The organism is Ectothiorhodospira mobilis (genome assembly GCF_900114895.1).
GTDB classification, from domain to species: Bacteria; Pseudomonadota; Gammaproteobacteria; order Ectothiorhodospirales; family Ectothiorhodospiraceae; genus Ectothiorhodospira; species Ectothiorhodospira mobilis_A.
This window is the reverse complement of the sequence record NZ_FOUO01000012.1, coordinates 1-57,671: the sequence shown is the minus strand read 5'-3', so window position 1 is coordinate 57,671 and position 57,671 is coordinate 1. Positions and strand designations below refer to the sequence as shown.

48 protein-coding genes and 1 rRNA gene (1 of these 49 running past the window's edge) are annotated in these 57,671 nt (G+C 70.5%); 13 read left to right on the top strand and 36 right to left on the bottom strand.

Features of this window, described 5'->3' with window-relative positions; all coding sequences use genetic code 11:
• Positions 1 to 807: the end of a glycogen/starch/alpha-glucan phosphorylase gene (locus BM214_RS09560; protein WP_090486270.1), read on the top strand. Its footprint begins 1,653 nt before the window's first position; 807 of the gene's 2,460 nt are visible here — the last part of the coding sequence; its start codon lies off the left edge, out of view; it ends in the stop codon at positions 805 to 807.
• A gap of 97 nt (positions 808 to 904) precedes the next feature.
• On the opposite strand, the gene rho is transcribed toward BM214_RS09560, so the two are convergent.
• Positions 905 to 2,164: a transcription termination factor Rho gene (gene rho, locus BM214_RS09555; protein WP_090486236.1), complete on the bottom strand. Its 1,260-nt coding sequence runs from the start codon at positions 2,162 to 2,164 to the stop codon at positions 905 to 907.
• Positions 2,165 to 2,384: 220 nt separating this feature from the next.
• The gene (gene trxA / locus BM214_RS09550) at positions 2,385 to 2,711 is read right to left on the bottom strand and encodes a thioredoxin TrxA (RefSeq protein WP_090486234.1); all 327 of its coding nucleotides are present in this window, start codon (positions 2,709 to 2,711) and stop codon (positions 2,385 to 2,387) included.
• A 137-nt stretch (positions 2,712 to 2,848) separates the two neighbouring features.
• On the opposite strand from trxA, the gene rhlB reads away from it, so the two are divergent.
• Complete coding sequence (rhlB, locus tag BM214_RS09545; protein WP_090486231.1) at positions 2,849 to 4,312, top strand: ATP-dependent RNA helicase RhlB; 1,464 nt, start codon at positions 2,849 to 2,851, stop codon at positions 4,310 to 4,312.
• Positions 4,313 to 4,317: 5 nt separating this feature from the next.
• On the opposite strand, the gene BM214_RS09540 is transcribed toward rhlB, so the two are convergent.
• From BM214_RS09540 to BM214_RS09515, 6 genes are all read right to left on the bottom strand, one after another.
• Entirely contained in the window at positions 4,318 to 5,247 is a 930-nt protein-coding gene (locus BM214_RS09540) for a dimethyl sulfoxide reductase anchor subunit family protein (protein ID WP_090486228.1), read from the bottom strand.
• Positions 5,248 to 5,291: 44 nt separating this feature from the next.
• Positions 5,292 to 5,987 carry a 4Fe-4S dicluster domain-containing protein gene (locus BM214_RS09535; protein ID WP_090486226.1) on the bottom strand — a complete coding sequence of 232 codons (696 nt, stop codon included), beginning with the start codon at positions 5,985 to 5,987 and terminating at the stop codon, positions 5,292 to 5,294.
• A 44-nt stretch (positions 5,988 to 6,031) separates the two neighbouring features.
• Positions 6,032 to 8,923, bottom strand: a complete 2,892-nt coding sequence (locus tag BM214_RS09530; protein WP_090486223.1) for a molybdopterin oxidoreductase family protein — start codon at positions 8,921 to 8,923, stop codon at positions 6,032 to 6,034.
• 182 nt (positions 8,924 to 9,105) lie between these two features.
• Positions 9,106 to 10,890, bottom strand: a complete 1,785-nt coding sequence (aspS, locus tag BM214_RS09525) for an aspartate--tRNA ligase (RefSeq protein WP_090486220.1) — start codon at positions 10,888 to 10,890, stop codon at positions 9,106 to 9,108.
• A gap of 118 nt (positions 10,891 to 11,008) precedes the next feature.
• A complete protein-coding gene (locus BM214_RS09520; protein ID WP_244887923.1) occupies positions 11,009 to 11,656 on the bottom strand; it encodes a DUF502 domain-containing protein in 648 nt (215 codons plus the stop codon).
• A 29-nt stretch (positions 11,657 to 11,685) separates the two neighbouring features.
• Positions 11,686 to 11,985, bottom strand: coding sequence for an FmdB family zinc ribbon protein (locus BM214_RS09515; RefSeq protein WP_090486214.1), 300 nt, complete (start codon positions 11,983 to 11,985; stop codon positions 11,686 to 11,688).
• A 205-nt stretch (positions 11,986 to 12,190) separates the two neighbouring features.
• Here BM214_RS09515 and BM214_RS09510 point away from each other — a divergent pair, with 205 nt between their 5' ends.
• On the top strand, positions 12,191 to 13,066 hold the full coding sequence (locus BM214_RS09510; RefSeq protein WP_090486211.1) for an SDR family oxidoreductase: 876 nt from the start codon (positions 12,191 to 12,193) through the stop codon (positions 13,064 to 13,066).
• 13 nt (positions 13,067 to 13,079) lie between these two features.
• Here the strand turns inward: BM214_RS09510 and BM214_RS09505 are convergent, their stop codons facing one another.
• Positions 13,080 to 16,337, bottom strand: coding sequence for an efflux RND transporter permease subunit (locus BM214_RS09505; RefSeq protein ID WP_090486208.1), 3,258 nt, complete (start codon positions 16,335 to 16,337; stop codon positions 13,080 to 13,082).
• A complete protein-coding gene (locus BM214_RS09500; protein ID WP_090486204.1) occupies positions 16,334 to 17,380 on the bottom strand; it encodes an efflux RND transporter periplasmic adaptor subunit in 1,047 nt (348 codons plus the stop codon). Before BM214_RS09500 ends, BM214_RS09505 begins: the two co-directional genes overlap by 4 nt.
• Before the next feature lie 183 nt (positions 17,381 to 17,563).
• Here BM214_RS09500 and BM214_RS09495 point away from each other — a divergent pair, with 183 nt between their 5' ends.
• Positions 17,564 to 19,282: a proline--tRNA ligase gene (locus BM214_RS09495; RefSeq protein WP_090486201.1), complete on the top strand. Its 1,719-nt coding sequence runs from the start codon at positions 17,564 to 17,566 to the stop codon at positions 19,280 to 19,282.
• A gap of 11 nt (positions 19,283 to 19,293) precedes the next feature.
• Here BM214_RS09495 and BM214_RS09490 read toward each other — a convergent pair whose 3' ends face one another.
• On the bottom strand, positions 19,294 to 21,555 hold the full coding sequence (locus tag BM214_RS09490; protein WP_090486198.1) for a DUF1631 domain-containing protein: 2,262 nt from the start codon (positions 21,553 to 21,555) through the stop codon (positions 19,294 to 19,296).
• A 122-nt stretch (positions 21,556 to 21,677) separates the two neighbouring features.
• On the opposite strand from BM214_RS09490, the gene BM214_RS09485 reads away from it, so the two are divergent.
• A complete protein-coding gene (locus BM214_RS09485) occupies positions 21,678 to 22,559 on the top strand; it encodes an HDOD domain-containing protein (RefSeq protein ID WP_090486195.1) in 882 nt (293 codons plus the stop codon).
• 7 nt (positions 22,560 to 22,566) lie between these two features.
• On the opposite strand, the gene BM214_RS09480 is transcribed toward BM214_RS09485, so the two are convergent.
• Together BM214_RS09480 and BM214_RS09475 are read right to left on the bottom strand one after the other, a co-directional pair.
• Positions 22,567 to 22,857, bottom strand: coding sequence for an acylphosphatase (locus BM214_RS09480; RefSeq protein ID WP_090486192.1), 291 nt, complete (start codon positions 22,855 to 22,857; stop codon positions 22,567 to 22,569).
• A gap of 55 nt (positions 22,858 to 22,912) precedes the next feature.
• Entirely contained in the window at positions 22,913 to 23,248 is a 336-nt protein-coding gene (locus tag BM214_RS09475) for a DUF4398 domain-containing protein (RefSeq protein WP_244887922.1), read from the bottom strand.
• Positions 23,249 to 23,402: 154 nt separating this feature from the next.
• Between BM214_RS09475 and wrbA the strand changes: the two genes are divergently transcribed.
• Positions 23,403 to 24,023, top strand: coding sequence for an NAD(P)H:quinone oxidoreductase (gene wrbA, locus BM214_RS09470; protein WP_090486263.1), 621 nt, complete (start codon positions 23,403 to 23,405; stop codon positions 24,021 to 24,023).
• Positions 24,020 to 24,445, top strand: coding sequence for a DUF2069 domain-containing protein (locus BM214_RS09465; protein ID WP_342351310.1), 426 nt, complete (start codon positions 24,020 to 24,022; stop codon positions 24,443 to 24,445). Before wrbA ends, BM214_RS09465 begins: the two co-directional genes overlap by 4 nt.
• Here BM214_RS09465 and hda read toward each other — a convergent pair.
• From hda to BM214_RS09450, 3 genes are read right to left on the bottom strand one after another with little or no spacing between them, the layout of a single operon-like run.
• Complete coding sequence (gene hda / locus BM214_RS09460; RefSeq protein ID WP_090486189.1) at positions 24,411 to 25,097, bottom strand: DnaA regulatory inactivator Hda; 687 nt, start codon at positions 25,095 to 25,097, stop codon at positions 24,411 to 24,413. The two genes, BM214_RS09465 and hda, sit on opposite strands and share 35 nt — an antisense overlap.
• Before the next feature lie 58 nt (positions 25,098 to 25,155).
• Positions 25,156 to 25,713 (bottom strand): CDP-alcohol phosphatidyltransferase family protein, encoded by a 558-nt coding sequence (locus BM214_RS09455; protein ID WP_090486187.1) that lies wholly within the window; start codon positions 25,711 to 25,713, stop codon positions 25,156 to 25,158.
• Positions 25,710 to 26,786, bottom strand: coding sequence for a DUF2066 domain-containing protein (locus tag BM214_RS09450; RefSeq protein ID WP_090486184.1), 1,077 nt, complete (start codon positions 26,784 to 26,786; stop codon positions 25,710 to 25,712). Before BM214_RS09450 ends, BM214_RS09455 begins: the two co-directional genes overlap by 4 nt.
• A gap of 151 nt (positions 26,787 to 26,937) precedes the next feature.
• On the opposite strand from BM214_RS09450, the gene purM reads away from it, so the two are divergent.
• From purM to BM214_RS09430, 4 genes are read left to right on the top strand one after another with little or no spacing between them, the layout of a single operon-like run.
• Complete coding sequence (gene purM, locus BM214_RS09445; RefSeq protein WP_090486181.1) at positions 26,938 to 27,993, top strand: phosphoribosylformylglycinamidine cyclo-ligase; 1,056 nt, start codon at positions 26,938 to 26,940, stop codon at positions 27,991 to 27,993.
• Entirely contained in the window at positions 27,993 to 28,664 is a 672-nt protein-coding gene (gene purN, locus BM214_RS09440; protein ID WP_090486260.1) for a phosphoribosylglycinamide formyltransferase, read from the top strand. The genes purM and purN overlap by 1 nt, the downstream gene beginning before the upstream one ends.
• Positions 28,648 to 29,394 (top strand): DUF3108 domain-containing protein, encoded by a 747-nt coding sequence (locus BM214_RS09435; RefSeq protein ID WP_244887921.1) that lies wholly within the window; start codon positions 28,648 to 28,650, stop codon positions 29,392 to 29,394. Before purN ends, BM214_RS09435 begins: the two co-directional genes overlap by 17 nt.
• A 37-nt stretch (positions 29,395 to 29,431) precedes the next feature.
• Positions 29,432 to 30,871: a dihydrolipoyl dehydrogenase family protein gene (locus BM214_RS09430; protein WP_090486176.1), complete on the top strand. Its 1,440-nt coding sequence runs from the start codon at positions 29,432 to 29,434 to the stop codon at positions 30,869 to 30,871.
• On the opposite strand, the gene pmbA is transcribed toward BM214_RS09430, so the two are convergent.
• The 13 genes from pmbA to leuS all read right to left on the bottom strand — a co-directional run bounded on the left by pmbA (position 30,833) and on the right by leuS (position 47,659).
• Complete coding sequence (gene pmbA / locus BM214_RS09425; protein WP_177217643.1) at positions 30,833 to 32,179, bottom strand: metalloprotease PmbA; 1,347 nt, start codon at positions 32,177 to 32,179, stop codon at positions 30,833 to 30,835. The genes BM214_RS09430 and pmbA overlap by 39 nt on opposite strands.
• A 49-nt stretch (positions 32,180 to 32,228) precedes the next feature.
• Positions 32,229 to 33,674 (bottom strand): metalloprotease TldD, encoded by a 1,446-nt coding sequence (gene tldD, locus BM214_RS09420; protein ID WP_090486173.1) that lies wholly within the window; start codon positions 33,672 to 33,674, stop codon positions 32,229 to 32,231.
• A gap of 145 nt (positions 33,675 to 33,819) precedes the next feature.
• Positions 33,820 to 34,644 (bottom strand): carbon-nitrogen hydrolase family protein, encoded by an 825-nt coding sequence (locus BM214_RS09415; protein WP_090486170.1) that lies wholly within the window; start codon positions 34,642 to 34,644, stop codon positions 33,820 to 33,822.
• 178 nt (positions 34,645 to 34,822) lie between these two features.
• Complete coding sequence (locus BM214_RS09410) at positions 34,823 to 38,623, bottom strand: YhdP family protein (RefSeq protein WP_177217642.1); 3,801 nt, start codon at positions 38,621 to 38,623, stop codon at positions 34,823 to 34,825.
• Positions 38,624 to 38,649: 26 nt separating this feature from the next.
• Positions 38,650 to 40,128: a ribonuclease G gene (gene rng, locus BM214_RS09405; RefSeq protein WP_090486166.1), complete on the bottom strand. Its 1,479-nt coding sequence runs from the start codon at positions 40,126 to 40,128 to the stop codon at positions 38,650 to 38,652.
• On the bottom strand, positions 40,115 to 40,744 hold the full coding sequence (locus BM214_RS09400; RefSeq protein ID WP_090486163.1) for a Maf family protein: 630 nt from the start codon (positions 40,742 to 40,744) through the stop codon (positions 40,115 to 40,117). Before BM214_RS09400 ends, rng begins: the two co-directional genes overlap by 14 nt.
• A gap of 3 nt (positions 40,745 to 40,747) precedes the next feature.
• On the bottom strand, positions 40,748 to 41,218 hold the full coding sequence (gene rlmH / locus BM214_RS09395; RefSeq protein WP_090486161.1) for a 23S rRNA (pseudouridine(1915)-N(3))-methyltransferase RlmH: 471 nt from the start codon (positions 41,216 to 41,218) through the stop codon (positions 40,748 to 40,750).
• 10 nt (positions 41,219 to 41,228) lie between these two features.
• On the bottom strand, positions 41,229 to 41,624 hold the full coding sequence (gene rsfS / locus BM214_RS09390) for a ribosome silencing factor (protein ID WP_090486158.1): 396 nt from the start codon (positions 41,622 to 41,624) through the stop codon (positions 41,229 to 41,231).
• 60 nt (positions 41,625 to 41,684) lie between these two features.
• Entirely contained in the window at positions 41,685 to 42,323 is a 639-nt protein-coding gene (nadD, locus tag BM214_RS09385; protein WP_090486155.1) for a nicotinate-nucleotide adenylyltransferase, read from the bottom strand.
• An 18-nt stretch (positions 42,324 to 42,341) separates the two neighbouring features.
• Positions 42,342 to 43,616, bottom strand: a complete 1,275-nt coding sequence (locus BM214_RS09380) for a glutamate-5-semialdehyde dehydrogenase (protein ID WP_090486153.1) — start codon at positions 43,614 to 43,616, stop codon at positions 42,342 to 42,344.
• 48 nt (positions 43,617 to 43,664) lie between these two features.
• The gene (gene holA, locus BM214_RS09375; RefSeq protein WP_090486151.1) at positions 43,665 to 44,687 is read right to left on the bottom strand and encodes a DNA polymerase III subunit delta; all 1,023 of its coding nucleotides are present in this window, start codon (positions 44,685 to 44,687) and stop codon (positions 43,665 to 43,667) included.
• Between the two features lie 9 nt (positions 44,688 to 44,696).
• Complete coding sequence (locus BM214_RS09370) at positions 44,697 to 45,206, bottom strand: LPS-assembly lipoprotein LptE (protein ID WP_090486148.1); 510 nt, start codon at positions 45,204 to 45,206, stop codon at positions 44,697 to 44,699.
• A complete protein-coding gene (gene leuS / locus BM214_RS09365) occupies positions 45,203 to 47,659 on the bottom strand; it encodes a leucine--tRNA ligase (RefSeq protein WP_090486145.1) in 2,457 nt (818 codons plus the stop codon). The genes BM214_RS09370 and leuS overlap by 4 nt, the downstream gene beginning before the upstream one ends.
• A gap of 188 nt (positions 47,660 to 47,847) precedes the next feature.
• Here leuS and BM214_RS09360 point away from each other — a divergent pair, with 188 nt between their 5' ends.
• The gene (locus BM214_RS09360; protein ID WP_090486142.1) at positions 47,848 to 48,369 is read left to right on the top strand and encodes a zinc ribbon-containing protein; all 522 of its coding nucleotides are present in this window, start codon (positions 47,848 to 47,850) and stop codon (positions 48,367 to 48,369) included.
• On the opposite strand, the gene lnt is transcribed toward BM214_RS09360, so the two are convergent.
• The 6 genes from lnt to ssb form a co-directional block, all read right to left on the bottom strand.
• The gene (gene lnt / locus BM214_RS09355) at positions 48,350 to 49,903 is read right to left on the bottom strand and encodes an apolipoprotein N-acyltransferase (RefSeq protein WP_090486140.1); all 1,554 of its coding nucleotides are present in this window, start codon (positions 49,901 to 49,903) and stop codon (positions 48,350 to 48,352) included. The genes BM214_RS09360 and lnt overlap by 20 nt on opposite strands.
• 23 nt (positions 49,904 to 49,926) lie before the next feature.
• Positions 49,927 to 50,790 carry a CorC family transporter gene (locus BM214_RS09350; protein WP_090486137.1) on the bottom strand — a complete coding sequence of 288 codons (864 nt, stop codon included), beginning with the start codon at positions 50,788 to 50,790 and terminating at the stop codon, positions 49,927 to 49,929.
• Between the two features lie 147 nt (positions 50,791 to 50,937).
• Complete coding sequence (gene ybeY, locus BM214_RS09345) at positions 50,938 to 51,393, bottom strand: rRNA maturation RNase YbeY (RefSeq protein ID WP_090486134.1); 456 nt, start codon at positions 51,391 to 51,393, stop codon at positions 50,938 to 50,940.
• On the bottom strand, positions 51,393 to 52,394 hold the full coding sequence (locus BM214_RS09340) for a PhoH family protein (RefSeq protein ID WP_090486254.1): 1,002 nt from the start codon (positions 52,392 to 52,394) through the stop codon (positions 51,393 to 51,395). Before BM214_RS09340 ends, ybeY begins: the two co-directional genes overlap by 1 nt.
• A gap of 94 nt (positions 52,395 to 52,488) precedes the next feature.
• Positions 52,489 to 53,841 (bottom strand): tRNA (N6-isopentenyl adenosine(37)-C2)-methylthiotransferase MiaB, encoded by a 1,353-nt coding sequence (gene miaB, locus BM214_RS09335; protein ID WP_090486132.1) that lies wholly within the window; start codon positions 53,839 to 53,841, stop codon positions 52,489 to 52,491.
• A 26-nt stretch (positions 53,842 to 53,867) separates the two neighbouring features.
• Positions 53,868 to 54,365: a single-stranded DNA-binding protein gene (ssb, locus tag BM214_RS09330; protein WP_090486129.1), complete on the bottom strand. Its 498-nt coding sequence runs from the start codon at positions 54,363 to 54,365 to the stop codon at positions 53,868 to 53,870.
• Positions 54,366 to 54,569: 204 nt separating this feature from the next.
• On the opposite strand from ssb, the gene uvrA reads away from it, so the two are divergent.
• Positions 54,570 to 57,410 (top strand): excinuclease ABC subunit UvrA, encoded by a 2,841-nt coding sequence (gene uvrA, locus BM214_RS09325; RefSeq protein ID WP_090486126.1) that lies wholly within the window; start codon positions 54,570 to 54,572, stop codon positions 57,408 to 57,410.
• A 166-nt stretch (positions 57,411 to 57,576) separates the two neighbouring features.
• Here the strand turns inward: uvrA and rrf are convergent.
• Positions 57,577 to 57,671: ribosomal RNA gene (gene rrf / locus BM214_RS09320) — 5S ribosomal RNA — on the bottom strand; the annotation flags it as partial.

Sequence of the window (57,671 nt, the reverse complement as noted above, 5' to 3'; positions counted from 1 at the left end):
CAGATCAAGCGCATCCACGAGTACAAGCGCCAGCTGCTGAACGTGCTGCACATCATTACCCTGTACAACCGCATCCGCGACGGCCACGCCGAGGGCCAGGCCCCGCGGGTGAGCCTGTTCGCCGGCAAGGCCGCCCCCTCCTACGTGCGCGCCAAGCAGATCATCCACCTCATCAACGACGTGGCGGACGTGGTCAACAACGACCCCGTGGTGCACAACCGCCAGCAGGTGGTCTTCTTCCCCAACTACGAGGTGAGCAGCGCGGCCCTGATCATCCCCGCCGCGGACCTCTCGGAGCAGATCTCCACCGCCGGCACCGAGGCATCGGGCACCGGCAACATGAAGCTGGCCCTGAACGGCGCCATCACCATCGGCACCCTGGACGGGGCCAACATCGAGATCCGCCAGGCGGTGGGGGAGGAGAACATCTTCATCTTCGGCCTCAACGCCGACGAGGTGGACCGGCTGCGGGCCGAGGGCTACCGTCCCGGGGACTACTACGAGTCCAATCCCGAGCTGCGCCGGGCCCTGGACATGATCCGGGATGGTTTCTTCTCCCCCGACGACCCCGGCCGCTACCGGGACCTGGTGCACCACCTGCTCACCGAGGACACCTTCATGGTGCTGGCGGACTACGCCAGCTACATCCAGGCCCAGGACCGGGTGGATGCCCTCTACCAGGACCCGCAGGCCTGGAGCCGCATGGCCCTGCTCAACACCGCGCGCATGGGCTATTTCTCCATCGACCGCACGGTGCAGGAGTACGCGGACAAGGTCTGGGGGGTGCAGCCGGAGGGCTGGAACTGACGGAACTGGCGCCGCGCACCCGGGCCGCCTCCAGCGGGAGGGCGGCGGCCGGCAAGGGCGCGCCGGGCCCTGGTGCGGGAAGGCCCGCCCCGGGGCTTTAGCTGCGCTTCATCAGGTCGAAGAACTCGTTGTTCGTCTTGGTGGACGACAGGCGGCCCAGGAGGAAGTCCATGGCCTCCAGTTCGTCCATGGGGTGCAGGAACTTGCGCAGGATCCAGAGTTTTTGCAGCTCCTCGGGATCGGTGAGCATCTCTTCGCGGCGGGTGCCGGAGCGGTTGATGTTGATGGCGGGATAGATCCGCTTCTCGCTGATGCGCCGGTCCAGGTGGACCTCCATGTTACCGGTGCCCTTGAACTCCTCGTAGATCACCTCGTCCATCTTGGAACCGGTGTCGATCAGGGCCGTGGCCAGGATGGTGAGGCTGCCCCCCTCCTCGATGTTGCGGGCGGCACCGAAGAAGCGCTTGGGCCGGTGCAGGGCATTGGCGTCCACACCGCCGGTGAGCACCTTGCCGGAAGAAGGCACCACGGTATTGTAGGCCCGGGCCAGGCGGGTGATGGAGTCCAGCAGGATGACCACGTCGCGCCGGTGCTCCACCAGGCGCTTGGCCTTCTCGATGACCATCTCCGCCACCTGCACGTGGCGCGTGGCCGGCTCGTCGAAGGTGGAGGAGACCACCTCCCCCTGCACCATGCGGGACATCTCCGTCACCTCCTCGGGTCGCTCGTCGATGAGCAGCACGATGAGATAGCACTCCGGGTAGTTGGCGGTGATGCTCTGGGCGATGTTCTGCAGCATCATGGTCTTGCCCGCCTTCGGCGGGGAGACGATGAGGCCGCGCTGGCCCTTGCCGAAGGGGGCGACGATGTCGATGACCCGGGCGGTGATGTCCTCGGTGGAGCCGTTGCCCCGCTCCATGCGCATGCGGCTGGAGGGATGCAGGGGGGTGAGGTTCTCGAACAGGACCTTGTTCTTGGCCGCCTCGGGGGCCTCGAAGTTGATCTTGTCCACCTTCAGCAGCGCGAAGTAGCGTTCTCCCTCCTTGGGGGGACGGATCTTGCCGGAGATGGTATCGCCGGTGCGCAGGCTGAAGCGGCGGATCTGGCTCGGGGATACGTAGATGTCATCCGGTCCCGCCAGATAGGAGCTGTCGGCCCCCCGCAGGAACCCGAAACCGTCCTGCAGGATCTCCAGCACCCCGTCGCCGAAGATGTCCTCGCCGCCCTTGGCGTGGGCCTTGAGGATGGAGAAGATGATGTCCTGCTTGCGGGATCGCGCCATCCCCTCCAGGTCCATGGACTGGGCGATCTCCACCAGTTCGGCGGCCGACTTACGCTTGAGTTCGGTGAGGTTCATAGGGGTTTCGGGGGCGGGGGTTGAGTGTAGGGATGGCCTGTGCCGGACGCGGGGTCCGCCCGGAGAGGGGCACCCAAGGGACGACGGATTGCAAACGGATTCGGGGTCAGGAGATGCCTCTGCCAGAACGGCAGGCCGGGCAAGGATATTTTTTTCGTGACAGTACCATGTCGTCACCGGGACGTCCAGCCCCAGGGACCGGACCTCCCGGCGGCGGCGATCAGAGGTTCTGGTCGATGAAGGCCGTGAGCTGCGACTTGGACAGGGCCCCCACCTTGGTGGCCTCCACGTTACCCCCCTTGAAGAGCATCAGGGTGGGGATGCCGCGGATGCCGTACTTGGGCGGGGTGGCGGGATTCTCATCGATGTTGAGCTTGGCCACCCGGAGCTTGCCGTCGTATTCCTCGGCGATCTCGTCCAGGATGGGGGCGATCATCTTGCAGGGACCGCACCACTCGGCCCAGTAGTCGACGAGCACGGGCTGATCCGACTTGAGGACCTCGTCCTCGAAGCTCGCATCCGATACGTGGCTGATCTTTTCACTCACTACGCTTGACCTCCGTTAGAATAGCCGTCGCGATCGGCATGACGCGTGCACCGCGACGCGCGGGTTGATTCATTGGAGCCGATTCGGCATCCCGTTGCAAGCCCGCCCATGATACCGCGAGCAAAGGCCCCTTCTCCATGACGGACCAGCATCTCTCCGACATCAGTTTCTCACGCTTCCCCCTCCCCGAGGCCGTGCAGCAGGGCCTGGCGGACGCCGGCTTCAGCCGCTGCACCCCCATCCAGGCCCTGGCCCTGCCCCCCATCCTGGCGGGCCAGGACGTGGCCGGACAGGCGCAGACGGGCACGGGCAAGACCGCCGCCTTCCTCATCGGCGTCTTCACCCATCTGCTGCAACACCCCGCCCCGCAGGAGCGCCGCCCCCAGCAGATCCGGGCCCTGATCCTGGCCCCCACGCGGGAACTGGCCCTGCAGATCCACCGCGACGCCCAGGTGCTGGGGCGGCACACCGGACTCGTCCTGGGGCTGGCCTACGGCGGCACCGACTACGACCGCCAGCGCCGGCAGCTCTCCGAGGGGGTGGACCTCCTCATCGGCACCCCGGGGCGCATCATCGACTACCACAAGCAGGGGGTCTTCGACCTGCACCAGGTGCAGACCCTGGTCCTGGACGAGGCGGACCGCATGTTCGACCTGGGCTTCATCAAGGACGTGCGCTTTTTGCTGCGCCGCGCCCCGGCCCCGGACCGGCGCCAGTCCATGCTGTTCTCCGCCACCCTGTCCTACCGGGTGATGGAACTGGCCTATGAGCACATGAACAACCCGGTGAAGGTGCAGACCGAGGACGAGCAGGTCACCGCGAAGCGGGTGCGCCAGGCGGTCTACTACCCCGCCAACGAGCAGAAGATCCCCCTGCTGCTGGGGCTCATGCGCCGGCTGCAGCCGGAACGGGCCATGGTCTTCGTCAACACCCGGCACATGGCCGAGCGGGTCACGGCCTGGCTACAGGCCAACGGCATCCAGGCGGCCCTGCTCTCGGGGGACGTGCCCCAGCGCAAGCGGGAGCGGCTGCTCCAGCAGTTCGAGGACGGCGGGTTTTGCGCCCTGGTGGCCACCGACGTGGCCGCCCGCGGGCTGCACATCCCCGATGTGTCTCATGTCTTCAACTTCGACCTGCCCGCCTCCGGCGAGGACTATGTGCACCGCATCGGCCGCACCGGCCGCGCCGGGGCCGAGGGGGATGCCATCAGCTTCGCCTGTGAGGACTCCGCCTTCCACCTGCCGGAGATCGAGGCCTATATCGGGGTCAAGATCCCTTCCCAGATGACGGATGCATCCGTGCTGGCCGAAGACCTCACCCCGCCGGCGAAACGTCCGCCCAGGCCCCGGGACGGGGACGGGCGTCGCGGCAAGAAACCCGGCCCCCGGGAAGCAGGCAAGGGCCGTGGCGGCCGGGGGCGCCGGCGGGCCGCCAGTGATGCCAACCCGGGCACCGCCAACACCGGCGGTAAGGAAGGGGGCCCGGGCAACCCGGAACCGAAGCAGGCCCGCCCGGATCAGACCCCTCGGCGCAAGCGCGGCAATCGCGCCCCGCGCCGCCGTCAGGATAATCCGGGCCACCCCCCCTCCTCCGGCGAGTGAACGGCTCAGGTGCGCTGCAGGCCGTGGTAGAGCATCACGCTGTGGCGCGCCTCGGCGAAGAACAGCCAGCGCTCCAGACCGATCCCCGCCAGGGCGCAGATCAGTGCCGGATACACCCAGCCAGGGGCCGCCCCCTGGAGCATCCAGGCCAGCAGCAGCCCCGGGAGCACGAAGCCCAGCCCCAGGACCCCCAGGCGCACCCGTTCCACGCGCTCGCGGCCGGGGTCGTTACCGAACTCCCGGGTGAGGAAGGTGGCGGCGGTGTGTCCCGGGTCCATGAGCCGCACCGGCGCACGGGTAAAGCCGGTGGCGGTGTTCAGGGTGGGACCCTCGGCGGCGCGGATCCACAGGTAGTAGATCCCCTTCATGAGGCCGGCCACCACCAGCGCCCCCAGGGCCAGGGCCGTCGGGAGCGGGTCACTGCCGCCGGAGAAGACGTGTCCCGCCGCCATGAACACGGCCCCCAGGGCCAGCCCCAGCAGCAGGTAGTTGGCCGGGGTCAGGGCCGTGTGCCACTGGCGCAGGGTCTTCAGGCCGGCGTAGATCATGCCCGTGGAGAACACCGTGCCCCCGGCCAGCAGCACCGCCAGCCAGCCCGCGGCGGCGGTCAGCCCCCCCACCCCGGCGGCCGTGCCCCAGAGGTGGATCAGGGCGAAGGGGTAGAAGGCCACCGCCAGCAGGGCCTCCCGGGAGAGCCAGGAGGTGTGCACCCGCAGGAAGGCGCGCCAGGCGTTTTTGGGGTTGTGCAGATGCAGGCTGGAGGAGACGAGCCCCAGGGTGATCAGCACCAGGGCCACCACCAGCTGCAGCAGCGGCTCCCCCGGGGCCGCCGCCGGGTAGCCGCCGGTGAGCTGCAGCACGGCCACCAGGCTGAACAGGCCGTAGCCGGCGCCGGAGAGGACGGTGAAGAGGATGACGGAGAGCGCTGGATGCATGACGGTTCGGTCTCGGCTTGCAAATGGGCGGTGATGCCGCGCCCTCAGCGCGGTTCCGGGGCGGGGATCCAGGCCTCCACGCCGGTCACGGGCTGCGCGCGGCGCACGTCGTCCGTGGGCACCGGCGGGGCCGTGCGCGGCGGCAGGTAGGTGTTGGTGGGGCGGTAGCCCAGTTCCGGCAGGAGCTTCTGGCCGGCCCGTTCCCGCACCAGGCGGCTCACCGTGGACTCGGGGTCATCGAAGTCCCCGAAGAAGCGGGCCCGCGCGGGGCAAGTGATGACGCAGGCCGGCTGCCGCTCCGCTTCCGGCAGGGCCGCATCGTAGATGCGGTCGATGCACAGGGTGCATTTCTTCATCACCCCTTCCGCCGGATCCAGCTCCCGGGCACCGTAGGGGCAGGCCCAGGCACAGAGGTTGCAGCCCATGCACTTGTCGTGGTCCACCAGCACGATGCCGTCCTCGGCCCGCTTGTAGGAGGCCCCGGTGGGGCAGACGTCGACGCACTCGGCGTTCTCGCAGTGCATGCACGACAGGGGCATGTTCACCGTCTTGTTGTGGGGGTAGTCGTCCACCTCGAAGTGGCGCACGCGGTTGAACCACACCCCGCTGGGTTCGGGCCCATAGGGGGACTCGTCCGTCAGCGGTCCGGAGGTGCCGGAGGTGTTCCACTGCTTGCAGGCCACCGCGCAGGCATGACAGCCCACGCAGGTGTCCAGGTCGATCACCAGGCCCAGTCGCATGAATCGGCTCCTCGATGTTGCATCCGTCGCATCCTCGGGGCGGATCAGCCCCGCCGCGTGAGCACGTCCCACAGGCTGCGCCCCAGGCGCACCGGCCGGTGGCTGTGGTAGCGCACCTCCCCGGGGGATGGCTGCGCCCCGGGGAGGGGGCGCACGGGTTCGAACTCGGGCCAGGTGCCGGCCTCCCCGGGGTCGGCGGGGGTGATGCGCACCCGCAGGTCGTACCAGGCGGCCTGGCCGGTGATGGGGTCGGAGTTGGTCATGCCATCCAGGGCATCCCCCCGCTGGGGCAGCAGTTCCGAGATCAGGTGGTTGAGCAAGAAGCCCCGGCGCCCCTCGTCGGCGTCGGTGGACAGGCCCCAGGCCCCCGGCTGCTTGCCGATGGCGTTCCAGGTCCAGACGGTGTCCGGCTCCACCGCCTCGATGCACTTCACCTGCACCCGCATGCGCCCCAGATGGGACTCCACCCAGACCCAGGAGAGATCCGGGATGCCCATGGCCTCGGCCCGGGCGCGGTTCATGTAGAGGACGTTGGCGGAACAGATCTGGCGCAGCCAGGCGTTCTGCGAGTCCCAGGCGTGGTACATGAACATGGGCCGCTGGGTGATGGCGTGGAAGGGGTATGCCTGCTCGTCGATGCGCCCGTGCTCCAGGGGCGGGTACCAGATGGGCAGGGGATCGAAGTAGCGGGTGAGGCGTTCCCGGTGCTCCGGGCTGCTGGGGCAGGGCCCGTCGTAGAGCCCCTCCCCCGCCAGGCGGAAGCGCTGCAGCGGCTCGCTGTAGAGCTGCTGCACGATGGGCTCGGTGGAGCCCACCCAGCCGGCGTGGCGGGCCAGTTCCAGATAGTCGCGGTTGCAGAAGCGGTAGTACTTCTGATGATCCTCCAGGTGATGGGCGAAGAAGCAGCCGTTGTCCGCATAGGCCTCCCACTGGCGCGGGTTGGGCTCCCCCCGCAGATGCTGGTCCCCATCCTTGCCCCGCCAGCCGGCGAGGAAACCGATGCCCGGCTCCTTCTCGTAGTGGATGATGAAGTCCTGGTAGGAGCTGTAGCGGCGGCTGCCGTCCTCCCGGGTGAAGGCGGGGAAGCCCAGGCGCCCGGCCAGTTCCACCAGCACCTCCTGCCAGGGACGCACGTCCCGATCCGCCTCCAGCACCGGCTGGCGGATGGAGTCCGCCGGGGCGTGGGGCTCGGAGATGGGCCGGTCCAGCAGGGAGATGGTGTCGTGGCGCTCCAGGTAGGTGGTATCCGGCAGCACCAGGTCGGCGTGGTGGACCATCTCCGAATGGAAGGCGTCGGAGACCACGATGAAGGGGATCTTGTACTCCCCGTCCTCGCCCTTCTCCCGCAGCATGTCCATGACCCCGCGGGTGTTCATGGTGGAGTTCCAGGACATGTTGGCCATGAAGAGGATGAGGGTGTCGATGGGATACGGGTCCCCCTTCACCGCGTTGGTGATGACCATGTGCATGAGGCCGTGGGGGGAGATGGGGGCATCCCAGGAATAGGCCTTGTCGATGCGCAGGGGGCGGCCCTCGGCGTCGATCACCAGGTCCTCCGGGGCCGTGGGGAAGCCCAGGGGCGGGCCGGAGAGGGGGGTGTCGGGGGCCGTCTCCCTCGCGGGCTTGATCCCCGGCGGGATGGGTTTGGGATACGGGGCCTTGGCCAGATGGCCGCCGGGGACATCCACCGTGCCCAGCAGGATCTGCAGCAGGTGGATGGCACGGCAGGTCTGGAAGCCGTTGGAATGGGCCGAGATGCCCCGCATGGCGTGCATGGACACGGGCCGGCCGATGAAACGGTCGTGCTGACGGCCATAGGCGTCGGTCCAGCGGCAGGGGATCTCGATGGTCTCGCGGAAGGCCACGTGGGCCATCTCCAGGGCCAGGCGCTCGATCTGCTCCGCCGGCACGCCGCAGCGCCCGCTGACCTGTTCCGGGGCGTACTCGGGATCCAGGTAGCGCTCCGCCAGCAGGGTCATGACCGTGCGCACCGGACGGCCGTCGGGGGCGGTGTAGTCCCCGAAGAGGGCGGGCCGGATGTCGGTGCGGGAGGCGTCGGCCACGGCCCCGGCGGCCTCGTCCCAGCACAGGGGCTTGCCGGCCTCGTCCCGCAGGATCAGGCCGTGGCCCTTCTGCCCGGGGGTGTCCACCACCAGCCAGGGGGCGTTGCTGTAGCGCAGCAGGTAGTCCCGGTCGAACTGGTCGTTGCGCAGCAGGACGTGGATCATGGAGAGGGCGAACAGGCCGTCGGTGCCGGGGCGGATGGAGACCCACTCGTCCGCCACCGCCTGGTAGCCGGTGCGCACCGGGTTGACGGCCACGAACTTGGCCCCGCGGCGCTTGAGCTGCTCGATGCCCAGCTTGATGGGGTTGGAGGCATGGTCCTCGGCCACACCCCAGAGCATGAAGTACTTGCTGCGGGCCCAGTCCGGGTCGCCGAACTCCCAGAAGGCGTGGCCCATGGTGTAGAGCCCCGCCGCCGCCATGTTCACGGAGCAGAAGCCGCCGTGGGCGGCCCAGTTGATGGTGCCGAACTGGCTGGCCCAGAGCCCGGTGAGGGCCTGCATCTGGTCGCGGCCGGTGAAGAAGGCCAGCTTGCGGGGATCGCTGGCGCGGATGCGGGCCAGGCGCCGGGTGAGCATGTCCAGGGCCTCGTCCCAGGAGACGGGTTCGAACTCACCGGCCCCCCGCTCCGTGCCCGGCTTGCGCATCAGCGGCTGGCGCAGGCGCGCCGGGGACTGCTGCTTCATGATGCCGGCGTTGCCCTTGGCGCAGAGCACGCCCCGGTTCACCGGATGATCCGGGTTCCCCTGGATGTAGCGGATGCGGTTGTTCTCCACCGTGACCTTGATGCCGCAGCGGCAGGCGCACATGTAACAGGTGGAGTACTTCACCTCCTGGGCGGCGTGATCCTCGAAGTCCGGCATTGTCCCCATACCCGCTCCATGTGAATGCGTTGGCCATCAACAGGACCCCTGCACAGGGTCCTGCGGACAGTCTGCCGGGGGGCGGCGGACAACTCAAAGGGAAGTTTTTGATTCGGGTATAAGTAAATACCCGCAAGGGGGAAGGCGGGGCGCTGCGCCCGCCCCGGACCGGGGCGGGCGGCGGGCGGGGATCAGTCCTTCTGCGCGCCGGGGGCGGGTCGCAGGCGGATGCCCAGTTCCTTGAGTTGGGCCTGTTCCACCGGGGCCGGTGCCTGGGTCAGCGGGCAGGCGGCGGTCTGGGTCTTGGGGAAGGCCATGACGTCGCGGATGGACTGGGCGCCGGTCATGAGCATCACCAGCCGGTCCAGGCCGAAGGCGATGCCGCCATGGGGCGGGCAGCCGTACTTCAGGGCGTCCAGCAGGAAGCCGAACTTCTCCCGGGCCTCGGCCTCTTTGATGCCCAACAGCTCGAACACCTGCTGCTGCATGGCCATGGTGTGGATGCGCACGGAGCCGCCCCCCACCTCGGTGCCGTTGAGCACCAGGTCGTAGGCCCGGGAGACCAGATGCCCCGGATCCCCGGAGAGGTCCTCGGGGCGCTCCGCCCGGGGGGCGGTGAAGGGATGGTGCAGGGCCACCCAGCGGCCCTCCTTCTCGTCCAGTTCGAACATGGGGAAGTCCACCACCCACAGGGGCCGCCAGCCCCGCTCCACCAGCCCGCGGTCGTGCCCCAGCTTCACCCGCAGGGCCCCCATGGACTCGTTCACCACCCGGGCCTTGTCGGCGCCGAAGAAGATCAGGTCCCCGTCCTCGGCCCCGCTGCGGTCCAGGATCTCCACCACCACGGTGTCGGGCAGGAACTTGAGGATGGGGGACTGCAGGCCTTCCCGGCCGGCATTGAGGTCGTTGACCTTGATGTAGGCCAGGCCCTTGGCGCCGTAGCGGCCCACAAAGCCGGTGTAGTCCTCGATCTCCTTGCGGGTGAGGGCCCCGCCGCCGGGCACCCGCAGGGCGGCCACCCGGCCGTGGGGGTCCTTGGCCGGCCCGGAGAAGACCTTGAAGTCCACCTCGCCCATGACATCGGTGAGCTCCACCAGCTCCAGGGGGATGCGCAGGTCCGGCTTGTCGGAACCGAAGCGGTGCATGGCCTCGGCATAGGTCATGCGCGGGAAGGGATCGTGCAGGGGCACCTCCAGCACCTGGGCGAAGAGCTCACGCACCATCTGCTCCATGAGCCCCATGATGCCCTCCTCGTCCATGAAGGAGGTCTCGATGTCCAGCTGGGTGAATTCCGGCTGGCGGTCGGCGCGCAGGTCCTCGTCGCGGAAGCAGCGCACGATCTGGTAGTAGCGGTCCAGACCGGACATCATCAGCAGCTGCTTGAACAGCTGCGGCGACTGCGGCAGGGCGAAGAAGCTGCCGGGATGGGTGCGGCTGGGCACCAGGTAGTCCCGGGCCCCCTCGGGGGTGGCCTTGGTGAGCATGGGGGTCTCGATGTCCAGGAAGCCGTTGGCCTCCAGGAACCGCCGCAGGGTGGCGGTGATGCGCGCCCGCATCTGCAGCCGGGTCTGCATCATGGGACGGCGCAGATCCACATAGCGGTAACGCAGGCGGGTGTCCTCCCCCACATCGTCCTCGTCCAGCTGGAACGGCGGGGTCTCGGCGGTGTTGAGCACCTCCAGCTCCAGGCCCAGCACCTCGATGGCGCCGGTGCGCAGGTCCGGGTTCACCGTCCCCTCGGGACGCCGCCGCACCCGGCCCCGCACCCGCAGGACGTATTCGCTGCGGATGCGCTCGGCGCGGGTGAAGACCTCGACCCGGTCCGGGTCGAAGACCACCTGCACCAGGCCCTCCCGGTCCCGCAGATCCACGAAGATCACGCCCCCATGGTCGCGGCGCCGGTTGACCCAGCCGCACAATGTCACTTCCTGATCCAGCAGGGACTCGTCGACGATACCGCAGTAATGGGTGCGCATGGCCTTTCCTGGTGATTGCATCTCGGAGGGGAAAACCGGCAATGGTAAGGGGGTTGTTCGCGCACTGGCAAGGGGCTTCGGCGGGCTGCGAAAGTCCCGCCGCCCCGGCGTGGTCACCCTACTCCCCTCCCGTCTCCGGGGGGGCCGCTGGCGTCGCCCGCCGGATCTGGGAGGGACGGGGCACCACCACCCCCAGGGACATGACGAACTTGAGGCCGTCCTCCACCGTCATGTCCATCTCGATGACCTCATCCCGGGGCACCAGCAGGATGAAGCCGGAGGTGGGATTGGGGGTGGTGGGGACAAACACCGTGACCACCTCCTTCTCGGTGCGCTCCTGCACCTCCCCCACCCCCACCTGGGTCTGGAAACCCAGGGCCCAGACCCCCTTGCGGGGGTATTCCACCAACAGGACCTTGCGGAAGGATTCCCCGGTGGTGCCCAGCACCGTCTCCACCACCTGCTTGATGGCGGAGTAGATGGTGTTCACCAGGGGGATGCGGGCCAGCAGCCCCTCCCAGAGCTCCACCAGTTTGCGCCCCACCAGATTGGCCACCACCAGGCCCGTAGTGAAGACGATGGCCACCGCCACCACCACGCCAAACCCAGGGATGGTAAAGCCCAGCAGGGCCTCCGGCCGCCAGGCCGGAGGCAGCAGCAGGGTGCGGTCCATGGCATCGACGATGAACTTGATGATGGCCACGGTGGCCACCAGCGGCACCCACAGCAACAGACCCGCGATCAGGTAACGGCGCAGGGCGTGCACCCAGGCTGGGCTGTGCTCCTGCAAGGGGATCAGCCGGATGCGGTGCCGGATGCGGCGGGGCAGGCCGGGCAACTGCTGCCGCCGCCGTCGCCTCCCGCGGCGCATGCGGGGGCGCTGTCACTGTCCTTCTTGAGGTTGCGCTGATTGCCCTTCTTGAAATCGGTCTCGTACCAGCCGCTGCCCCCCAGGCGGAATCCGGCCGAGGACACCAGCTTGGTCAGGGCCGGGGCCTGGCAGGCCGGGCAATCCACCAGCGGCACATCGGACAGCTTCTGGATGGCCTCCATGCGGTGGCCGCAGGCTTTACACTCGTATTCGTAAATGGGCATGCTCACTCTCCCGTGATGGACGCAGTCGGATGAACCGGTAGGGGAACCCGCAGGGCCCCGGCGGGGCCCCGCCGCGGGGATGCGGGGCGGCCGGCGCCCGACTTGGGCAGCGGATGGCCCACAGTATACCGCTTCGCGGCGCTGCGTGGATTCCCGCTGCGATGGTGGGGGCGCGCCCCCGATTTTCAACCCCCCCCTTCACCCCATGATCCCGGCAGGGAGAAGCGCATTGACCCCAACCCGCAGCATCCTGATCACCGGCTGTTCCTCCGGCATCGGCCACTGCGCGGCCCACACCCTGCGGCGGCGCGGCTACCGGGTGTTCGCCACCGCCCGCCGCGCGCAGGACGTGGCCCGGCTCCGGGAAGAGGGCCTGGAGGACGCCCTGGCCCTGGACCTGGAGGACAGCGCCTCCATCCAGGCCGCGGTGGAGCGGGTGCTGGCGGCCACCGGCGGCACCCTGGATGCCCTGTTCAACAACGGGGCCTACGGCCAGCCGGGGGCGGTGGAGGATCTGACCCGGGAGGCCCTGCGGGCGCAGCTGGAGACCAACCTGCTGGGCTGGCTGGAGCTGACCAACCGGGTGATCCCGGTGATGCGCGCCCAGGGGGCGGGCCGCATCGTGCAGAACAGTTCCGTGCTGGGCCGGGTGGCCCTGCCCTTTCGCGGCGCCTACACCTGCTCCAAGTTCGCCCTGGAGGGCCTCACCGACACCCTGCGCATGGAACTCACGGGCAGCGGCATCCACGTGAGCCTCATTGAGCCCGGCCCCATCGCCTCCCGCTTCCGGGCCAATGCCCACGCCGCCTTCACGGCCCATATCCAGCGGGAGCGCAGCCCCTTCCGGGAACAGTACGCCGCCGCCGAGCGGCGCCTGACGAAGAGCGGCCCGGCGGCGCCGTTCACCCTGCCGCCGGAGGCGGTGGTGAGGCGGCTCATCCATGCCCTGGAACACCCCCGCCCCCGCAGCCGCTACCGGGTCACCCTGCCCACCCAGGTCTTCGTGGTCCTGAAGCGGATGCTGCCCGACCCCTGGATGGACCGGGTGATGCTCGCCGTCTCCCGGGGCGAGCACCGCTGATCCCCCCGGGAGATCAGGCCCGGGCCCGGCGGCGGCGGCGCAGGTAGCTGTAGTACAGCACCGGGATCACCACCAGGGTCAGCAGGGTGGAGACCAGGATCCCGAAGATTAGGGAGATGGCCAGCCCGCTGAAGATGGGGTCGTCCAGGATGAAGCCGGCACCGATCATGGCCGCCAGTCCGGTGAGCAGGATGGGCTTGGCCCGCACCGCCCCGGCCCGCACCACCGCATCCTCCAGGGCCACGCCACGCTCCGTCTCGTGATGGATGAAGTCCACCAGCAGGATGGAGTTGCGCACGATGATCCCCGCCAGGGCGATCATCCCGATCATGGAGGTGGCGGTGAACTCCGCCCCCAGCAGGGCATGGCCGGGCATCACGCCGATGATGGTCAGCGGGATGGGGGCCATGATGATCAGGGGCACCACATAGGAGCGGAACTGGGCCACCACCAGCAGGAAGATGAGCACCAGCCCCACGGAGTAGGCCAGGCCCATGTCGCGGAAGGTCTCGTAGGTGATCTGCCATTCCCCGTCCCATTTCACCGCGTACCCGGTGGTGTCCTCCGGCGGGGCGATGAAGCGCTGCTCCAGGGGCCGCCCCTGGATCACGGGCCGGTCGTCCAGACCGAACACCAGGTCGAACATGCCATAGAGGGGGCTGTCCACGCGGCCGGCCATGTCGCCGGTGACATAGACCACCGGCAGCAGGTCCTTGTGCTGGATGGCACGCTCCCGGGTGGTGTCCACCACCCGCACCAGCTCGGACAGGGGCACCAGGCCCCCGTCCCGGGCGCGCACCTCCATGCCCAGGGCGGCGTCGAGCCGGGCCTTGTCGGCATCGGCGAACTCCAGCCGGATGGGCACGGCGTACTTGTGGTGTCCCCCGAAGAGATAGCTCACGTCCTCCCCGCTCAGGACCGTGTCCACGGCGGCGGCCACCGCCGACTGGGAGACCCCCAGCAGGGCGGCCTTCTCCCGGTCCACCTCCAGGATGTAGCGCGGCCCGGCATGCTCCAGGGAGGTGTCCACGTCCACCACTCCGGGGGTGTCCCGGAACATGGCCTCCAGGGTGCGGGCCACCTCCATGCGCCCGGCGCGGTCGGGGCCGTAGACCTCGGCCACGATGGGGGCGCGCACCGGCGGCCCCGGGGGCACCTCCACCACCTTCACCACGGCGTCGTGGGCCTCGGCGATGCCCTGCAGCGGCCCGCGCACCTCCAGGGCGATGTCGTGGCTCTTGCGCTCCCGGTGCTTCTTGTCCACCAGGTTCACCTGGATATCCCCCAGGTGGCTGCCCTCCCGCAGGTAGTACTGGCGCACCAGGCCGTTGAAGTTGATGGGCGAGGCATCCCCGGCGTAGATCTGGTAGTCCCGCACCTCGGGCACCGTGGCCAGGTGTTCCCCCATGGCCTGCAGCACGCGGGTGGTGCGCTCCAGGCTCGTGCCCTCGGGCATCTCCACCACCACCTGGAACTCCGACTTGTTGTCGAAGGGCAGCATCTTGAGCACCACCGCCTGTACGTAGACCAGGGACAGCGCCAGCAGGATCAGCAGGATCATGCCGCCATAGAGCCCCAGGCGGCGCGCGCCGGCGCCCCGCCCCCGCAGGAAGGGGCCAAGACCCCGCTCCGCCATGGCCTGCATCCAGCGCCCGGCGCCCTCGTCGTTATGGGTCCCGGCGCCCCCCTGGGCCGGGGTGGAGGACTCGGCCTGGCGGCGCAGCAGCTTGTAGGTCATCCAGGGGGTGACCACGTAGGCCACCCCCAGGGAGATGAGCATCCCCATGCTGGCGTTGATGGGGATGGGGCTCATGTAGGGCCCCATGAGGCCGCTGACGAAGGCCATGGGCAGCAGCGCCGCGATGACGGTGAAGGTGGCCAGGATGGTGGGCCCGCCCACCTCGTCCACCGCCCGGGGGATGGCCTCGCGCAGGCCCTGCGCGCCCCTTTGCAGGTGGCGGTGGATGTTCTCCACCACGACGATGGCGTCGTCCACCAGGATGCCGATGGAGAAGATGAGGGCGAACAGGGAGACCCGGTTCAGGGTGAAGCCGTAGGCCCAGGAGGCGAACAGGGTGATGGCCAGGGTGATGACCACGGCGGTGCCCACGATGAGGGCCTCGCGCCAGCCCAGGGCCAGCCAGACCAGGATCACCACCGAGGCGGTGGCCAGGATCAGCTTCTGGATCAGCTTGCTGGCCTTGTCATTGGCCGTCTTGCCGTAGTTGCGGGTGAGGGTCACCTCCACCCCCTCGGGGATGTGGGTGGCGCGCAGGGTCTCCATGCGCTGCACGAGCCGGTCGGCGATGTCCACGGCGTTGGTCCCCGGCTGCTTGGCCACCGCCAGGGTCACCGCCGGTTCGGTATGGGCCGGGTTCGCACCGGGATGGGCCGCGCCAAAGCCCATGCGCACGTAGCGCTCAGGGCTGTCCGGCCCCTGCCGCACCTCGGCCACGTCGCCGAGGTAGACCGGGTTGCCGTCGTGCACCCCGACGACGAGACCGGCCACCTCATCGGGGGTGGTGAGGAAGGTGCCCGCCTGCACCGGGATCTCGGCGTTGCCCCGCACCAGGGCGCCGGCATCCCGGGACTGGTTGGCCGCCTGCAGGGCCCGCCTCAGGTCCTCCAGGGCCAGACCGTAGCCCGCCACCCGCTGCGGGTCCAGGAGGACCCGCACCACGTGGTCCGGCCCGCCGATGGTGTACACGTCCCGGGTGCCGGGGATGCGCTTGAGCTCCGTCTCCAGGGCGTGGGCCACCCGCTGCAGCTCGTGGCCGCCCCGCTGCGGGTCCCGGGTCCACAGGGTGAAGGTGACGATGGGGACGTCGTCGATCCCCTTGGGCTTGACGATGGGCTCCCCCACCCCCAGACCCGGCGGGAACCAGTCCCGGTTGGACTGGATCTGGTTGTACAGGCGCACCAGGGCATCGGTACGCGGCTCACCCACCTCATACTGGACGCTGAGCACAGACATGCCCGGCCGGGATACGGAATAGACATGCTCCAGCCCCTCGATCTCCGAGAGCACCTGCTGGGCGGGGACGCTCACCAGCTGCTCCACCTCCTCCACCGAGGCCCCCGGGAAGGGGATGAAGACGTTGGCGAAGGTGACATCGATCTGGGGCTCCTCCTCCCGGGGCGTCACCATCAGGGCGAACACCCCCATGAGCAGTCCCAAAAGGGCCAGCAGCGGCGTGATCTGGGAGGTGAGAAAGGCCCGGGCAATGCGCCCGGAGATGCCCAGCGGGGCCTCTGACCGCTGCTCGCTCATCGCGCCGCCTCCCGCTGCTCCTGGAGGGCGAGGCCGGCGGCCACCGGATCCAGGGCCACCCGTTCACCGGGCTCCAGCCCCGCCAGGATCTCCACCTGGCCGTCGTCCACGTGGCGTCCGGGACGCACCTGGCGCAGCCGGATCCCGCCCTCATCGTCCACCACGTACACCGCCGCCAGCTCACTGCGCCGCACCAGGGCCGGGGCGGGCACCACCAGGCAGCTGCGCTCCCCCATCTGGAAGGCCACCTTCACGAACATGCCCGGGAACAGCCCCGGCACCCCCTCCGGCAGGCGGGCGCGTACACGGAAGGTGGCGGAACGGGGATCGGCATAGGGGAAGAAGGTGAGTGCACGGGCCTCCACGCGGCGCCCGTCCTGCAACAGGATGCGGGCCTGGTCATGCGCGCGCACGGCCTGGATAAAGCGCTGCGGCACCTGCGCCACCACCCGCAGGGTCTCCAGGGAGAGCCCGGACATGAGGGGCTGGCCGGGGTTGACGGTCTCCCCCACCTCCACGTGACGCTGGGTCACAATGCCCGCGTAGGGGGCCCGCACCCGGGTGTACTCCAACTGCTCCTGGGCCTCCTCGCGGGCGGCCCGGGCCGATTCCAGCCGCGCCCGGGCCGACTCCAGGGCGGCGGTGGCCCGGTCCATCTCGGCGCGGGAGATGAGCTGGCGTTCGAAGATCCCCTCGATGCGGACATACTCGGCCCGGGCCTCCTCGAAACGGGCCCGGGCCTCCCGCAGGGCCGCCTCCGCCTGTTCCAGGCGGGCCCGCTGCTCCGTATCCCGCAGGCGCAGGAGCAGGTCCCCGGCCTGCACGAAGTCGTCCACGTCGTAGATCACCTCCACCACCCGGCCGCTGGTCTGGGCGGAGACCGTGGCCTGCTGGACCGCCTCCACCTGTCCGTCCAGGACCTGCTCCGCGGGCAGGGTTTGCACCTGGGCGGTGGCCGTTTCCAGTTCCTCCGCGGCCCACGCCCCGGTGGCAAACCCCAGGAGAACGGCCAACAGCCCCCAACCAATGCCTCGCTTGTACATGCACGCACTCCGGATCCCGGGCCCCGGCACGATGCGCAGCGGGGCCGATGAAATATTAGTTCCACCTAATATACTAGCTGTTGATCTTTTTCAAAACCACCTCTCCAACCTACCGGGGCCGCGGACCGGGGCTTCATGCTACATTGTGGTGCTCGATCCACCCCATGTCCTGGAATGGTCCGCATGCGTGTATCCCAATTCCCCCTGACGACCCTGAAAGAGACCCCGGCGGACGCCGAGATCGTCAGCCACCAGCTCATGCTCCGGGCCGGCTACATCCGCCGCCTGGCCTCCGGCCTGTACAACTGGATGCCCCTGGGGCTGCGGGTACTGCGCCGGGTGGAGGCCATCGTGCGCGAGGAGATGAACCGCGCCGGGGCCCTGGAACTGCTCATGCCGGCGGTGCAGCCGGCGGAGCTGTGGCAGGAGTCGGGGCGCTGGGACCAGTACGGGCCCGAGCTGCTGCGCCTGAAGGACCGCCACGAGCGCGACTTCTGCTTCGGGCCCACCCACGAGGAGGTGATCACCGACCTGGTGCGCCGGGAGATCAATAGCTACCGCCAGTTGCCCCTGAACCTCTACCAGATCCAGACCAAGTTCCGCGACGAGATCCGGCCCCGCTTCGGCGTCATGCGGGCGCGGGAGTTCATCATGAAGGACGCCTACTCCTTCCACGCCGACGCCGAGAGCCTGCAGCACACCTACGAGGCCATGTACACGGCCTATAGCCGCATCTTCCAGCGCTGCGGCCTGGATTTTCGCGCCGTGCAGGCGGACACCGGCGCCATCGGCGGGCAGGCATCCCATGAGTTCCACGTGCTGGCGGATTCCGGCGAGGACGCCATCGCCTTCTCCGATGGCAGCGACTATGCCGCCAACGTGGAACTGGCCGAGGCCCGCCCCGCCACCCAGGAGCGCCCGGCCCCCACCGAGGCCATGCGCATGGTGGACACCCCCGGGGTGCGCACCATCGCCGACCTCACCCGGGACCACGGCCTGCCGGTGGAGAAGACGATCAAGACCCTGGTGGTGGCCGCGGCGGAGGAGATGCACACCCAGCTGGTGGCCCTGGTGGTGCGCGGTGACCACGAGCTCAACCCCCTCAAGGCGGAGAAGCTGCCCCAGGTGGCCGCGCCCCTGCGCATGGCCTCCGAGGCGGAGATCCGCGCCGCCATCGGTGCCGGCCCCGGCTCCCTGGGACCGGTGAACCTGCCCATCCCCTGCGTGGTGGACCGCAGCGTCGCCCTCATGAGCGATTTCACCGCCGGCGCCAACCAGGACGACCGTCACCTGTTCGGCGTCAACTGGGACCGGGACACCCCCCTGCCGCCGGTGGCGGACCTGCGCAACGTGGTGGAGGGGGATCCCAGCCCCGACGGCCAGGGCCGGCTGCGCATCCGCCGCGGCATCGAGGTGGGACACATCTTCCAGCTGGGGGACAAGTACAGCCGCGCCCTGGAGGCCACGGTGCTGGACGAGCAGGGCCGCAGCCAGGTGATCACCATGGGCTGCTACGGCATCGGCGTCTCCCGGGTGGTGGCCGCCGCCATCGAGCAGAACCACGACGACCGGGGCATCGTCTGGCCCGACGCCCTGGCCCCCTTCCAGGTGGCCCTGTGCCCCATCAACGCCCACAAGTCCCAGCGCCTGCGGGAGGCCGCCGATACCCTCTACGAACAACTGTGCGCGGCGGGGCTGGAGGTGCTCTACGACGACCGGGGCGCCCGCCCGGGGGTCATGTTCGCGGACATGGAACTCATCGGCATCCCCCACCGGGTGGTGCTGGGGGAAAAGGGGCTGGACGCCGGCCAGGCGGAATACAAGGGCCGCCGGGACGCAGAGGCCAGCCTGGTCCCCCTGACGGAACTGGTGGACTTCCTGCGCCAGCGCACGGGGGGCTGAGCCCCCCTGCCTCAGTCCGGATCCGCCTCCAGTCGCTGCATGAGGCTGCCGATGGCGCGTTCGAACACCGGGGTGTGCTCGGCGATGCGGGCGCGCCCCGCGCGAAAGGCCGCCGCCAGGGAGGTGGCATCCATCTCCCGCACCTTCAGCCCGCGGGCATCGACGAAGAGATAACGGCCGCTGATGAGGCTCTTCCAGGAGAGCTTCATGCGCACCGGTTGCGCCTCGTCCTCCGCCCGGTGCTCCAGCCAGGTCCCCTCCTCCAGCTCCCGGGCGGTCATGGCGTGCAGGTCCTCCACGCCCCCCTCTGCGGGATCGCTCTCCCCGGGCAGGGTGAACCGGCCCTCGGAGATGCGCCGGTTGATCTCCTCCACCTTGCGGGCCATGAAGCTGCGCCCATCGGCCGGCACGGGCCCGGACGCCACTTGGGGTGCGGACACGGTCCCGCCGCCCGCCTCGGCGGCCTTGTCCGCATCCCCTTCGGGGGGCTCCGACCGCCGCACCAGGCGGGCATGCTCCCGCGCCAGCAGGTCCAGCAGGGCCCGCCGCTCCGCCGCGGGCAGGTCCAGGCGCTGCATCCCCTCCTCGAGCCCCCGGAGCAGGGTGGGCAGGAGATGCCTGAGCTGTTCCCGGGCCTGGGGATCCGGCTTGGGCGCCAGGCTCCAGACCAGCAGCGAGGCCACGTTCAGGGCCTGCTGCCAGTCCTCACCGCCCTGCCCCTCCCGGCGCGCGATGTCCATCAGCAGGTCCCTCCAGGCCCCCTGGAGGAAGGCCTCCACCGGCGGCGGCAGGGGCCGGCCTTCCATCACCCGGGCCACCGCCTCCTCGGCCATCCCCCGGGTAAGCAGGGCCCGATCCCGGTCCTGCACGGCCCGGGTGGTGGAGGCCTCTTCGCGATCCGCCGCCGCCCGGGCCGCCTCCTGCAGCGCCTGAAGGGCCTCCAGGGCCTCGGCAAAGGCGGTGGCATCCCCATCGGAGGCGCTCACCAGCCCCTCCACCAGGTCCTGCAGACGCCCGTCGCCCCCCTCCTCCCACCAGGCCACATCGACCCGGGAGAGGGCGCTGAGGAAGCGGCGCACCGGATGCCGGCGCTGGCTGAAGAAGGACTTGTCCAGCACGGCCACCTTCAGCACCGGGATCTGCAAGCGGCCGATGAGGGCCCGCGCCGGGGCCGGCAGGGTGGGATCGTCGAGGATGAAGTCGAACAGCATGGCGACGATGTCGATGGCCGATTCATCCACGCCGCTCAGGGCCACGGCGCGGCCGCCGCCGGGATCCAGGGCCCCCATCACCGCTCCCTTGAGCTGCGCCCCGGGGATGGGCTCGTCCGCCGCCAGGTGGGAGAGGGCGGCGGCCAGGGCCGGGGCATCGGCCACGGCCCCGCCGGCAGGCGAGCCCTGGCCAAAGGTGCCGCCGGGGACGCCCCCCGCCGCGGCGCCCCCGCCAGGACGGGGCCGGGCCAGACGTTGCAACAGGGCCACCAGATCCCCTTCCCCACCGCCTTCCTCCTCCGGCCCCGGCCCGGTGGAGGACGCGGCAGCCCCCTCCCGGGACGGCCCGCTGGCCCGGGGCGCCGGCCCCTGGCGCAGGTCCGGCAGGATCCCCCGGCCCACGAGATAGGCGTTCACCTCCTCGTACAGGGGCCCCAGCCGCGAGGCCACGTGCTGATCGAAGAGCTTGAGGATCACCAGGCGGATGCGGATCTCCAGATCCAGGGCCCGCAGGGCCTCGCGGAAGGCCTGGCAGAAGGTCTCCGGATCCAGGGGATGCCCCGCCTCGTCCGGGGGCGGACGCTGCAGCACATGGGCCAGGCGGTGCCCGATGCCGTAAAGCGCCGTCTGGTGGGTACGCCGCACCTTGCCCGCCATGCCCTCCACCGCCAGGTTCTCCTCCAGCTCGTCGCTGCCCACCAGGGTGAGCCCCTGGGGCTGCGCCTGGGCGGGATCGGCGGGCCCCGCCTTTCCCGGGGGCAGGAGCAGGGCATCGAAGGTACGGGCCAGCTGCGTGGCGTATTCGCTCTCCACGGTGGAACGCTGCCTTCTGAGGGCCCGCATGGCCTCGAAATAGGCGGTCTGGGTGCGGTTGTCCTCGGCCTTGTCGGCGAGCCGGAAGAGGGCGTCATCCGCCTTGTCCAGCATCTCCTGCAGCAAGGGCTGCACGTGGCCCATGGCCAGGTTGCGACAGTAACCCACCACCTCCCGGGGGGAGGCCGCCCCCCCGGCGCGGGTGGCGGCCCGGAAGGCCACGACGTTGTCTTCAGCCTTGCTGTTCATGGAACCCCCGCAGCGGTGTGGGGAACGGACGGCGTGCCCGCGGGTTGACTTGGGCAGTATATCCTTCATAGTGGCGGCAGACGACCCGCGTGGAGATCCCTTTCCCCGAAGGATCAGAGATCATGAACGCCCCATCCGACCGGCGGCCCGAGATGGACGACCTGCTGGGGGATATCTCCGGCCTGGTGTCGCCCCCGGAGATCCTGGTGCGCCTGCGCCAGGCCCTGGAGGCCCGGGACAGTTCCGCCCACAACCTGGGAAACATCGTCTCCCAGGATCCGAACCTGAGCGCCCAGGTACTGCACCTGGCCAACTCCCCCCTGTACGGGCTCGCCCATCGGGTGGACACCATCTCCCGGGCCGTATCGGTGATCGGCAACCGCGCCCTCTACCACCTGGCCCTGGCGGTGAGCGCCTCACAGGTCTTCTCGCGTCTCCCGGGGGGCACCCTCAACCTGGCCGTGTTCTGGCGGCACAGCGTCTTCACCGCCCTGCTGGCCCGTGTCCTGGCCCAGCGCTGCCGGGTCCTGCACCCGGAACGCCTGTTCGTGGCGGGACTCCTGCACGACGTGGGCAGCCTCGTGCTCCACAGCCAGCGCAGCCACACCCTGCAACGGCCCCTGCAGGAGACCCGCGGGGACGAGGTGCAGCTGCTGGCGGAGGAGCAGGCCCTGCTGGGCTTCGATCACGCGCAGGTGGGAGGGGCACTGCTGGAACTCTGGTCCCTGCCGCCGGTGCTGCAGGAGGCGGTGGCCTGCCACCACCGGCCCATGCAGGCCCGCCGCGCAGGCCTGGAGGCGTCCATCGTGCACCTGGCGGAGGCCCTGAGCAACCGCAGCGACGAGGGCAGCTGCAGCGAGTTCGGCGGCTTTGCCGCCCCGGTGGACCCCGGCGTCTGGGAGGTCCTGGAGATGGAGGAGGAAGACACCGGAACCCTCTGGGGCGAGGTGGCGCCGCAGTTCCTGGAGACGCTGGCGGTGCTCCTGCCCCGGGCCCGGGCCTGAGTTGGGATCAGCGGGTCTCGAACCCCGCAGGCACGTTCCCTTCAAAGGGCTCGCAGTGCACCGCCGTCACCCGCGCCGCCGGCGGCCCTTGCCAGAGCCAGGACTTCAGGGCCTCCAGGGCCCCGGCCTCCCCTTGGGCCACCACCTCCACGTCGCCGTCGGGCAGGTTCATGGCATAGCCGCAAAGGCCCAGCTCCCGGGCCCGGCGCTGGGTGGAGGCGCGGAAATAGACCCCTTGCACCCGGCCGCGGACACGGCAGCGGATCGCGGAAAGGGAGGAATCCTGCGCCTGGGACATGGACGGCTCCTCTTCAGGATCAAGGGACTTACCCCGGCGGGGTGTACCGGGGGAATCAGTCGGCGGCCTCGATGCGGGCCTCGATGGCCGCCCGCTTGGCCTCCAGGGCCTTCTCCCGGGCCGGCCCGTATTCCCCGCTCTCCAGCCGCAGTTGCGCCTCTTCCAGCAGGGCCCGGGAGCGGCGGTAGGCCTCCGCCGCCCGTTCCCGGGCCCCGGCCTGCTCCGCGGCCTGCAGGGCCTGGCGGGCGTCGCTCATCTCCTGCACCGGCGCCGTGGTGGCACAGCCGGCCATCAGCGCCCACAGCAGCAGCGCCACCGCACCATAGGTCCTGCAGCACAGGGGCCCGGGGCGGATGGACCGGAAGGGACGCGGGTCGGGGATCGGGTTCACGTGTGTTTCAAGGTTCCCGGGAGGCGTGATCCGAAGCTAGCATTCGGGGTTAAAACGGTCAAGACGACATGGGCCTACGCCCCGAAGCTGCAGTAATGTATGACATGATGACCGCAACCATCCCCATCCCGGCATGATCCGCGAGGTGTCCGCCATGCCCCAGAGCGAAGTCGAGATCCTGGTCCTGTATTACAGCCGCGGCGGCGCCACCGCGCGCATGGCCCGGCACGTGGCCCGCGGGGTGGAATCGGTGGCGGGGTGCACGGCCCGCCTGCGCACCGTGCCGCCGGTCTCCGCCACCTGCGAGGCGGTGGCCCCGGAGATCCCCGAGGAGGGGCCGCCCTACGCCAGCATGGAGGACCTGCAGGCCTGCCACGGCCTGGCCCTGGGCTCCCCCACCCGCTTTGGCAACATGGCGGCCCCCCTGAAGCACCTGCTGGACCGCACCGGGGACCTCTGGTTCAGCGGCGCGATGACGGGCAAGCCTGCGGCGGTCTTCACCTCCACCGCCACCCAGCACGGCGGCCAGGAATCCACCCTGCTGAGCATGCTGCTGCCCCTGTTGCACCACGGCATGCTGATCCTGGGCCTGCCCTACAGCGAGCCCGCGCTGACACAGACCACCACCGGGGGCACCCCCTACGGGGCCAGCCACGTGGCCGGCCCCCGGGGGGAGAACCCGCTGAGTGAACACGAGCGGGAGCTGTGCCAGGCCCTGGGCCGGCGCCTCGCGCAGACGGCCCAGGGCCTGCAGGGGATGGAGGCGGGGCGGTGAGCCGGGCCGCAGCCACGCGCCTGTTCCGGGCGTTGACCCTGGGGGGGATCCTCGGCCTGCTGGCCCTGATCCTGCTCCAGACCCTGTGGTGGTCGCCGCCGGAACGCCTGCCCCGCTCCCTGGTGCTGGCGGTGCTGACCCTGCCCCTGCTGCCGCCCCTGCGGGGCCTGCTCCACGGTCGGCCGCGTACCCATATCGCCACGGGCCTGCTAACCCTGCCCTATTTCCTCATCGGGTCCTGGCTGGCGGTCACCCCGGAACTGCGGGGCTACGGCCTGCTCATGGCCGGCCTGTCCCTGCTGCTGTTCACCGGCTGCCTGGGCTATGCCCGGCTGGCCCTGCGATCCGACCCATCGGCGACGGATGCGGACGGCCCCACCGGGGGCATCAGTCCAGGAGACGGCGGACAAAGGGTACGGTGATGCGGCGCTTGCTGGCCAGGGAGGCCTCATCCAGGCGGTCCACCACCTGCATGAGGGAGGGCAGATCCCGCCGGTAGTGGCGCAGGAGGTATTCGCACACCTCCCGCGGCAGCTCGAAGCCCCGCCGCCGCGCCCGGGCGGCAAGGACCTCGGGCTTGTGCTCGTCATCCAGTTCCTGCAGATGGATCACCGGCCCCCAGAGCAGGCGCGAGCGCAGGTCCGGCAGGGACAAGGGCAGGGCCCGCGGGGCCGCCCGGGAGGCCAGCAGCAGCCGCACCCCCGCCTCCCGCAGGCGATTGAGGAGGTCGAACAGGGCCCGCTCCAGTTCCGCATCCCGGGGAAACAGGTCCATGTCGTCCAGGGCCATGAGATCCAGGGTCTGCCAGCCCTCCAGGGCCTCGGGACCGCTGCGGGCCACCAGCCCGGCCGGCAGGTAAGCGATGCGCCCGCCGTCCGCCGCCACGAGGTGACAGGCGGCCTCCAGCAGGTGCGTCTTGCCGCAGCCCGCCTCGCCATAGAGATAGATCTGCGTCTCGCCGTCCCCGCGGGCCAGGGCCTGCACCGCCTCCGGCCCCAGGGGCTGATCCCCGGGGTGGAAGCTGTCGAAGCTGGCCCCTTCGCGCAGGGCCACGTCCAGGGTCAGTTGCTGCATCGCACCAGGTCCCCGCGGGCGGGCCCGCCACGGCCCGCGCCGAATGCCGCCGGCCACATCACGAGACGTGCCGCCGGTGGTTGAGGGTCTTGCGGCTCCAGGTGACCACATAGGCCACGCCGCTACTCACGGTGGTCAGGGTCACCAGCGCCAGCATGCCGTCCAGGTAGGACTGCGGCAGGGCGAGCACACCGGCATCGATGATGACCGACAGCACCAGGGTGATCTGCAGGAAGGTGTTCAACTTGCTGATGCCCAGGGGCTGCATCTCCAGGGAACGGGTGACGGCGCGAAAGGCCGCGGCTCCGCCGATGATCACCAGATCCCGCGCCAGCACCAGGGCCACCAGCCACCAGGGGAGCAGGCCGGTGTAGGCCACCGTCGTGTAGGCCCCCACCACCAGCACCTTGTCCGCCAGGGGATCCAGATACCCCCCGAGGCGGGTATACCAGCCATAGCGGCGCACCAGCCAGCCGTCCAGGGCATCGCTGGCACCGGCCACCACCACCAGCAGCAGCACGAGGCCGTACTCCCGCTGCACCAGGGCCCAGATGATGGGCCCGGTGAGGAGGATGCGCAGCAGCGTGATGAGATTGGGGATCTGACGGGCCGTCACTGCAGCAACCTGAAGGCCGGCACGGACGCTGGACCGTCCGTGGTCTCTGCGGAGGGGATCACGGCCAGGAAGGGATCCCTGCGCACCGCCCGCTCCAGTTCGGCGCGATCCCCCCGCAGCCGCAACCGGAAGCGCACCTGCTCCGGGGCCAGATGGCCGGGGATCACCTCCCGCACCGGATCCAGGCGGGCCAGGCGATCACGGGCACGCAGGAAGGCGGCGTGATCCGCCACATCCATCACCGTCACCTCCAGGATACCCGGTCCGCCATCGCCCCCACGGGCGAGCTCCTGGCCCCGCAGGGTATCTGCGGCCCAGTGCGCCCCCTGCTCCAGGACCTCATCCCGCTGCCGGGCCTGGAAATCGCGCTCCCCCAGCGAGGCCCCCCGCAGGCTCAGGCGGAAACGCCCCTGCCAGCCCTCCCCCTGCGCATGGAGGTGTGCCACCAGCATGCCGTCGGCGGCATAACGATCCGCCGCCTCCCGCAGGGAGCCGGTGAAACCGCCCACCACATGGGCCGGGCTCACCCGCCGCCAGTCCTCCGGATCCATGAGCGGGAAGATCAGCGGCAACCCCCGGGCCCGGGCCACGGCGGCCAGCTGACGGCGCACATCCCCCGAATCGTCCTCGGCCACCAGCTGCCGGTTCACCCCATCCTGGACCACCATCCACACCATCAGGCTGGGGCGTTGCGTATCCCAGAGCGCCCAACCCGCCTCCCGGGCAAGGCCCTCCAGGGCCTCCCGGTCGAAGCGTACCCAGAGCCGCGGCCCTTCTTCGGAGCCCTCCTCGTAGCGATAGGCCTGAACATGCGCACCCGGGGAGGACTTCAGGGTCTCCCATGGGGGTGTCTCGGACAGGGAGCGGCGCCCGGTCAGCCGCACCAGCGCCCGTTCCAGGGCCCGGGTGAAGGCCTCCTCCCGGGCCTCGGGCGACTTGTCTTCCACCGCCACCCGCACCTCCTCCAGGACCGGGGCCGCCAGCGCACACGGCGCCAGCACCGCCACGACGACGGCAAGGATCAGGCCCGGAAGGAGGGCGCTGCGGCGGGCTGCGGCGAAGGTCATGGCCATGGGACTGGGACTGCGCACATCGGGCCCGTTAAAATAGCATATCGCCGGCACGGTCGCTTCGGTTTACAGCCATCCGACCCACGGCTAACATCACCGCCCCGTCGGGCTGCGGCCCCGCCGGCCCCAATCGCCCACGCCGAGGATAACCCCCATGGTCCGAAAAGCCCCTCCCCCCGTCCACGGGATCCGTTACGAAGATGCCGGGGTCAGCATCGACGCGGGCAACCTCCTGGTGGAACGGATCGGGCCCCATGCCCGGCGCACGCGGCGCCCCGGCGTGCTCACCGGCCTGGGCAGCTTCGGCGCCCTGTTCGAGCTCCCCGTGGCCGACTATCGCGAACCGGTGCTGGTCTCGGGCACCGACGGGGTCGGCACCAAGCTGAAGCTGGCCCATCGGCTGGGCCGCCACGACACCATCGGCATCGACCTGGTGGGCATGTGCGTGAACGACATCGTCGTCCAGGGGGCGGAGCCGCTGTTCTTCCTGGATTATTACGCCACCGGCGCCCTGGAGGTGGACACCGCCGAGGAGGTGGTCAAGGGCATTGCCGACGGCTGTACCCTGGCGGGCTGTGCCCTGGTGGGGGGGGAGACGGCGGAGATGCCCGGCATGTACGCCGCCGGGGAATACGACCTGGCCGGCTTCGCCGTGGGCATCGTGGAGAAATCCCGCATCCTGGACGGCAGCCGCGTCGCCCCCGGCGACGTCCTCCTGGGCCTGGCCTCGTCCGGCCCCCATTCCAACGGCTACTCCCTGATCCGGCGCCTGCTGGAACTCACCGAGGCGGACCTGGATCTGCCCTGTGGCGAGACCACCCTGGGGGACGCCCTGATGGCCCCCACGCGCATCTACGTCAAGCCCCTGCTGGAACTGCTGAAGAACCAGCCCGTGCATGCCCTGGCCCATATCACCGGCGGCGGCCTTCTGGAGAACCTGCCCCGGGTCCTGCCCGAGGCCACGCGGGCCTGCATCGACCCCGGCGCCTGGCCGCGGCCCCCGGTCTTCGGCTGGCTGCAGCAGGCGGGCGGCATCGAGGAACGGGAGATGCTGCGCACCTTCAACTGCGGCATCGGCATGGTGGTGATCCTCCCGGAGGAGGCGGCGGAGGCGGCACGGGCCCAACTGGAAGCCCAGGACGTGGCCTGCTTCCCCATCGGCCGCATCACCGGCGCCGAGGGGGAACCCCGGGTGGAATGGGGGTGCTGATGGCCGAGAACGCCCTGCCCGGCATCGTCGTTCTCATCTCCGGCTCGGGCACCAACCTGCAGGCCCTCATCGACGCCACCGCCCGCGGGGAGATCCCCGGGCGCATCCGCGGCGTGATCAGCAACCGCCCCGGCGTGGCCGGGCTGGAACGGGCCGCCCGGGCGGGCATCCCCACCGCGGTGGTCGACCACCGGGCGTTCTCCGGGCGCGAGGACTTCGACCGGGCCCTCATGGCCCGCATCGACGCCCACGATCCGGCCCTGGTGGTGCTGGCGGGCTTCATGCGGGTGCTCACCCCCGGCTTCGTCCAGCACTACACGGGCCGCCTGATCAACATCCACCCCTCCCTGCTCCCGGATTTTCGCGGACTGCATACCCATGAACGCGCCCTGGAAGCGGGTGTCGAAACCCACGGCTGCAGCATCCATTTCGTCAACGGCGAACTGGACGGCGGCCCCGTCATCGCCCAGGCCCGCGTGCCGGTGATGGCGGACGACAACCCCGAGTCCCTGGCCGCCCGCGTGCAGCACCAGGAGCACCGCCTCTATCCCCGGGTGGTGCGCTGGTTCTGCCAGGGGCGGCTGCGGCTGGCAGACGACGGACAGGTGCACTTCGATGAAAACCCCCTGCAGGTCCCCCTCCAGGTGGACGGCGATGACCCGCCGGCCTAGACCCCACCGCCGCGGCCCGTTGTGGCCCTCCTGGCTGCTGGCGTTGCTCCTGCTGCCGGGGCTGGCGGCGGCCATGCCCTACGTCCCCCCCTCCTACACCGCGGAATACCAGGCCAGCAAGATGGGCCTCTCCGTGCTGGCCCGCATCACCCTGAGCCGCGAGGGGGAATACCTGCGCTACCGGGCCCAACTGCGCCCCACTGGAGTCCTCTCCTGGGTGCTCAGCGACGAGATCATCGAACAGAGCATCTTTCGCATCACCCCCGCCGGGCTGCAGAGCCTGGAATACCTCTACCGGCACATGAGCGACGACCGCAAGCGCCTCACCGAGAGCCGCTTCGACTGGGAGCGGGGAGAGGTGCGGGGCACACGCAACGGCCGCAGCTTCTCCCTGGAGATCCCCCCCCATGCCGTGGACCGCTTCACCCTGCAGCTGTCCATGATCCAGGCCCTGGTGGAGGGAAAGGACCGCTTCAGCCGCACCATCGTGGACAAGGACCGCATCACCACCTATCACTTCCAGGTGGGTGCGGCGCAACGCATCGACACCCCCGTGGGCCGGGTGGAGGCCATCCCGGTGATCCGCCACATCGAGGACCGGGACACCACCGTCAGCACCTGGTTCGCGCCGCGGCTCAACTACCTGCCGGTACGGCTGGAGCAGATGCAGGGGGATGAGCGGCTGGTGCTGAACCTGCGCGCCCTGGAATGGCACGACACGGAGGAGTGACCCCGCCCGCGCACCGGGACAAGGCCAAGGAGGCTCCATGACCCAACGCTATGACCTGGCGGTGATCGGTTCCGGCCCCGGCGGCTACCGGGCGGCGGTGCGGGCCGCCCTGCGGGGCCTTTCGGTGGCCCTGGTGGAACGGGGGGACTGGGGGGGATGCTGCCTGAACCGGGGCTGCGTGCCCAAAAAGGACTGGCACCACACGGCCCGCCTGCTGACGGCACAGGACCGGTTCGCTGATCGCGGCCTGCGGGGGCGCCTGGAACCGGACCTGGAGGCGGCCTGGCGGCACCAGCACGCCGTGGTGCAGCGGGTGCGGGAGAGCTACCAAAACTACCTGCGGCAGCTGAAGGTGACGGCCATGGAGGGCCATGCCCGCTTCACCGGCCCCCATACCCTGGCGGTGACGGGGGGCGCGGCAGGCCCCTGTACCCTGGAGGCACACCACATCCTCATCGCCACCGGGGGGGAGCCCCATGTGCCCGCCCCCTTCCACCCGCTGCCGGGCCGGGTGCTCACCACCGACCTGCTGTTCGAGCAGCCGCCGCCCCCCGGACGCCGGGTGGCGGTGATCGGCAGCGGCGTGGTGGCCACGGAGATGGCCTTCATCCTGGCCGCCCTGGGGCGGGAGGTGGTGTGGCTCGCCCGCTCCCCCATGCTGCGCCGCCAGGGTTTCAGCCGCCCGGCCCGGAAGGCCCTGGAGGAGGCCCTGGGGGCCACCGGGGTCCGCCTGCACAGCGGCCGGCGCTTCGAATCCGTGGACACCGCAGGGGACGGCGTCACCCTCACCCTGGACGGGGACGAACGCATCACCGTGGACTGGGTCTGCCTGGGCACGGGGCGCCGCCCCCATACGGCGGGGCTGGATCTGGAACGGGCCGGGGTGGAGACCGATGCCGCGGGCTTCGTGCGCCGCGAGGGGCTGCGCACCGGCGCGGGGCACATCCTCGCCATCGGCGATGTGGCCAACCCCTGGATGACGGCCAACCACGCCCTGGCGGAGGCCGGCGCGGCGGTGGACCGGATCCTGGACGGGGGAACCCATGCCCCGGACCCGCTGCAGGTGCCGGTGGTGGTCTACAGCGCCCTGGAACTGGCCCGGCTGGGGCTGGACGAGGACGCGGCGGAGGATGCGGGCCTGGAGCCCGCCGTGGGCTTTGCCGCCTTCGCCACCTCCCCCTGCGCCCTGGGCCAGGACGAACCCCGGGGGTTCGTGCGCCTGGTGGGGGACCTGGACCGCGGCACCCTGCTGGGGGGGGAGATCGTCGGTGCCCAGGCGGGGGAACTGATCCACCTGCTCTCCCTGGCCCCGGATGCGGACACGGCCCTGGCCTGGATCGCCCGCGGGCGCTACAACCATCCGGCCCGGGCCGAGGAGGTGCTCAACGCCGCCGAGACCCTGGGGGCGAAATGGGGCCTGGGGCAGGCGGTCTGGGGCTCACTCCCCGGCGACGGTGAGGCCGTCGATGAGCAGTGACCCGGTGCGGATATTGCCCCGCCGGTCCACGTCCCGGCCCACGGCCCGCAGGTTCATGAACATGTCCCGGAGATTGCCGGCCACGGTGATCTCCTCCACGGGATGGCGGATCTCGCCCCCCTCCACCCAGAAGCCGGCGGCGCCGCGGGAGTAATCCCCGGTGACGGTGTTCACGCCGTGGCCGATGAGCTCCGTCACCAGGAGCCCCGTGCCCATCTCCCGCAGCAGCCCCTCCAGGTCCTGCTCGCCGGCGTCGATGGTGACGTTGTGCACCCCGCCGGCGTTGCCGGTGGTCTCCATGCCCAGACGGCGGGCGGAGTAGCTGTCCAGCAGATAGCCGGACAGATGCCCCTCGGTGACCAGGTCCCGGGGACGGGTGGCCACCCCCTCGTGGTCGAAGGGGGCGCTGCCCAGGGCCCGGGGCAGGTGCGGCTGCTCGTGGATGTGGACGAACTCCGGGAACACCGGACGGCCCAGGTGATCCAGCAGGAAAGAGGCCTTGCGGTAGAGGGCGCCGCCGCGGATGGCCCCCAGGAAGTGGCCGATCACCGAGCGGGCCACGTCCGGGGCGTAGACCACCGGGCAGCGCCGGGTGGACAGGCGCCGCCCCCCCAGACGCCGCAGGGCCCGGTCCGCCGCGCGCACGCCCACGGCGGCGGCGTCTTCCAGGTCCCCGGCGTGGCGGGCCACGGTGTACCAGTGGTCCCGCTGCATGCCCCCCGCCCCCTCCGAGGCCAGCACCGAGCAGCTCAGGCCATGGCGGGTGGTGACGTAGCCGCCGAGGAAGCCGTGGGTGTTGCCGTAGACCGAGGCGCCGCGGAAGCTGTCCAGGCTCGCCCCCTCGGAGTTGACGATGCGGGCATCCCGCTCCCGGGCGGCGGCCTCGCAGATGCGGGCCCGTTCGATGGCCTCGTCGGCGCTCACCCCCCAGGGGTGATCCAGGTCCAGATCCGGCCAGTCCCGGGCCATGAGATGGGCATCCGCCAGCCCGGCGCAGGGGTCCTCGGTGGTGAAGCGGGCGATGCGGGAGGCGGCCCGCGCCGCCTCCCGCAGGGATTCGGGACGCAGGTCGGAGGTGCTGGCGGCGCCCTTGCACTGGCCCATATAGACCGTCACCGCCACCCCCTGGTCGCGGTGGTACTCCAGGGTCTCCACCTCCCCCAGGCGCACGTTCACCGAGAGCCCGCTGTCCCGGCTGGCGGCGGCCTCCGCCGCCGTGGCGCCAGCGCGCCGGGCCTCTTCCAGCACCTGGGCCACCACCGCCTCCAGGGCCTTGGGATCCAGTTCCGGGGATTGTGCTTGCGACATGCTCACTCCTGCTTCACGGGGCCCGCGGGCCCTCCGGGTTCGCTCGGGTTCAGGACTGGGTGCCGCCCACGGTGAGGCCGTCCACCCGCAGGGTGGGCTGGCCCACCCCCACGGGCACGCTCTGCCCCTCCTTGCCGCAGGTGCCCACGCCGGTGTCCAGGGCCAGGTCATTGCCCACCATGGAGACCCGGGTGAGCACGTCGGGGCCGTTGCCGATGAGGGTGGCCCCCTTCACCGGCCGGGTCACCCGTCCGCCCTCGATGAGATAGGCCTCGGAGGCGGAGAAGACGAACTTGCCCGAGGTGATGTCCACCTGGCCGCCGCCGAAGTTGACGGCGTACAGCCCCTTGTCCACCGAGGCGAGGATCTCGCCGGGATCGTGGGGCCCGGCCAGCATGTAGGTGTTGGTCATGCGCGGCATGGGCAGATGCGCATAGGACTCGCGCCGGCCGTTGCCGGTGAGGGGCATCCCGGTGAGACGGGCGTTGAGCCGGTCCTGCATGTAGCCCCGCAGCACCCCGTCCTCGATGAGCACGGTGTGGTTGGTGGGGGTGCCCTCGTCGTCCACGTTGAGGGAGCCGCGGCGCCCTTCCAGGGTGCCATCGTCCACCACCGTGACGCCGGGGGCCGCCACCCGCTCCCCGATGCGGCCGCTGAAGGCGGAGGTGCCCTTGCGGTTGAAGTCCCCCTCCAGGCCATGGCCCACCGCCTCGTGCAGCAGGACCCCGGGCCAGCCGGGGCCCAGCACGACGGTCATGGTGCCCGCCGGGGCATCCACCGCCTCCAGGTTCACCAGGGCCTGGCGGACCGCCTCCCGGGCATAGCCCAGGCCGCGCTCCCGGTCCAGGAAGAAGTCATAGCCGGAGCGGCCGCCGCCGCCGGCGGAGCCCTGCTCCCGGCGGCCGTGGCCGTCCTCGGCGATGACATGGACATTGAGCCGCACCAGGGGGCGGACATCGGCGGCCAGGGTGCCATCGGTCTGGAGCACCATCACCACCTCATGGGTCCCGGCCAGGCTCACGATCACCTGGCTCACCCGGGGGTCCTGACGCCGCGCCTCGGCGTCCAGGGACTGCAGCAGGCGGATGCGGGCCTGCTCATCCAGGGTGCCCAGGGGATCCAGGGGGGGATAGAGATCCCGGGGGGTGACCTCACGGCGCACCGCCACCCGGCCGTCCTGCTGCGCGCGGCCGATGGCCCGCGCCGCCCCGGCCGCCTCCATCAGGGCCGCCATGCCGATGTCATCGGAATAGGCAAAGCCGGTCTTGTCCCCGCTCAGGGCGCGCACGCCCACGCCCCGTTCGATGCTGTAGCCCCCCTCCTTGACGATGCCGTCCTCCAGCACCCAGGACTCCTGATGGGCGGCCTGGAAATAGAGATCGCCGCCGTCCAGGCCCGGGGCGCACAGCACCGCGAGGACGCGGTCCAGGTCCCCATCGGTGAGGCCGGCGGGTTGCAGCAGGTGCTTGCGGGCGGTGTCCAGTGCTTGGGTCATGCAGGGGCCCTTCCGGTTCCGGGGTCCGCAGGGACCCCGCTGGTCTCGGGAATGATGTGCATGGAGACAGTGTTGGGTCGCGGCGGTGCCGAATCAAGCCCGCGAAAACCGGGGTTTTCGCGGCAGGGGCCGGCCCGCCGGGCCCTCAGGCCAGATCGCAGGACAGCCTGCGGTGGGCGATGGAGGGGAAACTGCGGCGGATGAGCCGCTGGCGCTCCGGGTCCAGGGTCCCCAGGGCCATGCCCGCCCCCCGGGGCAGGCGGTCCACCACGTTGCCCCAGGGGTCCACGATCATGCTGTCGCCGTGGGTCTCGCGGCCGTTCACATGGAACCCCCCCTGGGCGGCGGCGATGACGTAGACCTGGTTCTCGATGGCCCGGGCCCGCACCAGGGGTTCCCAGTGGGCACGGCCGGTGACGGCGGTGAAGGCGGCGGGCAGGGCGATGATCTCGGCCCCCCGGTCCAGGAGTCCGCGGAAGAGTTCGGGGAAGCGCAGGTCGTAGCACACCGCCAGACCCAGGACACCGAAGGGGGTGTCCAGGGTCACCAGGTGGTCGCCGCTCATGATGGTCTGGGACTCTTCATAGTGTTCCTCGCTGTCCGGCAGGCGCACATCGAAGAGGTGGATCTTGTCATAGCGGGCGCGGCGCTGGCCCTGGTCGTCGTAGACCAGGCAGCCGGCGAAGATCTTGCCGGCGTCGGGACAGGCCAGGGGGACCGTGCCCCCCACCAGCCAGATGCCGTGGCGGCGGGCCTGCTGGGCGAGGAAGTCCTGGATGGGGCCCTCGCCGTCGGTCTCCCGCAGGGCCACCTTGTCCTTCTCGTGCATGCCCATGAGGGCGAAATTCTCCGGCAGCACCACCAGGCCCGCGCCGGCTTGCGCGGCCTCGGCGATGAGGCGTCCGGTCTCCTGGAGATTGGCGCTCAGGTTGGTGCCCGAGGCCATCTGGATGGCAGCGGCTCGTGTCACGTTGAATCCCTTGGAGATGGCAGGGAGGGTTGTATTGCGGTGCGCTCGCACGACGCATCCGGGGACGGGACCCCGCGCCGTGCCCCCCGCGGGAGCGGGCGGCCGCCGGTACCGCCGGCCCGGGAGGCGGGGCGCCGCGACGCCGGCGGTGCGGCGCTACTATAGCAACACCGGGGGCTCATTGACGACCACCGTCGGATGGGGTGGCGTCCGCCCCATCGTCATTGCCGGCGCGGGCCACGGCCTCCACCCGGGGATCCCCCCAGGGCCCCGTGACACGGTACTCCACCCGTGCCGCCTCGTCGATGGCCTCCCCCACCCCGGTGACCCGGTCGAAGACGAACACCGCCAGACCCGCCACGGGGCCGCCCAGCAGGGCGCCGGCCAGGGGCAGGGTGCCGCCGACGCTGGGGGTGACCAGGATGCGCTGGTCATAGCTGCGCTGCACCAGGTCGGTGGTGCCCTGGATGCGGATGCGGGCGGCCGGCCCCTGGATGTGCAGGTCCGGGGTGTGCAGCCCCCCGTCCCGCAGGCTGAAATCCCCCTCCATGCGGTCATAGGCAAAGCCGCGCCGCACCAGATCGCGAAAATCCAGGTTCAGCCGCCGCGGCAACAGCTCCAGACTGAACAACCCCAGCAGACGTCCCGCCCCGGGCTCCACTTCAGCCAGCTGACCATCCCGCAGGCGCACCACGGCACTGCCCCGCATTTCCGCCACGTCCCACCGCCAGGGAGGACCGGGCCAGGACAGCTCGGCGCCCATGCGCCCCTGCCCCCCCTGGAAGGGATGCTGCAGACCCAGGGCATCCAGCCCCCGTCCCAGATCCCCGGCGGTGAGTTCCGCCTCCAGGGTGGTGCGTGGACCCGCCCCCGCCGTCTGCCGCCAGTCCCCTTGCAGCGCCAGTTGCAGATCGCCGCCGGGCGTGCGCCCCTGGGCCCGCAGGATCTCCACCCCCCCGGGGACCGGCTGGGTGGACAACACCGCGTCCTCCAGGGTCCGGCCCTTCCAGGTGAGGCGGTCGCTCTGCAGGCGCAGCGGCGGCAGCCCCCCGGGATCCGGCCGCCCGCCCGCGGCGATGGCCCCCGGGGCGCCGAGGGCGTCCAGGTCCAGATGGTCCAGGTCCGCCACCAAGGGATCCATGGAGGCCTGCGCGGAGGGGATGCGGATCCAGCCGACCGCGGCGGGGGCGTCCAGGTGGAGGCCCCAACCACCGGCGTCCCGGTGGCCCTGCAGGGCGGCCTCCTCCAACCGCAGCCGGCCCCAGGTGAGTGCCTCTGCCGACAGGTCCAGGGCCAGCGCCGGGGGCTCCCCCATACCCGTGCGGCCCAGCCCGGCCACCAGATCCCGCCATGCCCCCAGGTCCAGGGGCCCGGTACGGCCCGTCACGGCAAGCCCCTCCGCAGGCAAGTCCGGCTCACCGCCGCCAAGGCACAGGGCCCCGCGCCCGGCACCCGACAGGAGCCCCGGGGTGAACACCCCCTCCACCCCTCCCGCCAGGGAGAGGCGGGCCGGCCCCCAGGTATCCCCCATCAGGGGCGCGCGCACCTGCAGCGGACGGGCCATGCCTCCGGGTTTGTCCAGGGGGGCGGGGAGATCCGAGACCAGCCCCGCCAGGTCGCTCTCCAGCTCCAGTTGCATCGCCCCTGGGTCCTCGGGGGCGTGCAGGCGGGCCCGCCAGGCCACGGTCCCCCCAAGGCGCCGGCGCAGGGCCTCCGGCGCCGGTTCCAGGAGGTCGGACACGGCCTGGGCCCCGCGGGCCTCCACGGTCAGTCCCGCATTGGGGCCGCGCCGGGCGTCCAGGGTCAGGGGGATCCCCTGCAGTCGTGCCGTGACCCCTTGGGCCGCCAGGGTCTCCCGGGTGAAGGCCACGTTCCCGTCCACCGCCTTCAGGGTCCAGCCCCGCCCGCCATGGACGAAGCGCCCCCCCGTCAGGGCCAGCCGCCCCGCCACCCGGGTGCGGCCCTCCCCCAGCAGGGGGATGTCCAGGTCCAGGTCCAGCGCCCCCTCCCCGGCCTCGGCGCGCACGGGGGGCAGCCAGTCGCCGGCCCGTGCCGCGAGGGGGCTGGCGCGCACCAGGCCCAGGTATTCCCGCAAGCCCCCACGGGCCTTGCCCCGCACCTGCAGGCGCGGCCTCCCCAGGTCCGGGATCTCGCCCCGGGCCTGCTGGATCCCCAACCCCGCCATACGGCCCTCGCGCACCTCCACCTCCATGGCCTGCCCATGGAAGGCCAGGCGTGCCGACAGGTCCTCCATGGGGGGCCAGTCGCTGTGGTAGGCCAGGCGCACGTCGTCCAATTCCGCCGCCAGCTGGAACACCCCCTCACCCTCGCGGAAGGGGAAATCCCCCGGGGCACCGCGAAACACCATGCCGCCGCTGCGGATCCGCCCTGCCTCCAGGGCCCGCTGCAGCCAGCGGCGCAACTGCGGCGGAACCCCACGGGGCAGATAGGCGGGGACGGCGCGGACATCGCCATCCCGAAACTCCACGGCCAGGTCCAGTTGGGGCCGCTGCCCCAGGAGCACCCGCCCGCGGGCGTCCACGGCGAGATCCGCGTTGCGCACCATCAGGCGTCGGCTCTCCAGCACCCCGCCACCGGGACCGGGGATCCAGTCCAGGACCCCTTCCAGGGCCTCCACCGGAACGGGGCGTTCCCACAGCCCCGGGAGTTCCAGGCGGGCGTCCCGGGCCTCGACCCAGATGCGCCCGCCCTCGGCGGACAGGTCAAAGCCCCCGTCCAGACCGGACACCCCCGGCAGGCGGCCGTCGGGGGCCAGGCGCACACCCCGGAAACGCCCCTGGGCCCGGCCCGACGGGAGGCCCTCGCCGCGGCGCGCAAGATCCAGTTGCACCCCGCTCAGGACCCCGCCCGGACGCAGCCGGGCCAGGCGCTCCCGCCACGTCCCCGGGAACAGGGTCTGCCCCGCCAGCAGCGGCGCCACGTCGTCCAGGCGCAGGTGATCGATGCGCGCCTGCAGGCGCTCCCCCTGGGGTCCTTGGGTCCAGGTCAGATCGAAGCCGCTCCCCGGCGGCCAGCCCACCCCCTCGCGGCGCAGGTCCAGGTCCTCCCCGCGCAGGGTCCAGCCCCGGGCGGTACGGTTCCACAGCAGGTGGCCCTGCAGATCCAGCGGGGGGCCCGATCCGGCGGCGGGTTGCAGCTGCGCGGCGCCGAGACGGGTCTGGATGCGCACCAGACGGCCCCGCTCCCAGCGCAGCCACAGGCTCGCGTCCAGGATCCCGGCCTCCACCCCCAGGCGCGACCGGGTCGCCTGGGGCAGACCCGCCAGGCGCAGACCCCGGGCGTGCAGATAGCCGCGCCCGTCCCACTGAGTCCCGTCCTCGTGGTGCAGGTCCATGGACACCCGCAGGGCCTGTCCCAGCCGGCGGGGCAGGGAGACCTCCCCCGCCAGGCGCAGCCGGTCGGCCTCCAGCGCCACCCACAGGTTCAGGGCCTCGAAACGGTCGTCGATGTCCAGCAGGCGGTCCTCCCAGCGCAGGCGGCTGTCCTCCAGGAGGAAACGATTGCCCGCCAGCAGGGCCAGAAGGTCCGCGTCCGCCCCCACTCCCCCCGCGGAGGCGCCCCCGCCGAGCACACGGATGCGCCCCTGCTCATCCCGCAGCACGTGCAGATCCGCGCCCCGCACCCGTACCCGGTCGAATACCGGACGCCCCTGCCACAGGCTGGCGGGCAGGTCCAGGGTCATTTCCACTCGCTCACTGCGCAGCAGGGGGACGCCGCCCCCGGGATCCAGGATGGTCAGGTCATCGACGCGGATGCGCGGGGAGAGGATGCCCCAGCGGGCCTGCAACTGCCCCACGCGCACGGGGCGTTCCAGCAGGCCGGAGAGTTCCGCCTCCAGGGTGGGCGCCAGGCCCTCCACCTGCGGCAGCAGCAGGCGCAGGGACAGGATCAGCGCCGCCAGGGAGAGGACGGCGGCGGCACCGGCACGGGCGAGACGGGATGGGATCTTGCCTGCCAAGGGTCTTCCCCGGCTACGGGGCGCGGTCAGAGCAGGACCACGTCGAACTGCTCCTGGGTGTAGAGGGCCTCCACCTGGAAGCGGATGGGGATGCCGATGAACTCCTGCAACTCGGCCACGCTGGCGGACTCCTCGTCCAGCAGCAGATCCACCACCGGCTGGGCGGCCAGCACCAGCAGTTCACGGGCATCGAACTGGCGGGCCTCGCGCATGATCTCCCGGAACATCTCGTAGCAGACCGTCTCGGCGGACTTGATATAGCCCCGGCCGGCACAGGTGGGACAGGGCTCGCAGAGCTGATGTTCCAGGCTCTCCCGGGTGCGCTTGCGGGTCATCTCCACCAGCCCCAGGGGGGAGACATCACAGATCTGGCTCTTGGCGTGGTCCTTCTCCATGGCCTTCTCCAGGGAGCGCAGCACCTGGCGTTTGTGCTCCTCCTGGGTCATGTCGATGAAGTCCACGATGATGATGCCCCCCAGGTTGCGCAGCCGCAGCTGGCGGGCGATGGCCTGGGCCGCCTCCAGGTTGGTCTTGAAGATGGTCTCCTCCAGGTTGCGATGCCCCACGAAGGCCCCGGTGTTGATGTCGATGGTGGTCATCGCCTCGGTCTGGTCGAAGATCAGGTAGCCGCCGGACTTGAGTTCCACCTTGCGCTCCAGGGCCTTCTGGATCTCGTCCTCCACGTTGTACAGGTCGAAGATGGGGCGCTCCCCGGGGTAGTGCTCGATGCGCTCCAAAAGTTCCGGCACGTACTGGGCGGCGAACTCGCTCACCCGGTTGGCGGTCTCCCGGGAATCCACCCGGATCTTCTCCAGCTCCACCCCCACCATGTCCCGCAGGATGCGCTGGGTCAGGGGCAGGTCGGCGTAGACCTCGGTGCCCGGGGCCATGGTGACGGATTTCTCCTGGATGCTCTGCCAGAGCTTGTTGAGAAAGACCATGTCCTTGCGCAGGGCCTCGGGGGTGGCGGCCTCGGCCGCGGTGCGCACGATGAAGCCGAAGGGGCTCTGGGTCTCCGCCTGCAGGGCCTCCACGTCCGCCTTGAGGCGGGCCCGCTCCACCTCGTCCTCGATGCGCGCGGAGATGCCCACGGAGCGGTTGTCCGGCATGAGCACCAGGTAGCGGGAGGGCACGGTGATGTAGGTGGTGAGCCGGGCCCCCTTGGTGCCCAGGGGGTCCTTGATCACCTGCACCAGGATCTCCTGGCCCTCCCGCAACAGGCGGTGGATGGATTCGGGACGCTCGACCTCCCCGTTGGCCGTCTCCTCCCGTTGCAGGGGGACTACATCGGAGGCATGGAGGAATGCGGCCCGCTCCAGGCCGATATCCACGAAGGCGGCATCCATCCCCGGCAGGACCCGGTTGACCCGGCCCTTGTAGATATTGCCCACCCGCCCCCGCCGACGGGCGCGCTCCATGTTCAGTTCCACCAGCACCCCGTTCTCCACCAGGGCCACGCGGGTCTCCTGGGGGGTGACGTTCATGAGGATCTCAGTACCCATCATCGCTCGACCTCCCGCCGCATGATTCGGAATCCGCCGTGGGCGTACCGCCCCAGACCGGATGGATGCCCCGGTGCGCCAGCAGGCGTCCGGTCTCGAACAGGGGCAGCCCCACCACGCCGCTGTAGCTGCCCTCCAGATGGCGCACGAACAGCCCCCCGCGGCCCTGGATGCCGTAGGCCCCGGCCTTGTCCGCGGGCTCGCCGCTGTCCCAGTAGGCAGCCATGACCCCGGGATCCAGCTCTGCCAGGGTCACCCGGGTGGTGCTGCAGGTCTCGTCCACCCCCGCCGCGTGGGCCAGGGCCACCGCCGTGTAGACCACATGCACCCGCCCCGAGAGGCGCGCCAGCATCTCCAGGGCCTGCTCCCGGTGGGCGGGCTTGCCCAGGATGAGGCCGTCGATGCTCACCACGGTGTCGGCCCCCAGCACCGGCAGCCCCCCGCCGGTGGCCGCCCGGCCGGCGGCGGCCTTGGTGCGGGCCAGGCGCGCGGCGTAGCGGGCCGGGTCCTCCCCCGATCGCGGCGTCTCGTCCACCGCCACCGGGTGCACCCGGTGGGGGATGCCGATCTGATGCAGCAGCTCCCGGCGGCGCGGGGAGGCGGAGGCCAGCAGGATCACGGTCTACCCCCGGTGGTAGGGATGGCCGCGCAGCAGCGACCAGGCCCGGTAGAGTTGTTCCGCCAGGAGGATGCGCACCAGGGGATGGGGGAAGGTGAGGGGCGACAGGGACCAGGTGAGGTCGGCGCGCTCGCGGCAGGCTTGGGACAGGCCGTCGGGGCCGCCCACCAGCAGGCAGACATCGCGTCCGGAGTGCAGCCACTGGTCCAGGCGCGTTGCGAGCCCCTTGGTGTCCCAGGCGCGGCCCGCCTCGTCCAGGGCCACCACCCAGGCGTCCCCGGGGATGGCGGCCAGCAGGTCCTGGCCCTCCCGAGTGCGCAGGCGCTCCAGGTCCGTGTTGCGCCCGCGCCGGGGCGCGGGGATCTCCTTGAGCACCAGTTCGCATTCCGGGGGCATGCGCTGGGCGTATTCCTGGAAACCCTGGTTCACCCAGGCGGGCATGCGGGTGCCGATGGCCAGCAGATGGACGCGCATGGCAGGGGCATCAGCGGCGCAGGCGGCGCAGCGCCGCCTCGGGCGTGTCCTCGTCCGTCTGTGCCGGGGCCCCCGCCTCCTCGTCCCCGGTGCGCCAGAGCTTCTCCAGGTTGTAGAAGCTGCGCACCTCCGGGAGCATGACGTGGACCACCACATCGTTCAGGTCCACCAGGGCCCATTCCCCTTCCCGCTCCCCCTCGGCGCCCAGGGGCGTGATCCCGGCCTCCTTGGCCTTGAGCAGGACATGATCGGCCAGGGACTTGACGTGGCGGTTGGAGGCGCCGGTGGCGATCACCATGGTGTCGGTGACCGTGGTCTTGCCGCGGACATCCAGGACGGCGATGTCCCGCGCCTTCATGTCCTCCAGTGCGTCCACCACGAGTTGGGTGAGTTGTCGATCCTGCATGCCGTTCTCGGTCACTGTACGCCCGTTTTTGCGTCGATGTGGTTGGTCCGCCGGGGTGGCTCACTCGGCCCCCGGGGGGCGGTAGAGTCCGGCGTGTTCGATGTATTCGGCCACCCGCCGGGGCAGGAGGAACTGGGGGCTGCGCCCCCGGGCCACCATGGAGCGGATGGCGGTGGCGGAGATGTCCAGCTGGGTCACCGGCATGAACAGGAGCCGGCCCGCCGGGGCCCGGCGCAGGTGCTCCGGATCGTGGGTGCGCCGGTCCTCCATCCAGTCCCCCAGGTCGTGGGAGGCCGGACTGCCCGGGCGGTGGGAGACGACGATGTGGGCCAGGCCGCCGATCTCCTGCCAGCGATGCCAGGAGGACAGGCCGGCGAAGGCATCCATCCCCAGCATGAGGCACAGCGGCACATCCTGCCCCACCTCGGCGCGCAGGTCCTGCAGGGTGTCCACGGTATAGGACGGCCCCTCGCGGTGCAGCTCCCTCGGATCCATGCGAAAGCCCGGCTGCCCCTCCACGGCCCGCTCCACCATGGCGGCCCGGTGTGCCACCGCCGCCACCGGACGGCGCCGGTGGGGCGGGGTACCGCAGGGGATGAAACGGACCTCGTCCAGACCCAGGTGTTCCTTCACCTCCAGGGCCGGACGCAGATGGCCGAAGTGGATGGGGTCGAAGGTGCCGCCGAGGATGCCGATCATGGGGCGCACCGGGGGGCTTCAACCACGCACATGGCCATCGCCCAGGACGATGAACTTGAGGGTGGTGAGCCCCTCCAGGCCCACGGGGCCGCGGGCATGGAGCTTGTCGGTGCTGATGCCGATCTCCGCCCCCAGGCCGTATTCGAAGCCGTCGGCGAAGCGGGTGGAGGCGTTCACCATGACGGAGCTGGAGTCCACCTCCCGCAAGAAGCGCCGTGCCCGGCCGTAGTCCTCGGTGAGGATGGCGTCGGTGTGGCCGGAGCCGTAGGTGTGGATGTGCTCGATGGCGGCATCCAGATCCGGCACCACGCGGATGGCCAGGATGGGGGCCAGGTACTCGGCACCCCAGTCCGCCTCGGTGGCCTCGGCGATCTCCGGCAGGAAGGCCCGGGTACGGGCGCAACCCCGCAGCTCCACCCCCTTCTCGGCAAAGGCCGGGGCCAGGGCCTTCAGGGCCCGGGGGGCGATCCCCTCCGCCACCAGCAGGGTCTCCAGGGTGTTGCAGGTGCCGTAGCGCTGGGTCTTGGCGTTCACCGTCACCGCCACGGCCTTATCCAGCTGCGCCCGGTCATCGATGTAGACGTGGCACACCCCGTCCAGGTGCTTGATCACCGGGATGCGGGACTCCTCGCTCACCCGGGCGATGAGCCCCTTGCCGCCCCGGGGCACGATGACGTCCACGTAGGTCTGCATGCGCAGCAGGGCCCCCACGGCGGCGCGGTCGGTGGTCCCCACCACCTGCACCGCGTCCGCCGGCAGGCCGGCGCCCTCCAGGCCCTCCCGGATGCACTCCGCCAGCACCCGGTTGGAATGGAAGGCCTCGGAGCCGCCGCGCAGGATGGCCGCGTTGCCGGACTTGAGGCACAGGCCGGCGGCGTCCACGGTGACGTTGGGCCGGGATTCGTAGATGATGCCGACGACCCCCAGGGGCACGCGCATGCGCCCCACCTGGATCCCCGAGGGGCGGTAGTTGAGATCGGAGATGGCCCCCACCGGATCCGGCAGGGCCGCGATCTGCCGCAGCCCCTCGGCCATGGCGGCCAGGCGCTCGGGGGTGAAGGCCAGCCGGTCCAGCAGGGCCTGATCCAGTCCCGCCCGTTCCCCGGCCTCCAGATCCCGGCGGTTTTCCGCCAGCAGGGCCTCGCCGCGCTGCTCGATGCGCTCGGCCATGGTGCGCAGGGCCCGGTCCTTCGCCCCCGTATCCGCGCGGGCGAGGATGCGGGAGGCGGCCCGTGCCCGTTCTCCCATGGACTCCATGGTCTGCTGGATATCGCCGCTCACCGTCTCAGACACCGTTCTCGTCTCACTTGCAGTTTGGCAGATTCCGGCCGGGTTCGTGTTTCAGCAGGCCCGCGAGGGGACCGGCGCCCCGGCCAGGGCGAGGGTCCAGTCTAACAATTCGTCCCAGGGGCTGCCCGTCTCCAGGCCCTTGATGATCCGGTCGGCGCGGGCGCAGCCCGCCAGCAGCCGCGCCAGGGCGGGTTCCGGCAGGCGGCCCAGGGCGGCGCGCACCAGGGGCTGGCGGCGGGGCGGACGCACCGCCCCCAGGAGTTGGCCCATGGGCTCCCCCGCCTGCCCCCGCTCGGCCATGCGGTGCAGGCCGCGGATCTCCCGAGCCAGGGCCCAGAGCACCACGGCGGGCTCCGTCCCCTCGCCCCGCAGCCCCTGAAGGATGCGCACCGCCCGGGGGGCATCCGCCGCCAGGGCGGCATCCACCAGGTCGAAGACCCCGAAGCGGGCGCTGTCGGATACCGCCGCCAGCACCGCCGGGGCATCCAGTTCCCCGGGCCCGGTCAGCAGCAGCAGTTTTTCCATCTCCTGGGCCGCCGCCAGCAGGTTGCCCTCCACCCGGTCGCTGAGCAGGCGCAGGGCCTCGGGGGTGGGGTTGAGGCCGCGCTGGCGCAGGCGCCGGGCCATCCAGGCCTCGGTGGCGGACCGGTCCAGGGGCCAGACCTGCAGCATCACCCCCGCCCCTTCCAGGGCGCGGCACCAGGCGGTCTTGCGGTCCTTCGCCTCCAGGCGGGGGCATTGCACCAGCAATACGGTATCTTCGGGCGGTTGCGCCGCATAGGCCTCCAGGGCCCGCCCCCCCTCGGCACCGGGTTTGCCCGTGGGCAGGCGCAGCTCCAGTATGCGGCGGCTGGCGAACAGGGACAGGCTCTGGGCCGCCTCGCGCAGGCGACCCCAGTCGAAACCCGCATCGGCGCTGAACACCAGCCGCTCGGTATGGCCCCGGGCCCGGGCCGCGGCGCGCACGGCATCCGCCGCCTCCATCATCTGCAGGGGCTCATCCCCCGAGAGCAGGTAGACCGGGGCCAGTCCCTTCTCCAGATGTGCCTCCAGCTGCTCGGGCTTGATCTGCATGGCCGCGGTTCAGCGCGCCGCGTTCTGGAGGCGGATCATCATCAACTGCACGGCGTCCCGCCGCATGGCATCGTAGAGCACCCGTTCCTGTTCTGCCCGGCCCAGCACCCCGGAGGCATCGAAGAGGTAGTCCCGGGTGAGTTCCAGGGTCTGGCGCGGGATGGAGAACTCCGTGTCCTCCCCTTCCACCCGGTAGACGAGGCGCAGGCGCACCTCGTATTCGCTGACGCGGCCGTCCCCGCCCACGGAGAGGGCACGCCGGCCCTGGCGCCGTTCCAGGATCTCCAGGCGCGCATCGGCCTCCTCCGGCGGCACCAGCTCCGCCCCCCGGGCCTCCAGGGCCAGGCGGAGTTCGGTATGCAGCGGGTCCCCGGCGTCGAGTCCGGTGAGGGCCGTGTGGGCCATGGCGGGTGGCAGCACGCCGGACTGCCGCAACTGGAACCCACACCCCGGGAGCAGCGCCAGGGCCGCCAGCCAGGTCCCCAGCACCCCCGCCAGGACCGCGGCCCGGCGGTTCATTTGGCCACCACGTTGACCAGCTTGCCGGGGACGACGATCACCTTGGCGATGGTCTTGCCCTCGGTATGGCGTTGCACGTGTGCATCCGCCAGGGCCGCCGCCTGGATGGCCTCCCGATCGGCGTCACTGGGGACCTGGATGCGGCCGCGCAGCTTGCCGTTCACCTGCACCACGATCTCCTGGGTGGCGCATTCCAGGGCCGCGGTATCCACCTGCGGCCAGGGGCGGTCCACCACGGCGTCGTCGTGTCCCAGCTCCTTCCAGAGGCGGTGGGTGATGTGGGGCACGATGGGGGCCAGCATGAGCACCACCCCCTCCAGGACCTCCTGCACCAGGGCGCGGCCCTGGGGGCTGTCGTCCTCGAAACGGCCCAGGTCGTTCATCAGCTCCATGCAGGCGGCGATGGCGGTGTTGAAGGTGTAGCGCCGCTCCAGATCGTCGCTCACCTTGGCCAGGGTCTGGTGCAGCTTGCGCCGCAGGGCCGCCTGCGCCTCGGTCAGGTGTTCCTTCTTAAGGGCGGGGACCGGGCCGGCGCTGACATGGGCATGCACCTGGCGCCACAGGCGCTTGAGGAAGCGGAAGGCCCCCTCCACACCGGAGTCGGACCACTCCAGGGAGATCTCCGGCGGTGCGGCAAACATCATGAACAGGCGCACGGTGTCGGCGCCGTAGTGCTCGATGAGCGCCTGGGGATCCACGGTATTGCCCTTGGACTTGGACATCTTGGCCCCGTCCTTGAGCACCATCCCCTGGGTGAGCAGCCGGGTGAAGGGCTCGCCACCGGGGACCAGGCCCTCGTCCCGCATGAGTTTGTGGAAGAACCGGGCGTAGAGCAGGTGCAGGATGGCGTGCTCGATGCCGCCCACGTACTGGTCCACCGGCAGCCAATGGCGGCCCCGGGCGTCCACCATGGCGGTGTCGCTGTCCGGGCAGGTGTAGCGGGCGTAGTACCAGGAGGACTCGAAAAAGGTATCGAAGGTATCCGTCTCCCGCCGGGCCGCGCCGCCGCATTTGGGGCAGGTGGTCTCGTAGAACTCGGGCATCTTGTGGAGGGGGGAGCCCTCGCCGTCGAAGGCCACGTCCTCGGGCAGCACCACCGGCAACTGCTCCTCGGGCACCGGCACGGCGCCGCACTGCGGGCAGTGGATGATGGGGATGGGGCAGCCCCAGTAGCGCTGGCGGGAGACGCCCCAGTCCCGCAGGCGGTAGTTGACCCGGCGCTGGCCCAGGCCCCGTTCCTCGAGGAAGGCGGCGATGGCCTCGAAGGCCTGCTGGGAGTCGAGCCCGTCGAAGGGGCCGGAGTGGATCAGCACCCCCTTTTCGGTATAGGCCCCCTGCTCCAGGTCCACGTCGGCCTCCTCGCCCTCGGCGGGACGGATCACCTGGCGGATGGGCAGGCCGTGGGCGCGGGCGAACTCCCAGTCCCGCTGATCGTGGGCCGGCACGGCCATGACCGCCCCGGTGCCGTACTCCATGAGGACGAAATTGGCCACCCACACCGGCACCGGCTCGCCGGTGACGGGGTGCAGGGCCCGCACCCCCGTGTCCACGCCGCGTTTCTCCTGGGTGGCCATGAGGGCCTCGGACACGGCCTCGTGGCGGCACTGCTCGGCAAACCGGGCCACCTGGGGATGGTCCTCGGCCAGCCGGCGGGCCAGGGGATGATCCGCCGCCACCGCCACATAGGTGACCCCCATGAGGGTGTCCGGGCGGGTGGTATAGACGCGCAAAGGATCGTGCCCCTCCACCTGGAAGTCGAACTCCACCCCTTCGGAGCGGCCGATCCAGTTGCGCTGCATGGTGCGCACCTCCTGGGGCCAGCCCTCCAGCTGATCCAGCCCTTCCAGCAGTTCCTGGGCATAGGCGGTGATGCGCACGAACCACTGGGGGATCTCCCGGCGTTCCACCAGGGCCCCGGAACGCCAGCCACGGCCCTCGATCACCTGTTCGTTGGCCAGCACGGTCTGGTCCACCGGGTCCCAGTTCACCACCGCCGTCTTGCGGTAGACCAGCCCCTTCTCTAACAGGCGCAGGAAGAGCCACTGCTCCCAGCGATAGTATTCAGGGGTGCAGGTGGCGATCTCCCGGGACCAGTCATAGGCGAAGCCCAGGCGCTTGAGCTGGCCGCGCATGTAGTCGATGTTCTCGTAGGTCCACTGCGCCGGGGGCACGCCGTGCTTCATGGCGGCGTTCTCCGCCGGCAGGCCAAAGGCATCCCAGCCCATGGGCTGCAGCACCTCGCGCCCGCGCATGCGCTGGTAGCGGGCGATGACATCGCCGATGGTGTAGTTGCGCACATGCCCCATGTGCAGCCGGCCGCTGGGATAGGGGAACATGGACAGGCAGTAGAAGGGCTCGCGCCCCGTGTCCTCGCGGGCACGGAAGCAGACGTTCTCCTGCCACCACTGCTGGGCCTCGGCCTCGATGGTTTCGGGTTGGTAGTGTTCTTGCATGGCGATACCGGCTAAAACGGGGGGTGGACCGGGGCGGGCCCGGGGCCGCGACGGCTCGGAAAAGACCGAAAAGCATACCAGCGCCCGCGCGCAAGGAACAATGTGCCGCCACTGGCGCATGGTCGCGGCGGGGGAGAGTTGGTAGGCTTGGATGGAGACGACAGCGGCGCCTGCCGGGAGCGAGGACCATGGCCGAAGACAAGCACACAGCCCAAGAACACCCGATGCGGGACACCCTGAGCCAGGCCTACGAGCGCATGCTGGAGCGGGTGCGCCACGCCCTGGAGACGGCGGAACCCACCCTGGAGGAGGCCATCCAGCAGGCGGTGCACAAGGCGGTGCACCTGGAAGAGATCACCCGGGAAGAGGCCCACGAGGTGGCGGACTACCTGCGCCGGGACCTGCACGACATGGGGGATTACCTGAGCGCCTCCCGCCGGGACCTGCGCACCTGGCTGCGCATGGACCTGCAGCTCATCGAGGCCCGGCTGCTGGACCTGCTCACTTCGGTGGCGGACCGCACCCGCCTGGAACTGGCGGAGCTGGAGGCCCAGGCCCGGACCGTGGGCCTCTGGCACACCGGCGAGGTGGCCGGCCCCGGGGAGCTCACCTGCACCCAGTGCGGCGAGACCCTGCACTTCACCCGCAGCGGCCGCATCCCCCCCTGCCCCCGCTGCAAGGCCACCACCTTCAAGCGCGCCCGGGACTGAGCCGCCGCCGGCGCCCGGCCAGGGGCAGCAGCACCGCCGCCAGGGCGGCGGTCACCACCACCGGCCCGTCCCCCCAGCGCGCATAGGGGGTGATGCCCGCCCGTGGCTGCACCCGGGCGGTGAGGATATGGGTGGTGAACTGGGGCGAACGGGCCAGCACCTCCCCCCGGTGCCCGATCACCGCCGAGACACCGGTGTTGGTGGCCCGCAACATGGGCCGCCCGGTCTCCACGGCGCGCACCCGGGCGATCTCCAGGTGCTGGTGGGGGGCAATGGAATCCCCGAACCAGGCGTCGTTGGTGACGTTCACCAGCAGCCGCGCCTCGGGCAGGGCGCGGATCGTCTGGGCGCCGAAGGCATCCTCGTAGCAGATGGACGGCCCCAGGGTGATCCCGGCGGCCTCGAGGGTCCAGCCCCCATGGCCCCGGGAGAGGTCCGCCATGGGCAGCTGGATATAGGCATCCAGCCAGGCCAGCAGGCCGCGCAGGGGCAGGTATTCGCCAAAAGGGACCCGCTTGCGCTTGTGGTAGACCGCCGGGTCCTCCCCGCCCACCCGGGCGATGCTGTTGTACATGGCCCCGGTCTCGGGGTCGTAGGTGAACACCCCGATGATCAGGGCACTCCCCTCTTCCTCCAGCCGCCGGGCCAGGGGGTCCAGCAGCGGGGCCTGCAACTGGTCGTAGAAGGCGGGCACCGCCGTCTCCGGCCAGAGGATGAGATCACTGCCGGCGGCCTCCAGGGACAGGCGACGGTAGCGGTCCATGGAAAGCGGCAGCTGCGCCGGGTCGATCTTGTCCTCCTGGGCCACGTTGCCCTGGAGCAGGCTGGCGCTGAGGGTGGGGCCCGTGGGCCGCGTCCACTGCACCTGGCCGAGCCCCGCGCCGGCGGCCCCCAGGAGCAGGACCACGGCCAGTGCCGGCGCCCCCCTGCGACCCTCCACCAGGATCCAGGCCAGGGCCCCGGCCAGGACGGCGGCCACGGCGCTGCCCCCCAACTCCCCCAGCAGCGGCAGGTATCCCGCCAGGGGGGTGTCCAGCTGGGCCGTGCCCAGGCGCAGCCAGGGGAAGCCGGTGAATAGCCAGCCCCGCACCCACTCCAGGAGCACCCACAGGGCCGGCACCAGGCCCATGAGCCACAGGGGCCGGGGCAGGCCGGGCCGCAGCCGGGCGGCCAGCCACCCCAGCAGCGCCGGGAACAGGGCGAGGAAGAGGACGAACCCCGCCGTGATGAGGGCCGCCAGCGGGGCGATGGCGGAGCCGAACAGGTGCAGGCTGTAATAGATCCAGTACACCCCCGCGCCGAAGAACCCGGCGCCGAAGGAATAGCCCCGCAACCCCGCCTGCTTCGGCGAGGCCCCCGCCCACAGGATGAACAGCAGGGCCGGACCGGCCACCGCCAGGGGCCGCCAGCCGAAGGGGGCGAAGGCCAGTACCGTGACCACCCCGGCCAGCAGGGCCCCGAGGGCGGCCAGACGGGTGTGGCGCTCCAGGATTCCGGTCCAGGAGGGGGAGACGGATGGTGTCGGTGTGGGCATGGTCACAGGCGGGGCGTCGGGCCTCAGTCCTCCTGTCCGGCCTCGGGCTCCCGGTAGCTGAACTCCAGGAGATGGACACGCCGGTTGTCGGCCCGCAGCACGCGCACGTGGAAGCGGTCGAAGGTGAGCTCCTCGCCGCGCTTGGGGACGTGCCCGAAGCGGTGCACGATGAAGCCGCCGATGGTGTCGAACTCCTCGTCGCTGTACTGGGTGTTGAAGTAGGCGTTGAACTCCTCGATGGGGGTCAGGGCCTTGACGGTGAAGCGCCCGTTGGCATGACGCAGGATGTGGGTGAGGAAGTCCTCGATATCGTGTTCGTCGTCGATCTCGCCGACGATCTGCTCCAGCACGTCCTCGATGGTCACCAGACCCGCCACGCCGCCGTACTCGTCCACCACGATGGCCATGTGGTTGCGGCTGTTGCGGAACTCCTTGAGCAGCACGTTCAGGCGCTTGCTCTCGGGCACAAACACGGCGGGACGCAGGATGTCCTGCATGTCGAAGACCTCCTCGTCCCCCTCCACGAAGTAGCGCAGCATATCCTTGGCCAGCAGGATGCCCACCACCTCGTCCCGGTCGTCCCCGATCACCGGGAAGCGGGAATGGGCCGATTCCGCCAGCAGGGGGATAAGTTCCGGCAGCTGGGCATCGCGGGTGACCACGTCCATCTGGGCGCGGGGGATCATGATGTCCCGGACCTGCATCTCCGAGACCTGCAGGACCCCCTCCAGCATCCCCTGGGCGTCGGAATCGATCACCTGGCGCTTCTGCGCATTGCGCAGCATCTCCAGGAGTTGGGCGCGATCCCGGGGCTCCGCGGACAGGGAGAAGCCGAAGCGCTCCACCCAGCTGCGGGCCCCGGGAAGACTAGATCGATCGGTGTTCATGATATGGCGTTGTCCATAAGGTTGTGAGGCCGGTCCCGGGTGTGCCGGCCTGGATGTCTGCACGGCCCGGGGGGCCGTGGGTATTCCCGGGGGAGACGCGGGGGCGATGCACCGGTCCTGCCCGGAGCGCCCCACCCGCGCATGGCATCAGGGCTGCGGGATGGTATAGGGGTCCTCGTAGCCCAGTTCCGCCATGAGGGCGGTCTCCAGGGCCTCCATGGCCTGGGCCTCGGTCTCGTTCTGATGATCAAACCCGCGCAGGTGGAGCATGCCGTGGAGGACCATGTGGGCCCAACGGCCCTGCAGGGGGCGATCCGCCTCCCGGGCCTCCCGCGCCACCACCGGTGCGCAGATCACCAGATCCCCCAGGTGATCCACGGGGATCCCCTCCGGCCCCTCGAAGGGGAAGGAGAGCACGTTGGTGGGGTAGGCACGGCCCCGGTAGGCGCCGTTGAGGGCGGCACTCTCCGCCTCGTCCACCACGCGGATGACCACGGAGCCGGTGGCCCCCTGCCGGGCCCGGTCCACCCAGCGGCGGAACGAGGCCGGGGCGGGGATACCGCGGCGGGGCACGGCGTACTGCACGTGGGTCCGCTGCGGCATCAGGCGTTCCCGGTGCCCGCCCCGCTGGCGTCATAGGCCTCGACGATGCGCTGCACCAGGGGATGGCGCACCACATCGGCGGCGGTGAAGAAGGTGAAGCTGACACCCCGTACGTCCTTGAGGATCTCCACCACGTGACGCAGTCCGGACTGGCGCGGGCTGGGCAGGTCCGTCTGGGTCACGTCCCCGTTCACCACGGCGGTGGAGCCGAAGCCGATGCGGGTGAGGAACATCTTCATCTGTTCGGGGGTGGTGTTCTGCGCCTCGTCCAGGATGACGAAGGCGTCGTTCAGGGTGCGTCCGCGCATGTAGGCCAGGGGCGCCACCTCGATGACATTGCGCTCCATGAGCTTGGCCACCTTTTCGAAACCCAGCATCTCGTAGAGGGCATCGTACATGGGGCGCAGGTAGGGATCGATCTTCTGCGCCAGGTCCCCCGGCAGGAACCCCAGGCGTTCGCCGGCCTCCACCGCCGGACGCACCAGCACGAGGCGGCGTACCCGGTCCGTCTCCAGGGCCTCGCAGGCCGCCGCCACCGCCAGATAGGTCTTGCCGGTGCCGGCGGGGCCGACGCCGAAGTTCAGGTCGTGGCTGCGAATGTTGTGCAGGTAGCGGCGCTGGTGGGGCCCCCGGCCGCGGATGACCCCGCGGCGCAGGCGCAGGGCGGGCTCGTCCTCGTCGTCCCGCCCCCTTGGCTCCGGACCCTCCGCCCCCGAACTGCGCAGGTGCAGATGCACCCGCTCCGGGGTCAGGGCCTCGTCCGCCGTGCTGCGGTAGAGATCCCGCAGCAGCTCCGCCCCGGCCTGGGCGGGCCGGGGGTCGCCGATGACGTTGAAACGCCCGCCCCGGTTGTTGATCTCCACACCCAGGCGCTTCTCCAGGAGCCGCAGGTGCTCGTCGAAGGGGCCGCAGAGATTGGCCAGGCGCAGGTTGTCCACGGGTTCGAGGGACAGCTCCACGGTGGTGGGTCGCTGCGCCTCAGTACGGGTTTCGGGGGACAGTTCGGTCAAGGTCGGCTTGGGGTGCTCTTGGGCATGGGGTGAACCGGTCCGGCCCTGCCCTATGAAGGGGAGCCAGACTGCGATTATAGCGCGATCAGCCGCCGTTCGCCGCCCTGGCAGCGGGCTGCAGGCACTCGCCCCGCAGGGAGTGGCTCAGGGCCTCGGTGATGCGCACCGGCAGCATCCGTCCCGCCAGGTCCGGGGTGCCGGGGAAGTTCACCACCCGGTTGTTGTCGGTGCGCCCGGCCATCCAGGCGGGATCGCGGCGGGAGGGTCCGTCCACCAGCACGGTCTCCACGCGCCCCACCATGGCCGTGCTGATGTGCCGCGCCTGACGATCCACCAGGGCCTGCAGGCGCTGCAGACGGGCCTTCTTCTCCTCCAGGGGCGTGGGGTCCTCCATGGCGGCGGCGGGGGTGCCCGGCCGCGGGCTGTAGATGAAGCTGAAGGACTGGTCAAAGCCCACGGACTCGATCAGATCCAGGGTGGCCTGGAAGTCTTCCTCCATCTCCCCGGGGAAGCCGACGATGAAATCGGAGGACAGGGTGATGTCCGGCCGGGCCTCTCGCAGCCGGCGCACTTTGGCGCGGTACTCCAGGGCCGTGTGGCCCCGGCGCATGGCGGCCAGGATGCGGTCGGAACCGCTTTGCACCGGCAGATGCAGGTGCCCCGCCAGTTGCGGCACGTCGGCGAAGGCCTGGATGAGCCGATCGGAGAGCTCCAGGGGATGGGAGGTGGTAAAGCGGATGCGTTCGATACCCTCCACCGCCGCCACGCATTCGATGAGCAGGGCCAGATCCGCCTCGTCCCCATCGTGCATCACGCCGCGGTAGGCGTTGACGTTCTGCCCCAGCAGGGTCACCTCGCGCACCCCCTGGGCCGCCAGCTGGGCCACCTCCACCAGCACGTCGTCGAAGGGGCGGCTGATCTCCTGGCCCCGGGTGTAGGGCACGACACAGTAGGTGCAAAAGCGGCTGCACCCCTCCATGACGGAGACAAAGGCCGTATAGCCCCGGGCATGGGGCTCGGGCAGGCGGTCGAATTTCTCGATCTCCGGGAAGGTGACGTCCACCACGGGCCCCTCCCCCCGGCGCACGGCGGCGATCATCTCCGGGATGCGGTGCAGGGTCTGCGGGCCGAAGACCAGGTCCACGAAGGGGGCGCGGCGACGCAGTGCAACCCCCTCCTGACTGGCCACGCACCCCCCCACGCCGATGATCACCCCCGCACGGGCCGCCTTCAGGGCCCGCCAGCGGCCCAGCAGGGAGAAGACCTTCTCCTGGGCCTTCTCCCGGATGGCGCAGGAATTGAGCAACAGCACGTCCGCAGCGGCGGGATCGTCGGTGATCATGGCCCCTTCGGTGGCCTGCAGGAGATCCGCGAGCCGCCCCGAGTCGTACTCGTTCATCTGGCAGCCCTGGGTCTGGATATGGATGCGCGTCTTCATGGATCCCGATGTCACCCCATGACCGGTCAAAACGGGATGTCGTCGTCGAAATCGGCGGAGGGCCCCTGCGGCGCAGGGGAGGACTGACCGCCGCCGGGGGCGTTACCGGAACCGCGGGACGGGGCGCCGCCCCCCTGCCCCCAGTCGGGACCGCTGTCGTAGTCGGCGCTGCCGCCACCGCTCCCGCCGCGGCCGCCCAGCATCTGCATCTCGCTGGCCACCACCTCGGTGGTGTAGCGGTCCTGGCCATCCTGCCCCTGCCACTTGCGGGTCTGCAGCCGGCCCTCGATATACACCTGGGAACCCTTGCGCAGGTATTCCCCGGCGATCTCCGCCAGGCGGCCGAAGAACACCACGCGGTGCCATTCCGTACGCTCCTGCACGTCCCCCGTCTGCTTGTCCCGCCAACTGTCGGTGGTGGCCAGACGGATGTTGGTGACCGCCGCACCGCTGGGGGCGTACTTCACCTCGGGATCGGCGCCCAGATTACCGATGAGAATGACCTTGTTGATACCTCGTGCCATGGAGATTCCTCGTGCCTTTGGATGCCGTGTGGTGAAGTGCGCCCGGGGTCTGCAAGCCCCGGGGGCCGGGCGGGATTCGCGCGCCGGCATCATGTTACATTAGGCGTTTGTTCGCAATCCGTCACCATCACAACGGTGACGGATTGCGTCGTTCCGGGGCGATTCGCCCCGGGCCATGCCTGCCTCTTGTTGCGTATCCCATCCATGGAACACATCGTCGTCCGCGGTGCCCGCACCCACAACCTGCAGAACGTGGACCTGACCCTGCCCAGGGACCGGCTCATCGTGATCACCGGGGTCTCGGGTTCCGGCAAGTCCTCCCTGGCCTTCGACACCCTCTTCGCGGAGGGGCAACGCCGGTACGTGGAGTCCCTCTCCGCCTATGCCCGCCAGTTCCTGTCCATGATGGAAAAGCCCGACGTGGACCACATCGAGGGGCTCTCCCCAGCCATCTCCATTGAACAGAAAACCACGTCCCACAACCCCCGTTCCACGGTGGGCACCATCACCGAGATCTACGATTACCTGCGGCTGCTGTTCGCCCGCGCCGGCACCCCCCGCTGCCCGGAACACGGCACCACCCTGGAGGCCCAGACGGTGAGCCAGATGGTGGACCAGATCCTGGAACGCCCCGAGGGGGAACGCCTCATGCTCCTGGCGCCGGTGGTGCAGGAACGCAAGGGCGAACACCTGAACACCCTGGAGGGGCTCAGGGCCCAGGGTTTCCTGCGGGCGCGCATCGACGGTGAACTGGTGGAACTGGAGGAGGCGCCGCCCCTGGAGCCCAAACGCAAGCACACCATCGAGGTGGTGGTGGATCGCTTCCGCGTTCGCGAAGACCTGCGGCTGCGCCTGGCGGAATCCCTGGAGACGGCCCTTGCCCTGTCCGACGGCATCGCCCTGGTGCGGGATCTGGATGACCCCGACCAGCCCCCGCTGATCTTCTCCTCCCGGTTCGCGTGCCCCCACTGCGGCTATTCCCTGCAGGAGCTGGAGCCGCGCATGTTCTCCTTCAACAACCCCTCCGGCGCCTGCCCCAGCTGCGACGGCCTGGGGGTGCAGCAGTTCTTCGATCCGCAGCGGGTGGTGGTGCACCCGGAACTGAGCCTGGCGGGAGGGGCGATCCGGGGCTGGGACCGGCGCAATCCCTACTATTTTCAGATGATCCAGTCCCTGGCGGAGCATTACGGCTTCGACCTTGACACCCCCTTTCGCGACCTGCCGGAACGCATCCGGCAGGTGGTGCTCCATGGCAGCGGGGAGGAGCGCATCGCATTCACCTACGCCAATACCCGCGGCCAGCAAAGCCGCAGCAGCCATCCCTTCGAGGGCATCCTGCCCAACCTGCAGCGCCGTTACCGGGAGACGGAATCCCCGGCGGTGCGCGAGGAGCTGGCCAAGTACCTGTCGGTTCATCCCTGCCCCGAATGCGGGGGCACCCGCCTGAACCGGGCCGCCCGCCATGTCTTCATCGCCGACCGGACCCTGCCGCAGATCTCCGCGTTGCCCATCGGCGAGGCCCGGGATTTCTTCGCCGGCCTCTCGCTTCCAGGCCGGCGGGGCCGCATCGCAGAGAAGATCGTCAAGGAGATCCAGGACCGACTGAACTTCCTGGTCAACGTGGGACTGGATTACCTGACCCTGGACCGGTCCGCGGACACCCTCTCGGGTGGCGAGGCCCAGCGCATCCGCCTGGCCTCCCAGATCGGCGCGGGCCTGGTGGGGGTCATGTATATCCTGGATGAGCCCTCCATCGGTCTGCATCAACGGGACAACGACCGCCTGCTCAATACCCTCACCAACCTGCGGGACCTGGGCAACACCGTGGTGGTGGTGGAGCACGACGAGGACGCCATCCGCCGCGCCGATCATGTGGTGGACATGGGCCCCGGCGCCGGCCGCCACGGCGGGCGTGTGGTGGCCCAGGGCACCCCACAGGAGGTGGCCCGGCAGCCGGGGTCCCTCACCGGACAGTACCTTAGCGGTGCCCGCTGCATCCCCGTGCCGTCGCAACGCCATGCCCCGGATCCCGATCGCATGCTGGTGATCCGGGGGGCCAGGGGCAACAACCTGCAGGGGGTGGACATGCACCTGCCCGTGGGCCTGTTCACCTGTGTCACGGGGGTCTCCGGTTCGGGCAAGTCCACTTTGGTCAACGACACCCTCTACCGGGTGGCGGCCCTGCACCTCCACCGCGCAGGAGAGACCCCGGGGCCCCACGACGCCATCGAAGGACTCCACCATATCGACAAGGTGGTGGACATCGACCAGAGCCCCATCGGGCGCACCCCCCGTTCCAATCCCGCCACCTACACCGGTCTGTTCACCCCCATCCGCGAACTCTTCGCCGGTACCCAGGAGGCCCGCTCCCGGGGCTACGCCCCCGGCCGGTTCTCCTTCAACGTGCGCGGCGGGCGCTGTGAGGCCTGCCAGGGGGACGGGGTCATCAAGGTGGAGATGCATTTCCTGCCGGATGTATACGTCCCCTGCGACGTCTGCGGCGGTCAGCGCTACAACCGCGAGACCCTGGAGATCCGCTACAAGGGCAAGAACATCCACGAGGTGCTGGAGATGACCGTGGAGGAGGCCCTGGAATTCTTCGATGCCGTGCCGGCGGTGCGCCGCAAGCTGGAGACCCTCATGGACGTAGGCCTGTCCTACGTGCAACTGGGACAAAACGCCACCACCCTCTCCGGCGGGGAGGCCCAAAGGGTGAAATTGGCCCGGGAATTGTCCAAGCGGGATACGGGGCGCACCCTCTACATCCTGGACGAGCCCACCACCGGTCTGCACTTCGAGGATGTGGACCAACTGCTCAAGGTTCTGCACCGCCTGCGGGACCACGGCAACACCGTTGTGGTGATCGAACACAACCTGGATGTCATCAAGACGGCGGACTGGATCATCGACCTGGGGCCCGAGGGGGGCTCCGGTGGCGGTCGCATCATCGCCACGGGGACGCCGGAGACCCTCGCCCATACAGAGGTTTCCCACACCGGTCGTTTCCTTGCCCCCATGCTTCCCGGGGGCAAGCGGGCCACCTGAGTCCACCGCATCCAGGCCTTGGGTCCCCACCTCGGGAGGCGAGAGGGGACCCAATCCACAGGGTTTGGCCATTGCCCCCTGCCTTGGGGGCGGTGAGTTCAGGGAGATATTGGGGTAAAAAGAAAAACCCCCGGAGGCGAAGCCGTCCGGGGGTTTAGGTATAAGAGCCTGGCAGTGACCTACTTTCGCATGGGGAGGCCCCACACTATCATCGGCGCTGAGTCGTTTCACTTCCGAGTTCGGGATGGGATCGGGTGGTTC

Coding starts and splice junctions, on each gene's coding strand:
- aspS (WP_090486220.1), bottom strand. CDS start 10,890: ATGCGCACCCATTACTGCGGTATCGTCGACGAGTCCCTGCTGGATCAG.
- BM214_RS09435 (WP_244887921.1), top strand. CDS start 28,648: ATGACCCGCCGGCCTAGACCCCACCGCCGCGGCCCGTTGTGGCCCTCC.
- BM214_RS09500 (WP_090486204.1), bottom strand. CDS start 17,380: ATGTACAAGCGAGGCATTGGTTGGGGGCTGTTGGCCGTTCTCCTGGGG.
- BM214_RS09510 (WP_090486211.1), top strand. CDS start 12,191: ATGATCCCGGCAGGGAGAAGCGCATTGACCCCAACCCGCAGCATCCTG.
- BM214_RS09350 (WP_090486137.1), bottom strand. CDS start 50,790: ATGAACACCGATCGATCTAGTCTTCCCGGGGCCCGCAGCTGGGTGGAG.
- wrbA (WP_090486263.1), top strand. CDS start 23,403: ATGCCCCAGAGCGAAGTCGAGATCCTGGTCCTGTATTACAGCCGCGGC.
- holA (WP_090486151.1), bottom strand. CDS start 44,687: ATGCAGATCAAGCCCGAGCAGCTGGAGGCACATCTGGAGAAGGGACTG.
- rho (WP_090486236.1), bottom strand. CDS start 2,164: ATGAACCTCACCGAACTCAAGCGTAAGTCGGCCGCCGAACTGGTGGAG.
- BM214_RS09480 (WP_090486192.1), bottom strand. CDS start 22,857: ATGTCCCAGGCGCAGGATTCCTCCCTTTCCGCGATCCGCTGCCGTGTC.
- BM214_RS09495 (WP_090486201.1), top strand. CDS start 17,564: ATGCGTGTATCCCAATTCCCCCTGACGACCCTGAAAGAGACCCCGGCG.
- ybeY (WP_090486134.1), bottom strand. CDS start 51,393: ATGCCGCAGCGGACCCACGTGCAGTACGCCGTGCCCCGCCGCGGTATC.
- BM214_RS09535 (WP_090486226.1), bottom strand. CDS start 5,987: ATGCGACTGGGCCTGGTGATCGACCTGGACACCTGCGTGGGCTGTCAT.
- rng (WP_090486166.1), bottom strand. CDS start 40,128: ATGATGGGTACTGAGATCCTCATGAACGTCACCCCCCAGGAGACCCGC.
- rlmH (WP_090486161.1), bottom strand. CDS start 41,218: ATGCGCGTCCATCTGCTGGCCATCGGCACCCGCATGCCCGCCTGGGTG.
- BM214_RS09370 (WP_090486148.1), bottom strand. CDS start 45,206: ATGAACCGCCGGGCCGCGGTCCTGGCGGGGGTGCTGGGGACCTGGCTG.
- rhlB (WP_090486231.1), top strand. CDS start 2,849: ATGACGGACCAGCATCTCTCCGACATCAGTTTCTCACGCTTCCCCCTC.
- purM (WP_090486181.1), top strand. CDS start 26,938: ATGGTCCGAAAAGCCCCTCCCCCCGTCCACGGGATCCGTTACGAAGAT.
- leuS (WP_090486145.1), bottom strand. CDS start 47,659: ATGCAAGAACACTACCAACCCGAAACCATCGAGGCCGAGGCCCAGCAG.
- pmbA (WP_177217643.1), bottom strand. CDS start 32,179: ATGTCGCAAGCACAATCCCCGGAACTGGATCCCAAGGCCCTGGAGGCG.
- BM214_RS09540 (WP_090486228.1), bottom strand. CDS start 5,247: ATGCATCCAGCGCTCTCCGTCATCCTCTTCACCGTCCTCTCCGGCGCC.
- BM214_RS09505 (WP_090486208.1), bottom strand. CDS start 16,337: ATGAGCGAGCAGCGGTCAGAGGCCCCGCTGGGCATCTCCGGGCGCATT.
- lnt (WP_090486140.1), bottom strand. CDS start 49,903: ATGCCCACACCGACACCATCCGTCTCCCCCTCCTGGACCGGAATCCTG.
- hda (WP_090486189.1), bottom strand. CDS start 25,097: ATGCAGCAACTGACCCTGGACGTGGCCCTGCGCGAAGGGGCCAGCTTC.
- nadD (WP_090486155.1), bottom strand. CDS start 42,323: ATGATCGGCATCCTCGGCGGCACCTTCGACCCCATCCACTTCGGCCAT.
- ssb (WP_090486129.1), bottom strand. CDS start 54,365: ATGGCACGAGGTATCAACAAGGTCATTCTCATCGGTAATCTGGGCGCC.
- uvrA (WP_090486126.1), top strand. CDS start 54,570: ATGGAACACATCGTCGTCCGCGGTGCCCGCACCCACAACCTGCAGAAC.
- tldD (WP_090486173.1), bottom strand. CDS start 33,674: ATGACCCAAGCACTGGACACCGCCCGCAAGCACCTGCTGCAACCCGCC.
- BM214_RS09490 (WP_090486198.1), bottom strand. CDS start 21,555: ATGAACAGCAAGGCTGAAGACAACGTCGTGGCCTTCCGGGCCGCCACC.
- rsfS (WP_090486158.1), bottom strand. CDS start 41,624: ATGCAGGATCGACAACTCACCCAACTCGTGGTGGACGCACTGGAGGAC.
- purN (WP_090486260.1), top strand. CDS start 27,993: ATGGCCGAGAACGCCCTGCCCGGCATCGTCGTTCTCATCTCCGGCTCG.
- BM214_RS09450 (WP_090486184.1), bottom strand. CDS start 26,786: ATGGCCATGACCTTCGCCGCAGCCCGCCGCAGCGCCCTCCTTCCGGGC.
- BM214_RS09530 (WP_090486223.1), bottom strand. CDS start 8,923: ATGGGGACAATGCCGGACTTCGAGGATCACGCCGCCCAGGAGGTGAAG.
- BM214_RS09485 (WP_090486195.1), top strand. CDS start 21,678: ATGAACGCCCCATCCGACCGGCGGCCCGAGATGGACGACCTGCTGGGG.
- BM214_RS09430 (WP_090486176.1), top strand. CDS start 29,432: ATGACCCAACGCTATGACCTGGCGGTGATCGGTTCCGGCCCCGGCGGC.
- miaB (WP_090486132.1), bottom strand. CDS start 53,841: ATGAAGACGCGCATCCATATCCAGACCCAGGGCTGCCAGATGAACGAG.
- BM214_RS09360 (WP_090486142.1), top strand. CDS start 47,848: ATGGCCGAAGACAAGCACACAGCCCAAGAACACCCGATGCGGGACACC.
- BM214_RS09515 (WP_090486214.1), bottom strand. CDS start 11,985: ATGCCCATTTACGAATACGAGTGTAAAGCCTGCGGCCACCGCATGGAG.